Source organism: Streptomyces sp. NPDC057271 (assembly GCF_042668715.1).
GTDB lineage: Bacteria > Actinomycetota > Actinomycetes > Streptomycetales > Streptomycetaceae > Streptomyces.
The window spans coordinates 1-56085 of sequence record NZ_JBHUYJ010000035.1 but is presented as its reverse complement, the minus strand read 5'-3'; the positions used below and the strand labels follow the sequence as shown (position 1 = coordinate 56085).

The 56085-nt window shown below is 71.4% G+C and carries 53 protein-coding genes, 1 tRNA gene and 1 pseudogene; 30 read left to right on the top strand and 25 right to left on the bottom strand.

Annotated features, from left to right (window positions below; translation table 11 throughout):
• Positions 1 to 285 precede the first annotated feature (285 nt).
• Positions 286 to 1122 carry a DUF4097 domain-containing protein gene (locus ACFUJR_RS18290; protein ID WP_383164225.1) on the bottom strand — a complete coding sequence of 279 codons (837 nt, stop codon included), beginning with the start codon at positions 1120 to 1122 and terminating at the stop codon, positions 286 to 288.
• Between the two features lie 203 nt (positions 1123 to 1325).
• Positions 1326 to 1859 carry a hypothetical protein gene (locus tag ACFUJR_RS18285; protein WP_383164228.1) on the bottom strand — a complete coding sequence of 178 codons (534 nt, stop codon included), beginning with the start codon at positions 1857 to 1859 and terminating at the stop codon, positions 1326 to 1328.
• 226 nt (positions 1860 to 2085) lie between these two features.
• Here ACFUJR_RS18285 and ACFUJR_RS18280 point away from each other — a divergent pair, with 226 nt between their 5' ends.
• On the top strand, positions 2086 to 3963 hold the full coding sequence (locus tag ACFUJR_RS18280) for a class I adenylate-forming enzyme family protein (RefSeq protein ID WP_383164231.1): 1878 nt from the start codon (positions 2086 to 2088) through the stop codon (positions 3961 to 3963).
• A 19-nt stretch (positions 3964 to 3982) separates the two neighbouring features.
• Here the strand turns inward: ACFUJR_RS18280 and ACFUJR_RS18275 are convergent, their stop codons facing one another.
• Entirely contained in the window at positions 3983 to 5272 is a 1290-nt protein-coding gene (locus tag ACFUJR_RS18275) for a M6 family metalloprotease domain-containing protein (protein WP_383164234.1), read from the bottom strand.
• A 241-nt stretch (positions 5273 to 5513) separates the two neighbouring features.
• On the opposite strand from ACFUJR_RS18275, the gene ACFUJR_RS18270 reads away from it, so the two are divergent.
• The gene (locus ACFUJR_RS18270) at positions 5514 to 6185 is read left to right on the top strand and encodes a TetR/AcrR family transcriptional regulator (protein ID WP_383164237.1); all 672 of its coding nucleotides are present in this window, start codon (positions 5514 to 5516) and stop codon (positions 6183 to 6185) included.
• A gap of 192 nt (positions 6186 to 6377) precedes the next feature.
• A complete protein-coding gene (locus ACFUJR_RS18265; protein WP_383164240.1) occupies positions 6378 to 7889 on the top strand; it encodes an MFS transporter in 1512 nt (503 codons plus the stop codon).
• A gap of 54 nt (positions 7890 to 7943) precedes the next feature.
• Here the strand turns inward: ACFUJR_RS18265 and ACFUJR_RS18260 are convergent.
• A pseudogene (locus tag ACFUJR_RS18260) lies at positions 7944 to 8438 on the bottom strand (MarR family winged helix-turn-helix transcriptional regulator); the annotation flags it as partial.
• Between the two features lie 294 nt (positions 8439 to 8732).
• Between ACFUJR_RS18260 and ACFUJR_RS18255 the strand changes: the two are divergent.
• Positions 8733 to 9521: a dioxygenase gene (locus ACFUJR_RS18255; RefSeq protein WP_383164243.1), complete on the top strand. Its 789-nt coding sequence runs from the start codon at positions 8733 to 8735 to the stop codon at positions 9519 to 9521.
• A 35-nt stretch (positions 9522 to 9556) separates the two neighbouring features.
• Here ACFUJR_RS18255 and ACFUJR_RS18250 read toward each other — a convergent pair whose 3' ends face one another.
• Positions 9557 to 10075, bottom strand: a complete 519-nt coding sequence (locus tag ACFUJR_RS18250; RefSeq protein WP_383164246.1) for a GNAT family N-acetyltransferase — start codon at positions 10073 to 10075, stop codon at positions 9557 to 9559.
• 167 nt (positions 10076 to 10242) lie between these two features.
• Between ACFUJR_RS18250 and ACFUJR_RS18245 the strand changes: the two genes are divergently transcribed.
• Complete coding sequence (locus ACFUJR_RS18245; RefSeq protein WP_383164248.1) at positions 10243 to 11250, top strand: RNA polymerase sigma factor RpoD/SigA; 1008 nt, start codon at positions 10243 to 10245, stop codon at positions 11248 to 11250.
• A 117-nt stretch (positions 11251 to 11367) separates the two neighbouring features.
• On the opposite strand, the gene ACFUJR_RS18240 is transcribed toward ACFUJR_RS18245, so the two are convergent.
• The gene (locus ACFUJR_RS18240) at positions 11368 to 12369 is read right to left on the bottom strand and encodes a helix-turn-helix transcriptional regulator (protein WP_383164251.1); all 1002 of its coding nucleotides are present in this window, start codon (positions 12367 to 12369) and stop codon (positions 11368 to 11370) included.
• Positions 12370 to 12431: 62 nt separating this feature from the next.
• Between ACFUJR_RS18240 and ACFUJR_RS18235 the strand changes: the two genes are divergently transcribed.
• The gene (locus ACFUJR_RS18235; RefSeq protein WP_383164253.1) at positions 12432 to 13973 is read left to right on the top strand and encodes an MFS transporter; all 1542 of its coding nucleotides are present in this window, start codon (positions 12432 to 12434) and stop codon (positions 13971 to 13973) included.
• A gap of 91 nt (positions 13974 to 14064) precedes the next feature.
• Here ACFUJR_RS18235 and ACFUJR_RS18230 read toward each other — a convergent pair whose 3' ends face one another.
• Positions 14065 to 14310, bottom strand: coding sequence for a hypothetical protein (locus tag ACFUJR_RS18230; protein ID WP_383164256.1), 246 nt, complete (start codon positions 14308 to 14310; stop codon positions 14065 to 14067).
• 23 nt (positions 14311 to 14333) lie between these two features.
• Between ACFUJR_RS18230 and ACFUJR_RS18225 the strand changes: the two genes are divergently transcribed.
• Positions 14334 to 14624: a hypothetical protein gene (locus tag ACFUJR_RS18225; protein ID WP_383164259.1), complete on the top strand. Its 291-nt coding sequence runs from the start codon at positions 14334 to 14336 to the stop codon at positions 14622 to 14624.
• 52 nt (positions 14625 to 14676) lie between these two features.
• On the opposite strand, the gene ACFUJR_RS18220 is transcribed toward ACFUJR_RS18225, so the two are convergent.
• The 3 genes from ACFUJR_RS18220 to ACFUJR_RS18210 form a co-directional block, all read right to left on the bottom strand.
• Complete coding sequence (locus ACFUJR_RS18220) at positions 14677 to 15453, bottom strand: DUF6227 family protein (RefSeq protein WP_383164262.1); 777 nt, start codon at positions 15451 to 15453, stop codon at positions 14677 to 14679.
• A gap of 133 nt (positions 15454 to 15586) precedes the next feature.
• Positions 15587 to 16657 (bottom strand): P1 family peptidase, encoded by a 1071-nt coding sequence (locus ACFUJR_RS18215; protein WP_383164265.1) that lies wholly within the window; start codon positions 16655 to 16657, stop codon positions 15587 to 15589.
• A 26-nt stretch (positions 16658 to 16683) separates the two neighbouring features.
• Positions 16684 to 17868 carry a low temperature requirement protein A gene (locus tag ACFUJR_RS18210; RefSeq protein ID WP_383164268.1) on the bottom strand — a complete coding sequence of 395 codons (1185 nt, stop codon included), beginning with the start codon at positions 17866 to 17868 and terminating at the stop codon, positions 16684 to 16686.
• A gap of 456 nt (positions 17869 to 18324) precedes the next feature.
• Between ACFUJR_RS18210 and ACFUJR_RS18205 the strand changes: the two genes are divergently transcribed.
• The 6 genes from ACFUJR_RS18205 to ACFUJR_RS18180 all read left to right on the top strand — a co-directional run bounded on the left by ACFUJR_RS18205 (position 18325) and on the right by ACFUJR_RS18180 (position 23891).
• The gene (locus ACFUJR_RS18205; RefSeq protein ID WP_383164270.1) at positions 18325 to 19428 is read left to right on the top strand and encodes an MFS transporter; all 1104 of its coding nucleotides are present in this window, start codon (positions 18325 to 18327) and stop codon (positions 19426 to 19428) included.
• Positions 19425 to 21743, top strand: a complete 2319-nt coding sequence (locus ACFUJR_RS18200) for a molybdopterin oxidoreductase family protein (protein ID WP_383164273.1) — start codon at positions 19425 to 19427, stop codon at positions 21741 to 21743. Before ACFUJR_RS18205 ends, ACFUJR_RS18200 begins: the two co-directional genes overlap by 4 nt.
• Positions 21744 to 21751: 8 nt before the next feature.
• Entirely contained in the window at positions 21752 to 22351 is a 600-nt protein-coding gene (locus ACFUJR_RS18195) for a 4Fe-4S dicluster domain-containing protein (protein WP_383164276.1), read from the top strand.
• The gene (locus ACFUJR_RS18190; protein ID WP_383164279.1) at positions 22348 to 23004 is read left to right on the top strand and encodes a Rieske (2Fe-2S) protein; all 657 of its coding nucleotides are present in this window, start codon (positions 22348 to 22350) and stop codon (positions 23002 to 23004) included. Before ACFUJR_RS18195 ends, ACFUJR_RS18190 begins: the two co-directional genes overlap by 4 nt.
• Positions 23001 to 23441, top strand: a complete 441-nt coding sequence (locus ACFUJR_RS18185; RefSeq protein WP_383164282.1) for a hypothetical protein — start codon at positions 23001 to 23003, stop codon at positions 23439 to 23441. Before ACFUJR_RS18190 ends, ACFUJR_RS18185 begins: the two co-directional genes overlap by 4 nt.
• 228 nt (positions 23442 to 23669) lie before the next feature.
• A complete protein-coding gene (locus ACFUJR_RS18180; protein ID WP_383164285.1) occupies positions 23670 to 23891 on the top strand; it encodes a hypothetical protein in 222 nt (73 codons plus the stop codon).
• Between the two features lie 19 nt (positions 23892 to 23910).
• Here ACFUJR_RS18180 and mscL read toward each other — a convergent pair whose 3' ends face one another.
• The 6 genes from mscL to ACFUJR_RS18150 form a co-directional block, all read right to left on the bottom strand.
• Complete coding sequence (mscL, locus tag ACFUJR_RS18175; RefSeq protein WP_383164288.1) at positions 23911 to 24453, bottom strand: large conductance mechanosensitive channel protein MscL; 543 nt, start codon at positions 24451 to 24453, stop codon at positions 23911 to 23913.
• Positions 24454 to 24588: 135 nt separating this feature from the next.
• The gene (locus tag ACFUJR_RS18170; protein ID WP_383164291.1) at positions 24589 to 25143 is read right to left on the bottom strand and encodes a hypothetical protein; all 555 of its coding nucleotides are present in this window, start codon (positions 25141 to 25143) and stop codon (positions 24589 to 24591) included.
• A gap of 161 nt (positions 25144 to 25304) precedes the next feature.
• Positions 25305 to 26156, bottom strand: a complete 852-nt coding sequence (locus ACFUJR_RS18165; protein WP_383164293.1) for an S-methyl-5'-thioadenosine phosphorylase — start codon at positions 26154 to 26156, stop codon at positions 25305 to 25307.
• A gap of 111 nt (positions 26157 to 26267) precedes the next feature.
• On the bottom strand, positions 26268 to 26594 hold the full coding sequence (locus ACFUJR_RS18160) for an FmdB family zinc ribbon protein (RefSeq protein ID WP_383164295.1): 327 nt from the start codon (positions 26592 to 26594) through the stop codon (positions 26268 to 26270).
• Between the two features lie 68 nt (positions 26595 to 26662).
• Complete coding sequence (locus ACFUJR_RS18155; RefSeq protein ID WP_383164378.1) at positions 26663 to 27949, bottom strand: MFS transporter; 1287 nt, start codon at positions 27947 to 27949, stop codon at positions 26663 to 26665.
• Between the two features lie 438 nt (positions 27950 to 28387).
• Positions 28388 to 29905, bottom strand: coding sequence for a potassium/proton antiporter (locus tag ACFUJR_RS18150; RefSeq protein ID WP_383164298.1), 1518 nt, complete (start codon positions 29903 to 29905; stop codon positions 28388 to 28390).
• Between the two features lie 266 nt (positions 29906 to 30171).
• Between ACFUJR_RS18150 and ACFUJR_RS18145 the strand changes: the two genes are divergently transcribed.
• A complete protein-coding gene (locus ACFUJR_RS18145; RefSeq protein ID WP_383164300.1) occupies positions 30172 to 32895 on the top strand; it encodes a penicillin acylase family protein in 2724 nt (907 codons plus the stop codon).
• On the opposite strand, the gene ACFUJR_RS18140 is transcribed toward ACFUJR_RS18145, so the two are convergent.
• Positions 32885 to 33499: a 5-formyltetrahydrofolate cyclo-ligase gene (locus ACFUJR_RS18140; RefSeq protein WP_383164303.1), complete on the bottom strand. Its 615-nt coding sequence runs from the start codon at positions 33497 to 33499 to the stop codon at positions 32885 to 32887. The genes ACFUJR_RS18145 and ACFUJR_RS18140 overlap by 11 nt on opposite strands.
• A gap of 105 nt (positions 33500 to 33604) precedes the next feature.
• Here ACFUJR_RS18140 and galU point away from each other — a divergent pair, with 105 nt between their 5' ends.
• The 7 genes from galU to ACFUJR_RS18105 all read left to right on the top strand — a co-directional run bounded on the left by galU (position 33605) and on the right by ACFUJR_RS18105 (position 39144).
• Positions 33605 to 34531, top strand: a complete 927-nt coding sequence (gene galU, locus ACFUJR_RS18135) for a UTP--glucose-1-phosphate uridylyltransferase GalU (protein ID WP_383164306.1) — start codon at positions 33605 to 33607, stop codon at positions 34529 to 34531.
• Positions 34532 to 34694: 163 nt separating this feature from the next.
• Positions 34695 to 36011 carry a gephyrin-like molybdotransferase Glp gene (gene glp / locus ACFUJR_RS18130; RefSeq protein ID WP_383164381.1) on the top strand — a complete coding sequence of 439 codons (1317 nt, stop codon included), beginning with the start codon at positions 34695 to 34697 and terminating at the stop codon, positions 36009 to 36011.
• A gap of 57 nt (positions 36012 to 36068) precedes the next feature.
• Positions 36069 to 36560 (top strand): cyclic pyranopterin monophosphate synthase MoaC, encoded by a 492-nt coding sequence (moaC, locus tag ACFUJR_RS18125; RefSeq protein ID WP_383164309.1) that lies wholly within the window; start codon positions 36069 to 36071, stop codon positions 36558 to 36560.
• A 68-nt stretch (positions 36561 to 36628) separates the two neighbouring features.
• Positions 36629 to 37156, top strand: coding sequence for a molybdenum cofactor biosynthesis protein B (locus ACFUJR_RS18120; RefSeq protein ID WP_383164384.1), 528 nt, complete (start codon positions 36629 to 36631; stop codon positions 37154 to 37156).
• Positions 37153 to 37776: a GNAT family N-acetyltransferase gene (locus tag ACFUJR_RS18115; RefSeq protein ID WP_383164312.1), complete on the top strand. Its 624-nt coding sequence runs from the start codon at positions 37153 to 37155 to the stop codon at positions 37774 to 37776. Before ACFUJR_RS18120 ends, ACFUJR_RS18115 begins: the two co-directional genes overlap by 4 nt.
• A 142-nt stretch (positions 37777 to 37918) precedes the next feature.
• Positions 37919 to 38974, top strand: coding sequence for a gephyrin-like molybdotransferase receptor GlpR (gene glpR, locus ACFUJR_RS18110; RefSeq protein WP_383164315.1), 1056 nt, complete (start codon positions 37919 to 37921; stop codon positions 38972 to 38974).
• Between the two features lie 96 nt (positions 38975 to 39070).
• Positions 39071 to 39144 (top strand) — tRNA-Ala (locus ACFUJR_RS18105).
• 233 nt (positions 39145 to 39377) lie between these two features.
• On the opposite strand, the gene ACFUJR_RS18100 is transcribed toward ACFUJR_RS18105, so the two are convergent.
• From ACFUJR_RS18100 to ACFUJR_RS18085, 4 genes are all read right to left on the bottom strand, one after another.
• Positions 39378 to 40106 carry a hypothetical protein gene (locus ACFUJR_RS18100; RefSeq protein ID WP_383164395.1) on the bottom strand — a complete coding sequence of 243 codons (729 nt, stop codon included), beginning with the start codon at positions 40104 to 40106 and terminating at the stop codon, positions 39378 to 39380.
• 378 nt (positions 40107 to 40484) lie between these two features.
• On the bottom strand, positions 40485 to 40748 hold the full coding sequence (locus ACFUJR_RS18095) for a hypothetical protein (RefSeq protein WP_383164317.1): 264 nt from the start codon (positions 40746 to 40748) through the stop codon (positions 40485 to 40487).
• A gap of 72 nt (positions 40749 to 40820) precedes the next feature.
• Positions 40821 to 41030: a hypothetical protein gene (locus ACFUJR_RS18090; protein WP_383164320.1), complete on the bottom strand. Its 210-nt coding sequence runs from the start codon at positions 41028 to 41030 to the stop codon at positions 40821 to 40823.
• A 15-nt stretch (positions 41031 to 41045) separates the two neighbouring features.
• A complete protein-coding gene (locus ACFUJR_RS18085) occupies positions 41046 to 41498 on the bottom strand; it encodes an SRPBCC family protein (protein ID WP_383164323.1) in 453 nt (150 codons plus the stop codon).
• 68 nt (positions 41499 to 41566) lie between these two features.
• Here ACFUJR_RS18085 and ACFUJR_RS18080 point away from each other — a divergent pair, with 68 nt between their 5' ends.
• On the top strand, positions 41567 to 42094 hold the full coding sequence (locus ACFUJR_RS18080; RefSeq protein WP_383164326.1) for a MarR family winged helix-turn-helix transcriptional regulator: 528 nt from the start codon (positions 41567 to 41569) through the stop codon (positions 42092 to 42094).
• A 503-nt stretch (positions 42095 to 42597) separates the two neighbouring features.
• On the opposite strand, the gene ACFUJR_RS18075 is transcribed toward ACFUJR_RS18080, so the two are convergent.
• Both ACFUJR_RS18075 and ACFUJR_RS18070 read right to left on the bottom strand, forming a co-directional pair.
• Positions 42598 to 43503 (bottom strand): trypsin-like serine peptidase, encoded by a 906-nt coding sequence (locus ACFUJR_RS18075; RefSeq protein WP_383164329.1) that lies wholly within the window; start codon positions 43501 to 43503, stop codon positions 42598 to 42600.
• A gap of 98 nt (positions 43504 to 43601) precedes the next feature.
• Positions 43602 to 44087 carry a GNAT family N-acetyltransferase gene (locus ACFUJR_RS18070; protein WP_383164332.1) on the bottom strand — a complete coding sequence of 162 codons (486 nt, stop codon included), beginning with the start codon at positions 44085 to 44087 and terminating at the stop codon, positions 43602 to 43604.
• A gap of 50 nt (positions 44088 to 44137) precedes the next feature.
• Between ACFUJR_RS18070 and ACFUJR_RS18065 the strand changes: the two genes are divergently transcribed.
• Positions 44138 to 44935, top strand: a complete 798-nt coding sequence (locus tag ACFUJR_RS18065; RefSeq protein WP_383164335.1) for an exodeoxyribonuclease III — start codon at positions 44138 to 44140, stop codon at positions 44933 to 44935.
• Positions 44936 to 45056: 121 nt separating this feature from the next.
• Here ACFUJR_RS18065 and ACFUJR_RS18060 read toward each other — a convergent pair whose 3' ends face one another.
• Complete coding sequence (locus ACFUJR_RS18060) at positions 45057 to 45677, bottom strand: MerR family transcriptional regulator (RefSeq protein WP_383164387.1); 621 nt, start codon at positions 45675 to 45677, stop codon at positions 45057 to 45059.
• 191 nt (positions 45678 to 45868) lie between these two features.
• Between ACFUJR_RS18060 and ACFUJR_RS18055 the strand changes: the two genes are divergently transcribed.
• The 5 genes from ACFUJR_RS18055 to ACFUJR_RS18035 all read left to right on the top strand — a co-directional run bounded on the left by ACFUJR_RS18055 (position 45869) and on the right by ACFUJR_RS18035 (position 50202).
• On the top strand, positions 45869 to 47407 hold the full coding sequence (locus ACFUJR_RS18055) for a flavin-containing monooxygenase (protein ID WP_383164338.1): 1539 nt from the start codon (positions 45869 to 45871) through the stop codon (positions 47405 to 47407).
• Positions 47404 to 48372, top strand: coding sequence for an alpha/beta fold hydrolase (locus ACFUJR_RS18050; RefSeq protein WP_383164341.1), 969 nt, complete (start codon positions 47404 to 47406; stop codon positions 48370 to 48372). The genes ACFUJR_RS18055 and ACFUJR_RS18050 overlap by 4 nt, the downstream gene beginning before the upstream one ends.
• Positions 48369 to 49250, top strand: a complete 882-nt coding sequence (locus tag ACFUJR_RS18045) for an SDR family oxidoreductase (protein ID WP_383164344.1) — start codon at positions 48369 to 48371, stop codon at positions 49248 to 49250. Before ACFUJR_RS18050 ends, ACFUJR_RS18045 begins: the two co-directional genes overlap by 4 nt.
• Positions 49251 to 49359: 109 nt before the next feature.
• Positions 49360 to 49548, top strand: coding sequence for a hypothetical protein (locus ACFUJR_RS18040; RefSeq protein WP_352188447.1), 189 nt, complete (start codon positions 49360 to 49362; stop codon positions 49546 to 49548).
• Between the two features lie 96 nt (positions 49549 to 49644).
• On the top strand, positions 49645 to 50202 hold the full coding sequence (locus ACFUJR_RS18035; RefSeq protein ID WP_383164347.1) for a GNAT family N-acetyltransferase: 558 nt from the start codon (positions 49645 to 49647) through the stop codon (positions 50200 to 50202).
• Here ACFUJR_RS18035 and ACFUJR_RS18030 read toward each other — a convergent pair.
• Positions 50109 to 53423 (bottom strand): S41 family peptidase, encoded by a 3315-nt coding sequence (locus tag ACFUJR_RS18030; protein WP_383164350.1) that lies wholly within the window; start codon positions 53421 to 53423, stop codon positions 50109 to 50111. The two genes, ACFUJR_RS18035 and ACFUJR_RS18030, sit on opposite strands and share 94 nt — an antisense overlap.
• 195 nt (positions 53424 to 53618) lie before the next feature.
• Between ACFUJR_RS18030 and ACFUJR_RS18025 the strand changes: the two genes are divergently transcribed.
• Positions 53619 to 54191, top strand: coding sequence for a TetR/AcrR family transcriptional regulator (locus tag ACFUJR_RS18025; RefSeq protein WP_383164353.1), 573 nt, complete (start codon positions 53619 to 53621; stop codon positions 54189 to 54191).
• A 127-nt stretch (positions 54192 to 54318) separates the two neighbouring features.
• A partial coding sequence (locus tag ACFUJR_RS18020; RefSeq protein WP_383450530.1) for an MMPL family transporter occupies positions 54319 to 56085 on the top strand: 1767 nt, incomplete at its 3' end.

Sequence of the window (56085 nt, the reverse complement as noted above, 5' to 3'; positions counted from 1 at the left end):
TTCGTGTCGAGGGGCCGGGCGGCGCTGCTGAGCGCGTGCCGGGCGGAGCCGAGCAGGGGCGAGGCCCCCGGGAAAGGGATGGGGCGACAGACGTACGTCGCGGCATCGTGGGGCCCGGCGGCGGGCCGGTGGGGCCGTCCGACCCGATGGGGCGGGCGCAGGCCGGTGTCACGCAAGCCCCCAAGGGGGCGCAGGGGTGCGGCGGGTTTCGTTACGGGGCGGGCCGAAGGGCGGCCGGCCGTCAAGCCGCCCTTCGCATGGCGTCCACCCGGGAGGTGCCGGCTCTCAGGCGCGGCGGATGATGATGTCGCCGACGCTCGTACGGCCCCGGACCTCGACGGTCTCGTCGGACTGGCCCGGGCCCTCGGCCGCGCCCAGCTCGTTGCGTACCCGACCCGCCTTGGACCGTACGTCGAGCCAGGCGGCCGTGCCCTCGGCGATGCCGACCTCCAGACCGCCCGCGGCGGAGTCCAGGGTGATCCGGCCGCGCACCACCTCGTCCAGGCGGATCGCGCCGCTCGCCGTCTTGGCGGTGACGGAGGACTCGGCGCGTGCGACGCCGATGGGGCCGTTGGACGAGTTCACGCGCAGCTCGCCGCTGATCTCGCCGATCGCGGTCTCGCCGTTGAGGTTCTTGACGGTCGCCGCTCCGTCGATCCGGCCGACCCGTACCCGGCCCGACCCCTGGATGTCGGCCTCGCCTGTCGTGCGGTCGACCATGATGTCGCCGTGCGAGGTCTTCAGCCGCACGGCGGCGGCCTCCTCCAGCTGGATGTCCCCGGCGGCGGTCGTCAGGCGGCAGTTTCCGAACCGTCCCTCGCCGATCAGCTCGCCGAGGCCCGTGCTGCCGATCAGTTCCGAGCCCGCGGGCAGTTCGACGGTCACGTCGACGGCCCCGACCTTGCCGAAGAGCGAGCGCTTCTTGGGGCCCTTGACCAGCAGCTTTCCGCCCGCGCAGGTCACCTTGGTCTCGGCGGCGGCCTGCACGTCCAGCTTGTCGCCGGGGTCGCTCGGCATCACCTCGACGACGGTGTCGGTGCGCTTGCCCGCGACGATCCGGGCCCGCCCGATCTCGATCTCGACGGTGGCGGTGAGGGGTTCGGGGGTTTCGAAGGTGGGCATGGCTGAGCCGTCCTTTGGCTGGGTGGAGGTGAACGCTGGGTGAGGTGCCTCGGTGGGGCGATATCTCGGTGGGGCGCTTGGGGTGCTTGGGGCGCTTGGGGCGCTTGGGGCGCCTCGGTGGGGCGGTATCCGGGTGGGGTGCTTGGGGCGGTGCCTCGTGGGGCGGTGGCGCGCGGTGATTCCCGGTCTCGCCCCGGCGCGGCTTAGCGGACCCAGCCGGTGAAGCCCTGCCCGACGGCCGGACCCAGGCCCGTCGTGCCGGTGCGGGTGCGGCCGGCCGTGCCGGGTTCGAGGGCGGCGGTCACGGCCCGGACGAGCCAGGCGTTGACCGAGAGCCCCTCGCGGCTCGCGGCCTCCTCGACCCGGAGCTTGAGCTGGGCCGGCGGTCGGAAGTTGATGCGCGAGGTGGCGCCCTCCTCGACGTCCACGGGGAGCGGCGGCGGGGGCGGCGGCACCGGCAGCGAGGCCTCGGGCTCCTCGAAGATGTCGGCGGTGGGCGGCGGGGTCACGACGAACTCGGGGTTGAGCCCGCGCAGTCGCAGGTCGACCGAGCCGGGCGCCAGGTCGCGGGTGACCTCGTCCATCGCGTCCGACAGGGCGTTGAGGAGCGTCAGGCGGGCGGCCGACTCGAGCTGACCGGTGAGCCGGTCGGCCAGGGCGCGTGCTTCGTCGCCTCCGGCCTCGGCGGCCACGCCGAGCTCATGGCGGAGATTGTCTACGTAGGGCGTGAGGTCCATGACGCAATGATGGCACCACCGTGGCGCCATTGCAAGTTCTATGGCGCCATCGCGCGCCATAGTGCGTCATTGGCTCGCCAGGTGGCGCCACCGGTGGCGCGGCTGATCGGGAACCTCGTGGCTTCGCGGGTCGGGGCCTCGAGAACTCGGGGCCTCGGGGGTCGGGCCGACGGCGGTGTACGGCGGCGGTTGACGAGGTGGGAGGGTGGACATAGCGTCCAAACGGGTGAGCAAGCGCTCAGGGAAGGTGGTCGCCGTGGGTGGCGTCGTCGATCGGCTGGTCGGGCCCGGGGCGCTCTTCGCCGTCGAGGACGGGGTGTACGTCGAGGGCCCCCGCACGCTGCGCGAGTTCGTCGAGGCCACCTGGGCCTACGGGGACCGGCCCTTCCTGGTCTCCGAAGGCGGGGTACTGAGCTACCGGGAGTTCTTCGACGCCGCCTGCGGTCTCGCCCGGAGCCTTGTCGATCAGTACGGGCTGCGACCGGGGGACCGCGCCGTCGTCGCCATGCGGAACCGTCCCGAGTGGCAGATCGCCTTCTGGGCCGCCCAGCTCGCCGGCCTCGTCGCCGTACCCCTCAACGCCTGGTGGACCGAGGACGAACTCGCGTACGCCCTCGACGACTGCGCGCCCCGCATCCTCCTCGTCGACGAAGAGCGGGAGGAGCGCGTACGGGCCTGGGCGCGGGCGCACCACGTGCCCGGCATCGTCTTCCACGGCGCCGACCCCGCCGACCCCGCCGACCCCGCCGACCCCGCCCCTCGTGCCGACCCCGCCCCTCGTGCCGACCTCGCCCCTCCAGACGACCTCGATCCCGCCAACCCCGATCCCGCCGACCCCCATTCCGCCAACCCCCACGGCACCCGAGGCCCCGCCCCGCTCACCCGCGCCCGCTTCCAGGCGTACGTGCGCGACACCGACTCCGTCCTCGGGCCGCCGCCCGTCGACGTCCTGCCCGAGCACGACGCGACGATCATCTACACCTCCGGCACCACCGGCCGCCCCAAGGGCGCCGTCGCCACCCACCTCGCCCAGGCCGGGGCCGCTATGAATCCGCGGTACTACGCCGCCGCCTCCGCCCTCGGCCGGGGCACGGTGCCCGGCCAGGGCCCGGCGCCCGTCTCGCTCACCACGTTCCCCTTCTTCCACGTGGCCGCCTTCACCTCGTTCTACTCCGTCATGGCCGCGGGCGGGAGCCTCGTCCTCATGCGGAAGTGGGACGCCGACAAGGCCCTGGAGCTGATCCGGCGCCACCGCGTCACCCACTACGCCGGTGTCCCGACCACCGCCCTCCAGCTCCTCGACCGCGCCGAGGAGACCGGCGATCCGCTGGAGAGCCTCGTGATGCTCAACACCGGAGGCGCCGCCGCCCCGCCGGAGCTCGTCGCGCGGCTCGCCGCCGCGTACGGGGAGCGCGTCGAGCCCCGCAACGGGTACGGGCTCACGGAGACCTGCGGCGGCGTGTTCGCCAACTTCGGTGCCGAGTACCGCGCCCATCCGCACAGCGTCGGCCGCCCCACGCCCGCCACCGAGGTCCGCGTCGACCGGCCCGACGCCGCCGGCGTGGGGGAGCTGTGGCTGCGGGGGCAGTCCCTCGTCCGCGGGTACTGGGGCGACGATGCCGCCACCCGGGAGGCCTTCACCGAGGACGGGTGGTTCCGCACCGGCGACCTCGCCCACCTGCGCGACGGGCGCGTCACCATCGTCGACCGGCTCAAGGACATGGTGATCCGGGGCGGCGAGAACGTGTACTGCGTCGAGGTCGAGGCGGTCCTCCATGACCACCCCGAGGTCCTCGACGCGGCCGTCCTCGGCGTACCGCACCCCACCCTGGGGGAGGAGGTCGCCGCGGTCGTACGGCTCAAGGAGTCGTCGGCCGTCACCGCCGGGGAGCTGAGGGCGCACGTGGGCGCGCGCCTCGCCGCGTTCAAGGTGCCCGCCCACATCGTCGTACGGGACGACGAGCTGCCCCGTAACGCCACCGGGAAGGTGCTGAAGCGGCAGCTCCGGGAGGCCCTCCCGGAGCTGCCGACGGAACAGCTCCTGCCCCGGGAACAGCTTCAGCCCCGCGAACAGCTCCTGCAGGCCGAACCCGACGGGCCTTGAGCCGGGCTTCGGGCCGACCTCAGGAGCGAGTGATCCGGACGCGGTATCCGCCCTTCGGGTCCTCGTCCACCACGGTGATCCTTATACCGTTCGTCCGGTCCGTGAAGGTCTCGCCCGGGCGGTACGGAGCGTCCGACAGCTCCGCGTGGACGTTCGGGCGGCGCGTGCAGCCGCCGCTGTCCTTGTCGCTGTCCGCCACGGTCACCGGGCCGTGCCCGGTGTCGACGTCCGACTCGACCCGGTAGATCAGGACGCCCGGCTCGCAGACGGCCTCGTCGTTGCCCTCGCGCGTGCGGACCTCGACCGCGTACCCCGACGTGTCCGAGAGCGGCACGAAGGCCAGCTTCCGGCCGCCCACCGTGGCCAGCGGGGTCAGGAGGTACTCGGTGGTGCCCTGCCGGGACGAGCAGCCGATCTGGTCGTTGTCCAGCCAGCCCAGCTTCCACTTGTGCCAGCCGAGCAGGTCGTTGTTGGCCCCCCAGTCCTCGGACATGATGTCCCAGTGCCCGACCGTGCCCCCGCCGTCGACGGTGTAGAGGTCGGGCAGGCCGAAGACATGGCCGTTCTCGTGCGGCAGGACGCGGAAGCCGGTCTCGGCGTACGTCCCCGAGCCGTCGTCCTGGCGGCTGTAGACGAAGGACGTGTTCGAGAGCGGGACGCCGTCCGCGTACGGCGCCTCGTCGTTCCCCGAGAAGGTCACCGACAGGACGGTGTCCAGGGCCGAGGGCCCGGCGTTCGGGGTGACCAGGATGTTGACCAGGTCGTACGCGCTGAAGTCCACCTTCGGGTCGGCGGCCTTCACGATGTCCTCGACGAGGCCGCGGTACCCCGGTTCGTACGGTGAGCCGCGCTCTATCCCGTACGAGGCGAAGGGCTGCGGCATCCGCAGCCAGTCGGATATCGGTGCCTCGGGGTGGTAGTGCAGGCGCCCGTACGAGCTGGTGCTGAACCATTCGGCCGTCTGTGGGAAGAACTCGTCGTACCGGCTGAGCGCCGTGCCCTCCCCGGGCGCGTCGGGGAAGTCGACCATCAGGTTGAGGGCTCTGACCCGGCCCGTGGAGCGGGCGTACCCCGGGGCGGTGGGTATCCCCTCCGACATCTGCACACCCATCGTCGTCGCGATCCGGCAAGGCCCGAGCGCCGCCGCGGCGTCCGCGCCGTCCGCCGGTGGCGCGGACGCCACCGGGCCGGCCGAGGCGGGAGCCGGGCCGGGGAGCGTGGAGCTGGCCGAGACGAGGGCGGCGAGTGCGACGGCGGCCGTCGCTGCGAGAGCGATGGGTCTGCGTATGTGCCGACGGGTCTGCTGCATCGGTCGCCTCTCCTGATCAGAGCTGCTGTTCGATCAGCCTGTGTCGAGAGGCGCGGAGGCGCGCGCCGGGTTGGCCCGATCGTGGGTATTCCACGGAGCGTCGACTGTGTGACCCGGATCACATTCCGAGTGGGAAATAACCGGGGACTCCCTCCCCGTTTAAGCCTGTGTTCGAGGAAGTGGGGACTCGGTCCCCGTATCGGAGTCCGAGTCGTCCGGATCATCAGAAGGAGGCGGTGGCGTGACCACCGAAACCGGCGCCACGCCCGCACGTCGTGCCCCCCGCCCGCGGGCAGACGCCCTGCGCAACCGCGAGCGGATCGTCGCGGCGGCCCGGGAGATGTTCGTCGAGTTCGGACCGCAGGTGCCGCTGGACGAGATCGCGCGTCGCGCCGGGGTCGGCAACGCCACGCTCTACCGCAACTTCCCCGAGCGCAATGACCTCATCCACGAGGTCGTCGTCTCCGTCACTGCCCGCACCTCGGGCTTGGCGGAGGAGGCGGCCGCGGCCGTGGACGCGGGGGAGGCCGACGCCTTCGACGCGCTCCGCCGCTTCACCCACGGCGCCGCCGACGAGCGGATCGGCGCCCTGTGCCCGATGCTCGACGGCACCTTCGACGCGAACCACCCCGAACTGCACGCCGAGCGCACCCGGTTGGAGGCGGCCGTACAGGGCCTCGTCGACCGCGCGCACCGGGCCGGCAGGCTCCGCACCGATGTCGGTGTCGGGGACCTGATGGTGGCCGTGTCCCAGCTGACCCGCCCGCTCCCGGGCACCGCCTGTCTGAACATGGACCGCTTCGTCCACCGTCATCTGCAGCTGTTCCTGGACGGCCTCGAAGCGCCCGCGCGCTCCGTGCTGCCCGGCTCGGCCGCCACTCTGGAGGATCTGCGGGGCGACTTCTGCGAGTAGCACCCCGAGCCGACCGTCCCGAAACCGGGCCCCGTAGCCGGAACCCCGGTCCCGTAGTCCGGCCCCGTAGCCCGTAGCCCGTAGCCCGTAGCCCGGGCCCGCGACCGGGTCCCGCGAGGACCCTTCTCCATCCCCGTACTCACGTCCTCACGTCCCGTTTTCTCCTTTACGTACCAAGAGGTGGCTCCCCCCATGTCCGAAACCGATCCCAGGCGCTGGAAAGCCCTGGTCTTCATCGCTCTCGCCCAGCTGATGGTCGTGCTCGACGCGACGATCGTGAACATCGCGCTGCCCTCCGCCCAGCAGGACCTGGGGATCTCGGACGGCAACCGGCAGTGGGTCATCACGGCCTACGCCCTCGCCTTCGGCGGTCTGCTGCTCTTCGGCGGGCGCATCGCCGACCTGTGGGGCCGTAAGCGCACCTTCGTCGTCGGTCTGATCGGCTTCGCCGCCGCCTCCGCCCTCGGCGGGGCCGCGACCGGCGAGGCGATGATGCTCGGCGCCCGCGCGCTCCAGGGCGCGTTCGGCGCGCTGCTCGCGCCTGCCGCGCTCTCCCTGCTCGCGGTGATGTTCACCGACGCCAAGGAGCGCGCCAAGGCCTTCGGCATCTACGGTGCGATCGCCGGTGGCGGTGGCGCCGTGGGCCTGATCCTCGGCGGCTTCCTCACCGAGTACCTGGACTGGCGCTGGACCTTCTTCGTCAACATCCCCTTCGCGGTCGTCGCTGCCATCGGCGCGTACTTCGTGATCCGTGAGCCGGCCGACGGCCGCAACCGCTCGCCGCTCGACATCCCCGGCGTCGTCCTCTCCACCCTCGGTCTGGTCGCGCTCGTCTACGGCTTCACCCGCGCCGAGTCCGCGGGCTGGTCCGACGCCACGACGATCGGCATGTTCGTCGGCTCCGCCGTGCTCCTCGCCGCGTTCGTCCTGACCGAGGCGAAGGTCAAGTCGCCGCTGCTGCCGCTGCGCGTCCTGACGGAGCGCAACCGCGGCGGTGTGTACCTCTCGCTGGGTCTGGCCGTCATCGCGATGTTCGGCCTGTTCCTCTTCCTGACGTACTACCTCCAGGTCGTGAAGGGGTACTCGCCGGTCAAGACGGGCTTCGCGTTCCTCCCGATGATCGCGGGCATGATCGTCGGCTCGACCCAGATCGGTACGCGGCTGATGGTGCGGGTTCCCCCGCGCTGGCTGATGGGTCCGGGCTTCCTGACCGCCGCCGTCGGCATGCTGCTGCTGACGCAGCTGGAGATCGGCACCTCGTACGCCGGTCTGATCCTCCCGGCCCAGCTGCTGCTCGGCCTCGGTATGGGTACGGCGTTCATGCCGGCCATGTCGCTCGCCACCCACGGCGTGGACCCGCGGGACGCCGGTGTGGCCTCCGCGATGGTCAACACCTCGCAGCAGGTCGGCGGCGCCATCGGTACGGCTCTGCTGAACACGATCGCGGCCTCGGCCACGACCGCGTACATCGCCGACCACGCGGCCGGTGCCACGAGCCAGGGCGCGCAGAAGCTGCTCCAGCTCCAGGGCATGGTCGAGGGCTACGCGGCGGCCATCTGGTGGGCCGTGGGCATCCTGGCCGTCTCGGCGGCGATAGCCGTCGCCCTCATCAACACCGGTAAGCCGGACGTCGGCGTGGTCGCCGGCTCGGGTTCGGGCGAGGATGCCGAGGACGAGGTGAAGATCCCCGTCATCGCGCACTGACGCCATGGCCCCGTGCGGGGCCCGCCTCTCGGCCGCTTCCTGCCCTGGTTCCGCTCAGCGGAGCCAGGGCAGGTCCGCGTTCGGGTCCGTCGGCTGGAGGCCCTCCGCCATCACCTTCATGATCGCGCCGAGCTGAGCCACCTGCTCCGGGCTGAGCCGGTCGAACATGGCCTGCCGTACGGCGGCGACATGGCCGGGAGCCGTCCGCCTCAGCACCTCGTACCCCTCGTCCGTGAGGCGCGCGAACTGCCCGCGCTTGTCGGAGGGGCAGTCCTCGCGCACCACCCAGCCGTTCTTCTCCAGGCGGGCGACGGCGTGGGAGAGCCGGGAGCGCGTGATCTTGGCGTCCTTGGCCAGTTCGGTCATCCGCAGCCTGCGCCGGGGCGCCTGGGAGAGGTGGACGAGCAGGCCGTAGTAGATGTGCGGCATGCCGGCGTCGCGCTGCAGCTGGCGGTCGAGATGGTCCTCGAGGAGGGTGGTGGCGTGGAGGTATGCGCGCCATACGCGCTGCTCCTCGTCGCTGAGCCAGCGGGGCGCGTCCGGCTGTGCTCCCTGCGCCGTCTGCGCCGTCTGCGCAGTCTGCGTTGCATCTGCTCCCTGCGCTGCATGTGCTCCCTGCGCCGACTGCGCTGCATGTGTGGCCTGCGCGGTCTGCGCCTTCTGTGCTGCGTGCGCCGTCTGCGCCGTGCCGTCGGGTGCCGTGGTCATGCGATCCATCCTACGACTCGTCCTTGAAAGTTGAACTACATCGCCTTACGCTCGGAGTGAGGCAAGCTTGAACCTTCAATCACCTGTGCCTCGGTCCCCTTACTCTCACCTTTCGGATCACGGGAGGCGGTCGTCATGGACGCCACGCTGGAACGGATGCCCGCCCTCTATCTCTCGCACGGCGCCCCGCCGCTCGCCGACGACCCGGTCTGGCCCGGCCAGCTCGCGGCCTGGGCCGCCGCGCTGCCCCGGCCCAGGGCGATCCTGATCGTCTCAGCCCACTGGGAGGAGGCCCCGCTCGCCCTCGGTGCCACCGAGACCGTGCCGCTCGTCCACGACTTCTGGGGCTTTCCCGAGCACTACTACCGGGTGCGGTACGCGGCGCCCGGCGCGCCCGAACTCGCCGCTTCCGTCCGCGCGATGCTGCGCGGCCCCGGTACGCCGGTGCAGGACATCCCCGACCGGGGGCTGGACCACGGCGCGTACGTCCCGCTGGTGGAGATGTTCCCCGACGCCGACATTCCCGTACTCCAGATCTCCCTGCCCACCCTTGACCCGCGGGCGCTGATGGACATCGGTCGCCGGCTCGCGCCGCTGCGCGACGAGGGCGTCCTCATCGTCGGCAGCGGATTCTTCACCCACAACCTGGCCGCGCTGCGGCACGTGGGGGCGGGAGTGCCGGGCTGGTCGGCGGAGTTCGACGACTGGGGCCGCCACGCCCTGGAGGCGCGGGACATCGACGCGCTCCTGGACTTCGAGCACACGTCCCCGGCGGGCCGCCTGGCCCACCCGCGCACGGAGCACTTCGCGCCGCTCTTCGTCACCCTGGGCGCGGCGGACGCGGCCGGGGACCTGGACGGCGGGCGGAGCGTGATCGAGGGGTTCTGGATGGGACTCGCGAAGCGTTCGGTCCAGTTCGGGTAGGGCCTGGGGGTGCGGCGGGCGCGTGGCGCCCCGTGTCACGAGGGCCCTGCGAGCCGCTTCTCGTACCAGGCCACGTCCCAGTACCGGCCGAACTTCCGGCCGACCTCTTCGTACGTACCGATGTGGCGGAAGCCGAACCGTGCGTGGAGGCGGACCGAGGGCTCGTTCGGCAGCGCGATCCCCGCGTACGCGCGGTGGACGTCCTCGGCCGCGAGGGCCTCGAAGAGCCGCTCGTAGAGGAGCGTGCCGATGCCGCGGCCGGCCGCGTCGGGGGAGAGGTACACGCTCACCTCGACGGAGGTGGAGTACGCGGGTCTGGGGCGAAAAGCGCTACTGGTGGCATATCCGAGAACTCGGCCTTCCGGCCCCTTCTGGGCATCGTGAGCAACCAGAAGGCGATGCGGGCCGTCTTCAGGGTGGGAGCGGAGCCAGGGAAGCCGCCGCTCCGGAGTGAAGGGCTCGGTGTCGAAGGTGATCGCGGTCTCGCGGACGTAGTGGTTGTACAACTCCGTCAGCTGCGCCAGGTCACCTTCCGTGCCCGGCCTGACCTGCATCTCTGTGCTTCTGGACGGCATGAGACCCCCTCGGTGGCGGCACAGGGTACTGCATGATCGCGAAAATCGATGCGCCGCGTGGGAATTCTGTCCTGATTCCAGTCGTTGTTTCCGTCGGATGCAGGGCACCCGAAAGGTGTCGCGACCTACTCAGCAAGGGAGCACGCATGGCAACCCGTGCCGTCGCCCGTCGTCAGTCCTCCGCCACCGGCGGTAGCGGCAAGAGCCGGGCGAGCAGCGTTCGCGTCGTGGGCGGGGAGATCGCCGACCGCGACCTGGTCGGCATGTACCTCGACGAGATCGCACGCACCCCCCTGCTCGACGCCGCCAAGGAGGTCGAGCTCTCCCAGACCATCGAGGCGGGTGTCTACGCCCGGCAGATCCTCGACGGCGCGGTGGACTCCGAGGCGGGAAGCGCGTCCCGTGAGGAGCTTGAGGCTCTGTACGAGGCGGGCGAGCGTGCCAAGGACCTCTTCATCAAGTCGAACCTCCGGCTGGTCGTCGCCGTCGCGCGGCGCTACCCGCGCAGCGGGCTGCCGCTGCTCGACCTGATCCAGGAAGGGAACGCGGGCCTGGTACGCGCGGTCGAGAAGTTCGACTACGCGAAGGGCTTCAAGTTCTCGACGTACGCCACGTGGTGGATCCGCCAGGCCATCACGCGGTCCATAGCCGACCAGTCGCGCACGATCAGGCTCCCCGTCCACCTGGTGGAGGAGCTCGGGCGGATCCGGCGCGTGCAGCGCGAGTTCAACCGGGAGAACGGCCGGGAGCCGGAGCCCGCGGAGATCGCGGCGGAGCTGGGCTCGACGCCCGAGCGGGTCGTGGACGTCCTGGACTGGGCGCGGGATCCGGTCTCGCTGAACATGTCGGTGGACGACGAGGGCGAGACGCAGTTCGGCGACCTCCTGGAGGACACGTCCGCGGTGTCGCCGGAGCAGTCCGTGCTGACGCTGCTGCGCAGTGAGGAGCTCGACGACCTGATCGACAAGCTCGACCACCGCACCGCGTCGATCATCCGGATGCGGTACGGCATCGAGGACGGCCGTGAGCGCACGCTGACCGAGGTCGGCAAGGAGCACGGCCTGACGCGTGAGCGGATCCGCCAGATCGAGAAGCACGCGCTCCTGGAACTGAAGAAGATGGCCCGCGACACGGGCTTCGACGCGGTGGCCTAGCGCGGCCGGTGCACCGGGCGGTCAGAGCCCCTGCCCTCGCGGGCAGGGGCACCGGGACCGCCCGGCACGGCACGCGACGAGGCGGGCCCCGGCCCGTCCGCCCGTCCGCTCGGGCGTTCACCCCGTCGTCGTCGCCGTTGTTGTCGCCGTCGCCGTCGCCGTTGTCGTTGTCGCCGCAGACAAGCGCGCGCCCAGGTTCTTCGCGTAGGTCGTCAGCGAGGACGGCGCGTGGATCGTGAACGGGGCGTCCACCAGGGCCAGCCGGATGGCCAGCCATTCGGTGGAGTCCGTGGTGCGCGTGCGCAGCCGGCACGTGGCCGAGCCGGTCGGGGTCGGGGTGAGGTGCGCCGGAAGGCGGGCCGCCACGAAGTCGGCGGGGGCGTCGAACGTGACGTCCAGGTCCAGTTCCGCCTGTGCCCGGGACATCGAGCGCGTCATGTACTCGGCCGCGCCGCCCGCCGGCAGCTCCCGAGGGGCGAAGCGCGCCCCCGTCGCGAACGGGTCGGACACCCGGTCGACCCGGAACGTCCGCCAGTCCTCGCGCTCCATGTCGTACGCCATGAGGTACCACCGCCGCCCGGTCGACACGAGCCGGTACGGCTCGACCAGGCGGCGCGACTCGGTCCCGTCCCCCGCGCGGTAGCCGAACCGCAGCCGTTCCTGCGCCGTCACCGCGCTCGCGAGGGCCGTCAGTGTCGACGGCGCGACCGTCGCCCCGTCCCCCCGCGTCAGCGGTATCGTCGCGTTCTGCAGCGTGGAGACCCGGTGCCGCAGCCGCGACGGCAGCACCTGCTCCAGCTTGGCCAGCGCCCGTACCGATGCCTCCTCCACGCCCTCGATCGCGTGCCCGGCCCCCGCCCGCAGGCCCACCGCGATCGCGACCGCCTCCTCGTCGTCGAGCAGCAGCGGCGGCATGGCCGTACCCGCGACCAGGCGGTACCCACCCACCGCGCCCTTCGACGCCTCCACCGGATAGCCGAGCTCCCGCAGTCGGTCGATGTCCCGGCGGATCGTGCGCGCGGAGACCGAGAGCCGCTCGGCGAGCTCGCTGCCCGGCCACTCGCGCGGCGTCTGGAGCAGCGAGAGCAGATTCAGGAGTCGTGCCGGAGTGTCCGTCATGGGCCCCAGCATGCGCCGCATCTAGGACATCGGCTGACCTATATGGCCTCTACGTTTCTCCCATGAGTTCACACGACGCCGCCGTGCAGGGTGCAGCGGCCACCGACCGCAGGCGCTGGATAGCCCTCGCCATCGTCATGACCGCGGCCTTCATGGACCTGGTCGACGCCACGATCGTCAACATCGCGATCCCGAGCATCGAGCGGAACCTCGGCGCGTCCTTCGGCGCGATCCAGTGGATCACCGCCGGCTACGCCCTGGCGTTCGCCGCCGGTCTGATCACCGGCGGCCGTCTCGGCGACATCTACGGCCGCAAGCGGCTGTTCCTGCTCGGCACGGCAGGCTTCACCGTCGCCTCCGCGCTCTGCGGCTTCGCCGCGAGCCCGGAGATGCTGGTCGCCTCCCGGCTGCTCCAGGGCGCGGCGGCGGCGATGATGGTCCCGCAGGTCCTGTCGATCATCCACGTCACCTTCCCCGCCCACGAGCGCGGCAAGGTCTTCGGGATGTTCGGCGCGATCATCGGCCTCGGCGCGGTCTCCGGCCCGCTCCTCGGTGCGCTGCTCACCCAGTGGAACATCGCGGGCCTGGAGTGGCGCCCGATCTTCCTCATCAACCTGCCGGTCGGCATCGCGGGCATCATCCTGGGGCGGAAGTTCATCACCGAGTCGAAGGCGCCCAAGGCGCTCCGCCTCGACATCGTGGGCGTGCTGCTCGTGACACTCGCGCTGCTGATGCTCATCTACCCGCTGACGCGCGGCCGTGAGCTGGACTGGCCGCTCTGGGGCCATCTCTGCATGGCAGGCAGCCTCGTCGTCTTCGCCGCCCTCGTCGCGTACGAGAAGTACAAGACGAAGAAGGACGGCTCCCCGCTCCTCGAACTGACGCTGTTCAAGGTGAAGAGCTTCGCGGCCGGTATCGCCGTCCAGCTGACCTTCGGTGTCGTGATGGGCATCTTCTTCCTGGTCTGGACCCTGTACATGCAGATCGGCCTGGGCTGGAGTCCGCTGAAGGCGGGTCTGACGGGCGTGCCGTTCTCGATCGCCGTCTCCACGGCGGCCGGTCTGTCGGTGCAGAAGCTCGTCCCGCGCTTCGGCCGCAAGGTGCTGCAGACGGGTGCGGCGACGATGGCCGCGGGCATGCTCCTCTACCTGTGGGAGGCCGGGCGGTACGGGACCGGCATCGAGGCCTGGCAGATGATCCCGCCCCTCGTCGTCATGGGTGTGGGCATGGGTCTGATCGTGGCCCCGCTGACGGACGCGGTCCTCTCGGACGTGCCGCGCGAGCACGCGGGCTCGGCCTCGGGCCTCATCAACACGACCGGGCAGATGGGCAACGCGCTCGGACTCGGGCTCGTGTCGGTCGTCTTCTTCGGCGTGATCGACGAGGAGCGGCTCGCGAAGGCACCGGCGGAGGTCGGGGCGGCCTTCACGGACGCGTTCCAGAACGCGCTGGGATGGGCGGTGGCGGTGCTCGCCGTGATCTTCCTGGTGATGTTCGCGCTCCCGGCGAAGCCGAAGCAGCACATCGAGGGCGCGGACGCGGACGGCGACGGGGACACGGATGCTCTCGCGACCGTGGAGAAGGAGCCGGCGCTCACGCACTGACCCGCCGCGGTGCGAACCGCCTCGCACGACGGGGTTCTCGAGGGGCGGTGCGTTCCACGAACGCACCGCCCCTCGGTGCGTACCGCTCAGGTCAGGAGCGGTTCACCACGCCTCCGGCGTCCAGGCTGCGGCTGAACTTGGTGGTGCGCATCGCCGCCACAGGCGGTGTCGCCTGCTGGACCCAGCCCTCGTCCCAGGTGAACTGGCCGTTGATGTCACCGTGTGTCTGCCACACCTGCCCGCCTGTCGTGAGCACCTTGATGTAGGCGTCGTTGCCCTGGGCCTCGATGCCGACAGCGCATACGTTCGGCGGATAGTCGGGGTTGGCGGGATCCATGCCGACCGCCGTGGCGTTGGCGCATGCTCGACGTCGGCGTCCGCTTCTACCTGGCGGACGGGCTGCGGCCGCGCGACGTCTTCCTGGGCACGGCGGCAGCCGACCACGCCGACCTGTGGTCGACGGAGTGCCCCGACCCGGCCGCGTGTCTGCGGGACGAGCCGCGGATCTGGCTCGTCGTGGCCGGTGACGCGGCCGATCCGCTGGACGCCCTCCCGGCCGCCCAGGCGCGGGCCCTCAGAGCGCGCTACACCGCGACCGGCACCGAGCGACTGACCGGCGTGACGGTGGCCCTGCTCGTGCGCGTCCCCTAGACATGGCCCCGGGGGCGCGGCCCGTACGGTCGGCCTCCCGGCGCGCCGTGCCTCACCTCACTCGGGCGCGGTGCTCCATCGCGTCGCGTGCGCTGCGCTCGTCCTCGTAGACCTCGCACATGTGGCGGCCGTCGGGTGTCGCCGTGTGCTCCACCTCCCAGAGGCTCATCTCCGTGCCGTCGAGCAGCAGGAACGCGTGCTCGTAGAGGGTGAAGCCGGCGTCCCGGCCGCCCTCCGCCGCGTACTGACGGCCGAACGCCTGCGTGATGTGGTGCGCGTACGCCACGCGCAGCCGGCACGCGGTCTCCTCGCCGGGCCGGTCCTCGTTCTCCGCGCGGCGCAGCACCCGCCGGGCGTGGTCCGGTGAGTCCTCGGCGACGTACTTCCGGGGCTGCTTCGCTATCCGGCGGGACAGCAGGGTGCTCAGCAGCTCCAGGTCGCCGTCCTCGTCGAAGTCCGGGTCGGTGGAGCGCTCGACGCCCCAGCCCGGGGAGAAGCGGGCGGGCAGCCGGGAGGCGGCGAGCCGGGCCTCCGCCTCGTCCGCGTACAGCTCGTGCTGCTCGGTGCCGTCCCGGCCGGAGTTGTGCACCAGCTCCCAGAGGCTGAGCGCCGTGCCGTCGGCCAGGAGATAGGTGTGGCGGTACGTGGTGCGGTGCAGCGACGCGCTGTGGTGCGAGGAGTGCAGCGCGCTGGAGTGGGCGAACGCCGTCTCCAGACGCTCGATCGTGGAGTCGGGCAGGTCGAAGGAGTTGAGCGCCCGGCCGAGGAGCCGCTCAACGTGCGTCTCGGTCGTCTCGTACGGATCGAGATGATCCCGCGGATCGTTCAAGAGGGTCTCCAGGCCGTCGCCGCATGTCACTTGGTGCTTGCTTAACGTAGTCCCTGGGTCTGACATCGTGTCCGGGGTTCGGCAAAACGACGGGGGCGTGCGGGAAGTTCCCGCACGCGGGTCGGCGGTCGTCTCAACTCCCTTTGTTGTATGGGGAGTCGACAAGCGGGGAGGGTTCGTACAGCTCGCGGTACGAGGGGAAGTCCCCGCCCGGTCCCGTCACCCCCTCGGCGGTACCCCGGACCGCCCGGACGATCGCCCGGGTGACCAGGTCCGCGCCCGCCGCGAGGATCTCGTTGAGAGCGAGCGGACCGGCGTCCGGGGCCTGCTCGCGCGCGCCGGTCGCGAGGGCGAAGACCGTGTCGCCGTCGTTGAGGAGATGGACCGGGCGGACGGCGCGCGCGATGCCGTCGTGCGCCGTGCCCGCGAACTTCTGCGCCTGCGCCCGGGTCAGCGCGGCGTCCGTCGCGACGACCGCGAGGGTGGTGTTGAGGGGCGGCGGTGCGTTCCTCGCCGAGGCCTCGGCGAGGCGCAGCCTCGCGGCCTCGTGGACCGCCGGATCCGGGTAGGCGGGCCGGCCCTGGAAGTACTCCCCGTACAGCGCGCCCGTCTCCGGATCGACCGCCGAGCCGACCGCGTTGACGACGACCAGCGCGCCGACCGTGATCCCCGACTCCAGGACCGTGCTCGCCGTGCCGACCCCGCCCCTGAGCCCGCCGACGACGGCGCCCGTGCCCGCCCCGACCGCGCCCGTCTCCACGCGCGCGTGGACCTCCGTCGCCGCGGCGGCCTCCACCGCGGCCCGCCCCGTGGACGCGTCCGGCCGGGCGGCGAAGTCGCCGCCGCGGCCCAGGTCGAAGACGCAGGCGGCGGGGACCACGGGGACCACGTGCGAGGGCTCGGGCCCGACCCGTACCCCACGCCCCCGCTCCTCGAGCCAGGCCATCACTCCGGCCGCCGAGTCGAGCCCGTACGCGCTGCCGCCCGTCAGGACCACGGCATCGATCCGACGCACGACGTTACGGGGGTCGAGGGCGTCGGTCTCCCGCGTGCCGGGCCCGCCGCCGCGCACGTCCACGCCTGCGACGGCCCCGCCCTCGGGGGCGAGGACGACGGTGGTTCCGCTGAGGGCCCGCGGCCCGGCCACGCGCGCGTGGCCGACCCGCAGCCCCGTCACGTCCGTGATGGCGTCATGGTTCGTCATGGTGCCTGCGTACCACGCCTGTTCGATCAGTGCCCGTGGCCGGGGCCGGGCCCGTGCGAGACGGGGGTGCGCGCGGCCAGCGTCACCCCGGCCGCCACGGTCGCCGCCGCCGCGAGACCGGCCAGCAGGACCGCCCAGCGGCCGGCGAACGTGCACATGAGGATCGCCAGCGACGAGACGGGCAGTACGAGCTGCTGTGCGATGCCGACCTTGAAGTACCGGGCGTGGAGCAGCCACACGCAGAGCAGGAAGAGCGCGGTGGGGATCGTCACGGCGGAGGAGGCGGCGAGCGTGGAGATGTGGGCCTCGCCCACCGTCTGCTCGACGGCGATCTCGATCCCGGCGCCGATGGCGGCGGCGGAGGCGAAGATCAGGTAGTGGCCGTAGCCCCAGAGGAACCCCTGCCGGTTGGAGCGCAGGCGGACATGGGCGGGGGCGGCGAAGTAGATCCACCACGCGGCGTAGACGATCAGCAGGCCGCCCGCGGTGATCGGGAGCAGCTCGTCCAGGGCGTCGTACTCGCTGACCCCCGTCTTCACGGCGACCGTCGCCGCCGCGATGCTCTCGCCGAGCACGATGATGGTGAACAGGCCGTAGCGCTCGGCGATGTGATGCGCGTGCCAGTGGGTGTTGGTGTCCTTCTCCGCGATCGCGGGGACCGCCAGTTCGGCGACGACCATGACGACGAAGATCCACGTGCGGGCGGACTCGGGGGCCCACAGGAGGGCGGTCCACCCGATCTGGCAGAGGACGACGCCCGCCGCGTACCGGCGGCACATCGTCCGCTCGGCGGGGTCCGCCGCGTGGTGGGCGGCGCGCAGCCACTGGAACGAGAGGGCGAGCCGCATGACCACGTAGCCGACCACGGTGACGAGGAAGTCGTCCTCGAAGACGCGGGAGACCCCGGCGGCGAGGATGAGGACGCCGGCGATCTGGACGAAGGTGGCGACGCGGTAGATGACGTCGTCGTTGTCGTAGGCGGAGGCGAACCAGGTGAAGTTCATCCAGGCCCACCAGATCGCGAAGAAGACCATCGCGTAGTGGGCGATGCCGTCGGCGGCGTGGTGCTCGGCCACCGCGTGCACGAGCTCGGCGCCGGCCTGGGCGACGGCGACGACGAAGCAGAGGTCGAAGAAGAGCTCGAGCGGTGTGGCGGCGCGGTGGGCCTCGGCGCGGGATCGCGCGACGAGGGGCAGGAACGGTTGCGTCATGCGCCACAGGACATCAGAGCCGGGCCCGGCCCCCGGCCTTCGGCACGCGGACCGGAGCGCGGGCGCTCGGCTGCCCGGGGCCCCGCGGCCCGGGCAGGGACGTTCCGGCAGTCCGAGGCCGACGACGCCCCCTCCGCCTCCGACAGCCGGAGCGCCGGGACCCCCGCCCGCCGGATCACGGGCCATGGCCTCCGCCCCGACCCGTGGGTGATGCCGACGCGGGCCCGGCCCGTGGGTGGTGCCGACGCCGGCCCGGCCGTGGGTGCCCTGGCCCGGTGGGCGGGCGGCCTGGTCGCGGACAGGCCGCGCGGCGCGCGGGCGACGATCCTGTCGTTGCGTCGTCACCGGCCTTCCCGACGCCTACGGCCGCGGCCGGGCAGGGCGAACGAGCGACACGCTCACCCGCCCGGTCCGCAAAACAGGTTGAATTCCGGCATACCGTCCTAGCGTGTGCGCGTGACCGAGCCACCCGAGACCGAGCCACCCGCGACCGGGCGACCGCAGAGCCCCCCGCCCGTCGTGCAGACACCCGCCGACGTACGCCGCCGGGCCACGCTCGCCGGAACCTCCGTCTCCGCGCTGCTGATCGTCGCGATCGTCCTCGGCAGCCGGCTGCTGCGAGACTTCGACTCGGTGCTTCTTCCGTACGCCGTCGCCACCGTCTTCCTCGCCTTCGGCGTGGCCTACCGCTACACCGTCTGGATCTCCGCGCCCGGTGCCCGCCGCCTCTTCACGCAGGGCCGGCGTTCGTTCTTCTCGGCCGCCAACTTCCGCAGGGCGCCCACCGCGCTGCCGAAGATGATCGCCACCTATCTCGGCTTCCAGAAGTTCCTCGGCGCCCGGTCCCACGCCCGCTGGGCGGCGCACCAGTTGATCTTCTGGGGCTGCGTCCTGGCCGCCCTGATCACCTTCCCGCTCACCTGGGGCTGGTTCACCTTCACCTCGTCCACCGGGTCGGGGCCCGGCTACGAGATGCGCGTCTGGGGCTTCGAGGTCCTCGGCTTCGACTCCCTGAACATCGTCGGCTGGCTGATGTTCCACGGGCTCGACATCGCCGCCGTCCTCGTCATCCCCGGCGCCTGTTACTTCCTGTGGCGCCGGATGAAGGACCGCGGGGCCATCAGCGGCCAGCGCTTCGCCTACGACCTCGTCCCGCTGATCGCCCTCATCGTCATCTCCGTGACCGGGCTCCTGCTCACCTTCTCGTCGATCTTCCTGCACGGCGGCGGCTACGAGTTCCTGGCGATCCTGCACATGGTGTCCGTGGTCTTCACCCTCATCTACATCCCGTTCGGGAAGTTCTTCCACATCGTGCAGCGGCCCGCCGCCGTCGGCATGCAGCTCTTCAAGTACACGTCCCGCCGCAGGGACGGCGACGAGATCCTCACCTGCCGCCGCTGCGAGGAACCCATCGACACCACCCCCTATGTCGAGAACCTCCAGGGCACCATGCGCGACCTCGGGCTCGGCTTCGACCAGGGACCCGAGTACTGCCCCCGCTGCAAGCGCGTGATGCGCGGCAACGCCTACCTGACCCACGTCAAGAAGGGCTTCAAGTGACCCAGCAGCACGTGGGCCGCGGCCGCGGGCTCCCGCTCGACCCCTCGATCGCCCCGCCCGGCACCCGCGACTTCCGTGACGCCGGAGGCATCCCCGCCGACCGCTGGCACGCCGACCAGAACGGCGAGACGCTCGTCCCCACCCACTGCTGCTTCTGCGGCGTCCAGTGCGGCATGTACCTGCGCGTCGACCGTGCGGGCAAGGTCTTCGGCGTCGAACCCCGCAACCACGACATCAACCGGATGCGGCTCTGCCCCAAGGGCATCAACGCCTACCAGCAGGTCAACCACCCCGACCGGCTCACCACCCCGCTCATGCGCCGCAACCATGACGAGGAGTTCCGCGAGGCGAGCTGGGAGGAGGCGCTCGACCGCACCGTCGCCGAGATCCGCCGCATCCAGGCCGAGTACGGCAACGACTCCTTCGGCCTGCTCGGCGGGGCCAGCCTCTACTCCGAGAAGACCTATCTCGTCGGCAAGTTCGCCCGCGTGGCCCTGAAGTCCCGGCACGTCGACTACAACGGGCGCCTGTGCATGGTCTCCGCGGCCGGAGCCAACAAGCTGTCCTTCGGCATCGACCGGGCCGGCAACCCGTTCTCCGACATCCTCCTCACCGACTGCCTCCTCATCGCCGGCTCCAATGTCGGCGAATGCTTCCCCGTGATGACCCAGTACCTCTGGGGAGCCCGGGACCGCGGCGCGTCCCTGATCGTCGTCGACCCCCGCGAGACGGCCGTCGCCCGCACCGCAGACCTCCATGTCGCACTCAAGCCCGGCACCGACTCCGCGTTCTTCAACGCCGTCCTGCACGTGATCGTCGCCGAGGGCCTCACCGACGAGGCGTATCTCGCCGCCCACACCACCGGCTGGGACGAGGTGAAGAGGACCGTCCAGGAGTACCCACCGTCCCGCTCCGCCGAGATCTGCGGCGTGCCCGAGGAGCAGATCGTGCGCACCGCCCGGATGTTCGCCGGCGCGGACCGGGCCATGGCCTGGCACGCCCGCGGCGTCGAGCACCACTCCCAGGGCGTCGAGAACTGCCTGACGATCATCAACCTGTGCACCGCCACCGGGAACATCGGCAAGCCGGGCGCCGGCTACGGCACCATCACCGGCCAGGGCAACGGTCAGGGCGGCCGGGAGCACGGCCAGAAGTCCGACCTGCTGCCCGGCGGCCGCTCCATCACCAACCCCGAGCACCGACGGCAGATCTGCGAGATCTGGGGCGTCGACGAGTCCGAACTCCCGCCCGCCGGCACCTCCATGATGGAGATGGTCTGGCAGATGCAGCGAGAGGAGATCCGCGGCCTGATCGGCATCTGCAACAACCCCTTCGTCTCCCTCCCCCACTACGCGACCGTCAAGAACGGCTACGACACCCTCCAGTTCCACGCCCAGTTCGACTTCTTCCTCTCCGAGACCGCCGCCAACGCGCACGTGGTCTTCCCGGTCACCGTGTGGGCCGAGGACGAAGGCGTGATGGCCAACGCCGAGGCCCGGGTCGTCAAGCACAACAAGGCGCAGGAGCCGCCCGCCGGGGTCCGCACCGACACCTGGGTGATCTGCGAACTCGCCAAGCGCCTCGGCGTCGGGGACAAGTTCGACTTCCCCGACTCCCGTTCCGTGTTCGAGGAGCTCCGCGTCGCGTCCGCCGGAACGGTCAACGACTACTACGGCATCACGTACGAACGTCTGGAGGAGACGGGCGGTATCGCCTGGCCCTGCCCGTCCACCGACCACCCGGGTACCCCCCGCCTCTTCGAGGACGGCAGGACCTACCACCCCGACGGCAAGATCCATATGCAGGTCGTCGAATGGCGCCCGCCGATGGACCCGTACAGCGAGGAGTACCCCCTCTCGCTGACCACCGGCCGCACCGTCGCCCACTTCCTCTCGGGGAACCAGACCCGGCGCCTGGGCGCCCTCGTCGAACAGACGCCGAGGCCCTGGGTCGAGGTCCACCCCTCCCACGGCTTCTGCAACGGCGAACCCGTCCGCGTCGTGACCCGCCGCGGCAGCGTGGTCTTCCCCGCCCTGGTCACCGAGGCGATCCGACCGGACACCGTCTTCGTGCCGTACCACTGGCCGGTCCCCGCCGCCGCCAACACCCTCACCATCGACGCCCTCGACCCCCGCTCCAAGATCCCCGAGTACAAGGTCTGCGCGGCCCGCATCGAGGCCGCCGAACGGATCGACGAGGTCCCCGCGCCCCCGACCGCCCCCGGGCAGCTCGCCTACCCGGAGACGCAGGTCTCCCGCACCGACCCCCTGCCGCCCACGTCCCCGCAGGGCCGTGGCACCTCGGAGAGGAGCTGACGCAGCTCATGATGGGCCGCACGATCTTCATCGACCCCGGGCGCTGCATCGGCTGCCAGGCGTGCGTCTCGGCCTGCCGCGAGTGCGACTCGCACCGCGGCAAGTCGATGATCCACCTCGACTACCCCGACGAGGGGCACTCCGTCGCCTCCCTTCCCACGGTCTGCATGCACTGCGAGGACCCGGTCGCCCCCTGCGCCGAGGTCTGCCCGGCCGACGCCATCCTCGTCACCGCCGACGGCGTGGTGCAGCAGGCCGACACCACCCGCTGCATCGGCTGCGCCAACTGCGTCAACGCCTGCCCCTTCGGCGTCCCGAAGATCGACCTCCAGGCGAAGCTGCAGATGAAGTGCAACCTCTGCTACGACCGCACCGCCTACGGACTCGCCCCGATGTGCGCCACGGTCTGCCCCACCGGCGCCCTCTTCTACGGGACTCTCGAGGAGCTCCAGAGCGAGCGCCCCGGCGTCCAGGTCGCCGACTCCTTCACCTTCGGATCCACGACCGTCTCCACCGGAGTGGCGATGGTCGTCCCCGCCGACAAGGTCCAATGGCCGGTCCCCGGCGGGCTCCCCGTCGTGGAGATCAACGGAAGGGCCGTCCGATGAGCGTCATCGAGCAGCCGCCCGCCGACGGCCAGGGCGCGGCCGACGCCGCCCAGGAGGCGTTGCGCGACCGTATCGCCGCCGATTCGCTCACCACCCGGCGCGACTACCTCCGGATCGTCGCCACCGTCTCCGGCGGCCTGGCCATCGGCGGCATCGGTGTCGCCTCCGGAATCCTGCACCGCCACGGCGACACCGACGGGACACCCGAACCCAGGAGGATCGCCGACCAGCTGCTCCCCGGCGAGTCCCTCGCCTTCCGCTACCCCGAGCAGGAGGACCGAGCGGTCGCCGTCCGCCTGGAGGACGGCACCCTCGCCGGCTACTCGGCCGTCTGCACCCACCTCGCCTGCGCCGTGCTCTGGCGGCAGGACCGTGGCACCGGGGGTGAGCTGTACTGCCCCTGCCACGAAGGAGTCTTCGACGCCCGTACGGGAGAGGTGACGGCGGGCCCACCGCCGCGGGCGCTGCCGAAGGTGCTCCTGGTGGAGGAGGCCGACGGCAGTGTCTGGGCGGTCGGCACCACCCGCTCGGGCGAGAGCGTCCAGGAGAGCCTGTGCCGGCAGCTCGGTGCCGAGCGCCCGGACCTGGCCGAGCGCCTCAACTGCCCGGGCACCTCCGCGGGCGGGGCCGTCACGAGGAGCGAGCGCACATGACCGACGCGCCCTTCCCCCGGGACCCCGAGGTCCCCGGCCGGGCCCCGGGCGCCCCCGACCAGGGCCCCGTCCCGCCGCCCGAGCCGCCGCCGCGCCCTGGCTACACCCCCGGGAGTGCGCAGCCCCGGCTGAACCGGCCGGTCCACGAGCGCTATCCGCAGATCCGGCCCACCAGTGGCTACGGCGACCCCCGGGTCCGCCACACCGGCCCGGGCCCCGGCGCCGGTACGGAGCAGGAGCCCGAGCGCTCGGCGAAGCTGAACGCGCGCCTGACCCTGGCCCTCACGGTCCTCATCGGGCAGCTCTGGGGGCTGACGATCGTGGTCGACGAGTGGATGGCCGGCGACACCGGCACGGCCTGGTGGGGGGCCGGCTTCCTCGTCCTGTCGTTCCTCGTCGTCCTGGGCCTGTGGCTGCTCGACCCGAGGGACCGCTGAGCCGGCCGCCGGAATCGACGGGACCGCCGGGACCTGTAGGACCGCCGGGACCGCCGGGACCGCCGGGACCGCCGGGACCACCGGGACCACCGGGACCGCCGGGACCGCCGGGACCGCCGGGACCGCCGGGACCACCGGGACCACCGGGACCACCGGGACCACCGGGACCACCGGGACCGCCCGGAATCGACGGGGTTCACGGCCCCGTACCCGGCGTACCCTGGATAGATGAGCACCGCCCCCGCCCACGGACCGCGAGACCCGAAGCAGCCCGGCAGACAGTCGATCCCCGAGAACACCACGAAGCCGAAGCTGTTCTTCGATGATCCGCTGGACCAGCAGTCCGCGGACGATACGGACCGCGGGTGGGGCGAGCGGCCTCACGGCGGCAGCGACAGTGCCGCCGATCTTGCGCGCTTCCTCGAAGAGAAGCCGCCGCACCACCTCTGACGCCGGTGCGAGTCGCCGGCTAGGGGGTGGGGTGCGACCCGGTGCCGCCGGTGCCGCTCCCGCCGCCGGCGGGGCCCGTGCCCGTACCCCCGCCGTTGTCCGCGTTCGGGCCGCGCTGGGCGACCAGCAGGTCGCGGATCTCCTTCAGGACCTCCAGCTCGCTGATCTCCAGCGTCTCCTGGACGCTCTCCTTCGCCCTGTCGTGGGCGGCCCGCTTGGCCAGGTACTTCGCCATGGGAAGCACCATCAGGAAGTAGACGACGGCGGCCGTGATCAGGAAGCTGAGGACGGCGCTGAGCACCAGGCCCCACATGATCGGGATGCCGGAGACCGCGTTCCCCGCGTCGTCGACCACACACGGACCCTTGAGGCAGGAGCGGTAGCTCTCCAGGTCCTTCGTGCCGAAGGCGCCGACCAGCGGGTTGATGACACCCTTCACCACGGAGTTCACGATGTTGGTGAACGCGGCACCGATGACGACCGCCACCGCGAGGTCGATCACGTTGCCGCGCATGAGGAAGGCCTTGAAGCCTGCCATCACGCTTTCCTTCTTCGGACTCACTCAGGTGCCTTTCGTTGTTTGTGCAGGTAGCTGTGCCAGGAGTCGTGCAAGTAGCGCTGCCATTAGGCCGCGAAGCACGCAGACGCGTCCAATCCGTACACACGGAACGGTTACTTGACAGGCAGTCCGTGCGAATCAGCACAGGGTCACCGCCAGTTGGGACGTCATCCCCGCACCCGCCAAGGCCGTCGCCGTCGACCGTGGAACGGACAGGACGACCAACGCCCCACCGTCCGGACGAGTCTCACCCGTACGCGGAACGTCGGCCACTCGAGCGCCCGTCGCGACCACCCGGGCCTCACCGCCACCGCCACCACCGACGCCCGTCGGCGAGTTGGGCGCGGCGATCACATCCACCCGGTCACCGGGCCGCAGCAGCCGCACGGCCGCCGCGTCGGCGATCCGCACCGGCGCCGACACCCACCGCACCACGGGAGCCCGTTGCTGTTCCCGCGCCGCCGTGGGCGGGGGAGGGCCGGCGGAGACCTCGCCCCCGCCCGCGACCGCCAGCGCGGCCGCACTCATCGCGAGGATCGCCGCCGGGGCCCGGCGCCGGCGCCGCAGCGCCCGTCGCAGTCGCTGCCGCCCTCCCCGTACCCGCAGAGGTTCGAACGGCGGGACCGGGCAGGGCGCGGGAACGGGGGAGCGGTCGGGGTACGGAAGAGGGGTCGAGGGAGGTGAGGTCGTCATGGCGGCACCGCCTGTCCGTGCGCGTAGGGAGTCGTACCGTCCTCCGGCCGTCCGGAGAACCGCTCCCACCATCCCGCGTCCGCGAACATCCCGCCGAAGCCTGTGGACCACCCGCCGCCTGTGGACAACTCCCTCACTCCTCAGGGGGATTCACCAGAGGGTCAGGGAAGCTCGATCCCCAGCTCCCAGCCGTCGTGCGCGTGCGTGCACAGGCAGTCCCGGTCCGCCGTGTCCGGCAGCGCGCCCACCGCGTCGAAGAGCACCTCCCGCAGCCGCCCCACGTTCGCGCGGAACACCTGGAGGACCTCGGTGTGCGTGACGCCCTCGCCCGTCTCGGCGCCCGCGTCCAGGTCCGTGACGAGGGCCAGCGAGGTGTAGCAGAGGCCCAGCTCGCGGGCGAGGACGGCCTCCGGGTGCCCGGTCATGCCGACCACCGACCAGCCGGCCGCCGCATGCCAGCGCGACTCCGCACGCGTGGAGAACCGAGGCCCCTCCACGACGACCATGGTGCCGCCGTCCACCGGCTCCCAACGGTGCGCCCGCGCCGCCTTCAGGGCCACCCGCCGCCCGTCCGGGCAGTAGGGGTCGGCGAAGGTCGTGTGCACGACGTTCGGCACGGCCCCGCCCCAGGCCTCCGGCAGCGGCTCCCCGTCGAAGTACGTCTGCGCCCGCGACTTCGTACGGTCGACCAGCTGGTCCGGTACGACGAGGGTGCCGGGCCCGTACTCGTCCCGCAGGCCGCCCACCGCGCACGGGCCGAGGATCTGCCGTACGCCCACCGAGCGCAACGCCCACAGGTTGGCGCGGTAGTTGATCCGGTGCGGGGGCAGCGTGTGGCTCCGGCCGTGCCGGGGCAGGAACGCGACCCGCCGTCCCGCGACCTCGCCGAGGAAGAGACGGTCGCTGGGGCTGCCGTACGGGGTGTCGACGGACACCTCCGTCACGTCCTCCAGGAAGGAGTAGAAGCCCGAGCCGCCGATCACACCGATGTCCGCATACACGTGGGTCGCCATGGCGGTCACATTATCGGCCCGAGGAACGGCGGAAGCCCCACCGCGCACAGCGGTGAGGCTTCCGTAAGAACCGTGAGAACCGTGGTCAGGAGACCCGGGCTCAGACCTTGGTCAGGCGGCCGAGGTGGAACTCGACGCGCTTGACGTCGAGGACGTCGACGAGCTCGACGAAGCGGCAGGCTTCGCGTCCGAGGACGACGCCGAGGAGGTCGACGACGAAGCGGACTTCGACGACGAGGCGGGCGAGCTGGAGCTCGACGAGCCGCGGCTGTCGTTCCGGTAGAAGCCGGAACCCTTGAAGACGATGCCGACCGCCGAGAACACCTTCTTCAGGCGTCCCTTGCAGCTCGGGCACTCGGTCAGCGCGTCATCGGTGAACTTCTGCACCGCCTCGAGGCCCTCGCCGCACTCGGTGCACTGGTACTGGTAGGTCGGCACTTGTCTTCCTCCTGGCACTCACACTCATCGAGTGCTAACGACGATCCATAGTGACGTATTCCGCGGGATCAGTCCACCGTCACCGGCACTCGGTGACCGATACCACGTGCGTGGACCCGGACCGACGCCCGGGGGGTCAGCCGCGAGCGCAGCGCCAGGAGCGTGGCCAGCGCGAGCGCCGTGCCCACCAGCGGCACCAGGAACCCGGTGCTCGCGCCGTGCTCGTCGGCGAGGCGGCCGGCGACCGTCACGGCCGCCGCCTGCCCCAGTGCCACGGCGCCGGTGAGCCAGGTGAAGGCCTCGGTCCTGGCGGAGGCCGGGACCAGGGTCTCGACGATGGTGTAGCCGGTGATCAGGGCCGGGGCGATGCACAGACCCACGATCAGGCCGAGCGCGCCGAGCAGCAGCACGGAGTGCGCCGACCAGAGCAGCGAGGCCGCCACGGTCAGTCCGGCGTAGCCCAGGATCAGGCGCTTGCGCGGGCCGGTCTTCCAGGCCACGGCGCCGCACGCGATGCCCGCGAGCATGTTGCCCGCGGCGAAGATCCCGTACAGCAGACCGTTGGCGCCGGGGTTGCCGATCTCCTCGGAGAACGCGGTCAGCGAGACCTGCATACCGCCGAAGACCGAGCCGATGCCCAGGAAGGCGACGGCCAGAACCCGTACTCCCGGGATCGACAGGGCGGAGACGCGCCCCTCGCCGCTGGAAGCGGCGGCGACGAGGCCGTGGGCGGGCTGGGTGCCGCGCTGGGCGGCGAAGAACAGACCGCCGAAGAGCGTGAGCGCCGCCTCGGCGATCAGGCCGGCCGCGGGGTGCACGCCGGTGCAGAGCGCGGTGGCGAGGACGGGACCGACGACGAAGGTGAACTCGTCCGTGACCGACTCGAAGGCCGCGGCCGTCGGCATCAGCGGCGAGTTCTCCAGCTTCGCCGCCCAGCGGGCACGGACCATCGGCCCGACCTGCGGGACGGAGGCACCGGCCGGTACGGCGGCGAGGAAGAGGGCCCACATCGGGGCGCCCGCGAGGGCGAGCACCACGAGCAGGGAGACGGCGGCGGAGTGGACCAGCACTCCGGGGACCAGGACGGCGCGCTGGCCGAAGCGGTCGGCGAGCTTGCCGCTCTGCGGGGCGAACAGCGCCATGGAGACGCCGGTGACGGCGGCGACCGCGCCGGCGCTGCCGTACGAACCGGTGGTGTGCTGGACGAGCAGAACGATGCCGATCGTCAGCATCGCGAAGGGCTGCCGGGCGGCGAACCCGGGGAGCAGGAAGGACAGCGCTCCGGGGGTACGCAGGAGCTGTCCGTAACCGGCGCGCTTGCCTGCGGCCTTCCCGGCCTTGCCCGCCTTCGTCACGGACGTGCGGGGCGTACCGGAAGTGCCCGACGTGCGGGGCGTACCGGAAGTGCCCGAGCTGCCGAGCGTGCCCGAGGTGCGGGGCGTGCGGGGCGTGCCCGTGCTGCCGAGCGTGCCGGACGTGCCCGAGGTGCCGGACGTGCCCGAGGTGCCGGGCGCCGCAGGCGTGTCAGAAGTGACCGTGGACACCACGGTCCTTGCCTTTCTGCCGCCTGGTAGCGCGCCCCTGCACGGTGGTGCGGGCGCTGCCGAGAGCTGTCCTCATGCGCGGAACTGCGGTAGATACCGGGCCCCACTGCGGGGGGCTTCTCGGCCGCCATACGGTCGCGCCAGCTCTGCGTCAGGCAGAGTTGGTTCGATCAAGTGTGCCTTCATGGTACAGGGAAGGGCGTTCTCCCGCCTGGGAAAACGCCCTTCCATCCGAAACTGTGCCTGTGATTAACCGGACGTTCGCTTTCCGAACGGAGTGTGCGGCAGCGCCCGCCGCCGGTGGCCCCGTCCGGAGACGGCCGTCGAGCCCGCCGTGCCCAGCCAGCCGGCCAGCTTTCCGCCCTGCCCGACGGCCCGCAGCCGCCGCTCCGTGGCGTCCCGCACCGGGTCGGTCGCGACGACGAGGAGTTCGTCCTTGTACCGCAGTACCGTCGCCGGACCGGGCACGAAGCTCTTCTCCTCGCGTACGACGAGGGTGACCGCGGCCCCGGCCGGGAGGCGCAGCTCCGCGACCTCCACGCCGTGCATCTTCGAGCCCTCCGGGATGGCGACGGACAGCAGGTGCCCGCGCAGCCGCTCCAGCGGGGCCGATTCGACGCCCAGGTCGGCCGCCTCGGAGGAGCCCAGCTTCAGCGCCCTGGCCAGCCAGGGCAGCGTCGGACCCTGGACGAGGGTGTAGACGACGACGAGCACGAAGACGATGTTGAAGACCCGCTCGCTGCCCTCGATCCCGGACACCATCGGGATCGTGGCCAGAATGATGGGGACGGCTCCGCGCAGGCCCGCCCACGACATCAGGATCTGTTCCTGCCAGGGGATACGGAACGGCAGCAGGCTGACGAAGACCTCCATGGGCCGCGCCACCACGGTCAGGACCAGGCCGATGACCACCGCCGACCAGAAGTCGTCGGCCAGTTTGGTCGGGGTGACCAGCAGGCCGAGCAGGACGAACATGCCGATCTGGGCGATCCAGCCGAGCCCCTCGGCGAAGCCCCGGTTGGCGGGGGCGTGCGGCAGCTTCGCGTTGCCGAGGACCACCGCGGCCAGATAGACGGCGAGGAAGCCGGAGCCGTGGGCCAGGGCGCCCGCCGCGTACGCCGTGACGGCGATGGCCATGACGGCGATCGGGTAGAGGCCGGAGGCGGGCAGGGCGATGCGCCGCAGCCCGAAGGCGCCGAGGAAGCCGACCCCGAGGCCGATGGCGGCGCCGATGGCCAGTTCCATGGCGATCGTGCCGACCAGGACGTACCAGCTGTCGATCGGACCGACCGTGGAGAAGGCGACGACGAGGATGACGACCGGGGCGTCGTTGAAGCCGGACTCGGCCTCCAGGACACCGGTCACGCGCGAGGGCAGCGGGACCTTGCGCAGGACGGAGAAGACGGCGGCGGCGTCCGTCGAGGAGACGACCGCGCCGATGATCAGCGCCTGGCGCCAGTCCAGGCCGACCAGATAGTGGGCGGCCGCGGCCGTGATGCCCACGCTCACCGCGACGCCGACGGTCGACAGCACGACCGCCGCGGGCAACGCGGGTTTGATCTCCTTCCACTTGGTGCCCAGGCCACCCTCGGCCAGGATCACCACAAGTGCGGCATAACCGATCACCTGGGTCAGTTCGGCGTTGTCGAAGGCGACGTTGCCGATCCCGTCCTGCCCGATCGCGACCCCGATCCCGAGATACAGCAGCAGGCTGGGGAGCCCGCTCCGGGACGAGATCCGCACCGCCGCGACAGCGATGAGCAGCACGAGCGAGCAGATGAGCAGGAGTTCATTGAGCTCGTGGACAGTCAGTGGCCGATCCTTCCCCTCGCGTGCGGCCGGATCGTTCCAGCAGCCGGTACTTCGTTACCTTACCTAATCTTTAACGCGTTCTTGACGCGCTCCCCGCTTGCCCTCGATCACCAGTGCGATCTTGGGTGGCCTTCTTGGTGACACCGCGTCCGGGCCGTCCGGACGCTGCGCCTAAGGTTGCTCCCGTACTCCAGGACCACCCTGCCCCTCGAAGGACAGCGATGCCCTCCAACACGACCGCGCCTCCCGCCAAGAAGAAGGGGCGGCGCGCCCGCCTGATCGTCCTCGTCCTGGTCCTCGCACTGGTCGCGGGCGTCGGCTGGGGCGGGTACTGGGGCGTCAGCACCGTCCGCGCCTCCTTCCCGCAGACGACGGGCGAACTCCGGCTCGACGGCCTCTCCGGCGTAGTCGAGGTCAAGCGTGACGCCTACGGGGTGCCGCAGATCTACGCCGACACCGAGGCCGACCTCTTCCGGGCGCAGGGCTTCGTCCAGGCGCAGGACCGCTTCTACGAGATGGACGTGCGCCGTCACATGACGGCCGGCCGCCTCTCCGAGATGTTCGGCAAGAGCCAGGTGGACACCGACGCGTTCCTGCGCACCCTGGGCTGGCGTCAGGTCGCGCAGGACGAGTACGACAAGGTCCTGTCGGCGGAGACGAAGAAGAACCTCCAGGCCTACGCCGAGGGCGTCAACGCCTACCTCAAGGGCAAGGACTCCGCCGACGTCTCCGTCGAGTACGCGGCGCTCGCCTTCTCCAACGACTACGCGATCGAGCCCTGGACCCCCGTCGACTCGGTGGCCTGGCTCAAGGCCATGGCCTGGGACCTGCGCGGCAACATGCAGGACGAGATCGACCGCTCCCTGCTGACGAGCCGGCTCAGCGCGCGGCAGATCCAGGACCTCTACCCGGGGTACCCGTACGAGCTGCACCAGCCGATCGTGCAGAACGGCGCGGTCGACAAGGCGACCGACGCGTTCGACCCGAAGGCCAAGGCGAAGAAGAACGACGACGGCGCCGGGGCCACGCCGGGCGGCGCTCTGGAGGGCATGCGGTCCCAGCTCGGCGCGCTCTCCGACTCCCTGGACGACATCCCCGCGCTGCTCGGCCCCAACGGCAACGGCATCGGCTCGAACTCGTGGGTCGTCTCCGGCCGGTACACGACCTCCGGCAAGCCGCTCCTCGCCAACGACCCGCACCTCGCCCCGATGCTGCCGTCCCTCTGGTACCAGATGGGCCTGCACTGCCGCTCCGTCTCGGCGACCTGCCGCTACGACGTCGCCGGCTACACCTTCTCCGGGATGCCGGGCGTGATCATCGGCCACAACGACTCCGTCGCCTGGGGCTTCACCAACCTGGGCGCCGACGTCACCGACCTGTACCTGGAGAAGGTCGGGGACGACGGCTACGTCGTGGACGGCAGGACCAAGCCGTTCACGACCCGTGAGGAGACCATCAAGATCGCGGGAGGGGGCAGCCGGAAGATCACGGTCCGCTCGACCGAGCACGGCCCGCTGGTCTCCGACCGCTCCTCCGAGCTGGAGAAGGTCGGCCAGAAGGCCCCCGTCGGCAACGTCGCCCCGGACCGCGGCACCGGCTACGGCGTCTCCCTCCAGTGGACCGCCCTGCAGCCCGGCAAGTCCATGGACGCGGTCTTCAAGCTCAACCGCGCCAAGAACTTCAAGGAGTTCCGCGCCGCGGCCGAGGACTTCACCGTCCCCTCGCAGAACCTGATCTACGCGGACGCGCAGAACATCGGCTACCAGGCGCCGGGCAAGATCCCGCGGCGCGCCAAGGGCGACGGCACCGTACCGGCGCCCGGCTGGGACTCCTCGTACAAGTGGAAGGGCTACATCCCGTACGACGAGCTGCCGTACGAGCAGAACCCCGACCGCGGCTACATCGTCACCGCCAACCAGGCCGTCGTCGACGCGGACAAGTACCCCTACCTCCTGACGGAGGACTGGGGCTACGGCTCGCGGAGCCAGCGGATAAACGACCTCATCGAGTCGAAGATCAAGGACGGCGGGAAGATCTCGCCGGACGACATGCGGACCATGCAGATGGACAACCGCAGCGAGATCGCGACCCTGCTCAACCCGCTCCTGCTGAAGATCGACATCTCCGACCCGTACGTCCGCGAGGCGCAGAAGCTCCTGGAGGGCTGGGACTACACCCAGGAGCCCGACTCGGCCGCCGCCGCGTACTTCAACGCGGTCTGGCGCAACGTCCTCAAGCTCGCCTTCGGCGACAAGCTGCCCAAGGAGCTGCGGGCCGAGGGCGACTGCATCGTCGTCCGTCCGGCCGACTCCACCGGCCTCCCGGTCGACGAGCAGAACAAGCGCGTACGGGAGTGCGGCGAGCGCGACGGGGACACGGCGCAGCCGGACGGCGGCGACCGCTGGTACGAGGTGGTCCGCCCGCTGCTGAAGCAGGAGGACAGCGCGTGGTGGAAGACCGAGGCCAACCGCACCGACCAGGCCACCGAGAACCGTGACCAGCTGCTCGCCCGCGCCATGGAGGACGCCCGCTGGGAGCTGACCGCCAAGCTCGGCAAGGACGTCTCCACCTGGAGCTGGGGCCGGCTGCACCAGCTGACCCTGCAGAACCAGACGCTCGGCACCGCGGGCCCCGGCTTCGTCCGGTCCATGCTGAACCGCGGCCCGTGGAACCTGGGCGGCGGCGAGGCCGCGGTCAACGCGACCGGCTGGAACGCGGCCGGCGGCTACGAGGTCGTCTGGGTGCCCTCGATGCGGATGGTCGTCAACGTCGGCGACTGGGACAGGTCCCGCTGGATCAACCTGTCGGGCGCCTCCGGTCACGCGTACCACGACCACTACACCGACCAGACCGACAAGTGGGTCAAGGGCGAGCTGCTGGACTGGCCCTTCGGCAAGGCGGCGGTCGACGCCTCGACTAAGGAGACGCTGACCCTCAAGCCGTAGAAGGCTCCTGAGGGCGCTCGAAGCGCCTGACCCCCTCCGGGGTCACCACCGCGTGCACGGGGTGGTCGTGCGGTTCCTCCGGGACCCGGGCGACCACCTCGTTCGCGTACAGGAGCACCACGAGCGCCGGGTCCGCGCCGGCCCGAGCGAGCCGCGCGAGGACGCGGTCGTACGAGCCGCCGCCCCGCCCGAGCCGCATCCCGCGGCCGTCGACCGCGAGGCCCGGCAGCAGGACCGCGTCCGCCGCGCACACGGCCTCGGGGCCGAGCCGCGGACCGGTCGGCTCCAGCAGGCCGCGGCCGGCCTTCGCCAGGTGCTCCGCACCCTCGTACGCGGCCCAGTCGAGGTCGTTGTCGGGCAGCAGGACGGGGAGCAGGACACGGGTGCCGTCCGCCCGCAGTGTGTCCAGCAACGCGCGCGTGCCCGGCTCGCGACCCACGGACACGTACGCGGCGACGGTCGAGGCCTCCGCCAGCTCGGCCAGCTCACGCGCACCCCGCGCGAGCAGCTCGCCCGCGGCTTCGACATCATGGCTGGTCAGCCGGGCCCGAGCGGCGAGGAGTTGGCTGCGCAGGGCGGCCTTGTCGGACATGTCGGCGGTCATCGGGACATCATGGGGGCGTACCAACCCTCTCGTACCAGTCGTTATGCACAGGAAGTTAATCGGAGCCCCATCTTCCTCTCATTCCGAGCGGCTATGGTGCTCCGCATGACTCAGTCGCCTTCCAGGATCACCAAGGCTGTCATCCCGGCCGCCGGTCTCGGCACGCGCTTCCTCCCGGCCACCAAGGCCACCCCCAAGGAAATGCTGCCGGTCGTGGACAAGCCCGCGATCCAGTACGTCGTCGAGGAGGCCGTAGCGGCCGGCCTCTCCGACGTCCTCATGATCACCGGTCGGAACAAGCGGCCCCTGGAGGACCACTTCGACCGGAACTATGAGCTGGAGGAGGCGCTCGCCCGCAAGGGCGACGAGGACCGCCTCTCCAAGGTGCGGGAGTCCAGCGACCTCGCCACCATGCACTACGTGCGTCAGGGCGCCCCGCGCGGTCTCGGGCACGCCGTGCTGTGCGCCGCCCCGCACGTCGGCGACCAGGCCTTCGCCGTGCTGCTCGGCGACGACCTGATCGACCCGCGCGACCCGCTGCTCGCCCGGATGGTGGACATCCAGGAGCGCGAGGGCGGCAGCGTGATCGCGCTCATGGAGGTCGAGCCCGAGCAGATCCATCTGTACGGCTGCGCGGCGGTCGAGGCGACGGCCGACTCCGACGTCGTGAAGGTGACGGACCTGGTCGAGAAGCCGGACGTGCACGAGGCGCCCAGCAACTACGCGATCATCGGCCGCTATGTACTGGATCCGGCCATCTTCGCCATACTGCGGGAGACCGAGCCGGGGCGTGGCGGTGAGATCCAGCTGACCGACGCCCTCCAGAAACTGGCCAAGACGTACCAGTCGGCGCCGAGCGGCGAGGGGAAGATCGGGGGTCCGGTCCACGGCGTGGTCTTCAAGGGCCGGCGCTATGACACCGGCGACCGCGGGGACTATCTGCGTGCCATTGTCAGACTGGCGTGCGAACGTGAAGACCTGGGCCCGGACTTCCGGACCTGGCTCCGCAGTTACGTCAGCGAGGAGATGTAGCACCTTGAGCAGCAGCACGGCACCGGTGTCAGGCGATCCGGCCGACGGCGGGTCCGCCGAGGGCGCCGCGTCCGTCACGGGCGGCGGGTCCGCCGAGGGCGGCGGGTCCGTCACGGGCGGCGCGTCCGTCGCGGGCGAGGCGGCCGGAGCCGTCTACGGTGGCGTGCCCGGAGATCCCTGCGCGGGTCCCTCACGTGACCTGTGGTCGGTGGACGAACACCTGGACGACGTCCTCAGCACGATTACCCCGCTCGAACCCATCGAGCTGCAGCTGCCCGACGCCCAGGGCTGCGTCCTGGTCGAGGACGTCACGGTGCCGGTCGCCCTGCCCCCGTTCGACAACAGCTCCATGGACGGCTACGCGGTCCGCGTCGCCGATGTCGCCGGTGCCACCGAGGAGTTCCCCGCTGTCCTGACGGTGATCGGCGACGTGGCCGCGGGCGCCGACGGCCTGCCGGTCGTCGGCCCCGGCCAGGCCGCCCGGATCATGACCGGCGCCCCGCTGCCGCCCGGCGCCGAGGCCGTCGTCCCGGTCGAATGGACCGACGGCGGTTCGGGCGAGGGCGCGGCGAGCGGGATGCGCGCCGCCAGCGCCGACCCCGAGGGCGCGGGCGGTGAGGTCCGCGTCCACCGGGCCGCCGAGGCCCGGGCGCACGTCCGCGCGCGGGGCAGCGACGTCCAGGCCGGCGACCTGGCCCTGGAGGCGGGCACGGTCCTCGGGCCGCCGCAGATCGGACTGCTCGCCGCGATCGGCCGCGCCACCGTCCGCGTCCGCCCGCGCCCGCGGGTCGTCGTGATCTCCACCGGCAGCGAACTGACCCAGCCCGGCGAGGAGTTGGGTGAGGGCCAGATCTACGACTCGAACAGCTTCGCGCTCGCGGCCGCCGCGCGCGACGCCGGCGCCATCGCCTACCGGGTCGGCGCCGTCACCGACGAGGCGGACACCCTCCGCGCCACCATCGAGGACCAGCTGATCCGCGCCGACCTCCTCGTCACCACCGGCGGGGTGAGCGTCGGCGCGTACGACGTGGTCAAGGAGGCGCTGACGGCGTCCGGCCAGTTCGAGGGCCAGGTCGACTTCCGCAAGCTGGCCATGCAGCCGGGGAAGCCGCAGGGCTTCGGCACGATCGGCCCCGAGCACACCCCGCTGCTCGCCCTGCCGGGCAACCCGGTCTCCTCGTACGTCTCCTTCGAGCTCTTCGTGCGGCCCGCGATCCGGGCCCTGATGGGCCTCGGCGACCTCCACCGGCCGCGGGTGCGGGCCGAACTCGCCTCCGACGAGCCGCTGCGCTCCCCCTCGGGCCGCCGCCAGTTCCTGCGCGGTACGTACGACGCCGAGTCCGGCACCGTCGCCCCCGTGGGCGGCGCGGGCTCCCACCTGATCGCGGCGCTCGCGCACGCCAACGCGCTGCTCGTCGTACCGGAGGAGACCATGGAGGTGGCGCCCGGCGCCGAGCTGGACGTGGTCCTCCTCGGCTGAAGAGGGCCTGGTGGCGGTACCGTGGCGTCCCACACAGCGACCGGGAGTGTCACGGCCATGAGCACGCAGCAAGGACTCACCCACATCGACGAGGCGGGGGCGGCCCGCATGGTCGACGTCTCCGCGAAGGACGTCACGGCGCGGACCGCGCGCGCCAGTGGCCGCGTCCTGGTCTCGCCGCGCGTGATCGAGCTGCTGCGGGGCGAGGGCGTACCGAAGGGCGACGCGCTCGCCACCGCCCGGATCGCCGGGATCATGGGGGCCAAGAGGACCCCGGACCTGATCCCGCTCTGCCACCCGCTGGCGGTCTCGGGCGTGAAGCTGGACCTCACGGTCGCGGACGACGCGGTGGAGATTCTGGCGACCGTGAAGACGACGGACCGCACGGGCGTCGAGATGGAGGCCCTGACTGCGGTCTCGGTGGCCGCGCTGACGGTGGTCGACATGATCAAGGCCGTCGACAAGGGCGCGGTCATCTCCGATGTGCGGGTGGAGGAGAAGACGGGCGGCAAGTCGGGCGACTGGAGCCGGGAAGGGGCCGGGTCGTGACCCGCGGCGGCCGGGTGACCGGGGTGCACGAGCACGGGGACCACGCTGCGGACGGCGGCACGGCCGAGGTGCCCGCCGCACTGGGCGACGATGTGGGCGGAGCTCTCCTCTCCCCCTACTCCGCCCTCGTCGTCACCGCCTCCAACCGGGCCGCGGCCGGGGTGTACGAGGACAAGGGCGGTCCGCTGATCGCCGAGGGTCTGTCCCGGATGGGCTTCGCGGTCGACGGCCCGCAGGTCGTGCCGGACGGCGCGCCCGTCGAGGCGGCGCTGAGGGCCGCGGTCGCGGCCGGGTACGACGTCGTCCTCACCACCGGCGGTACGGGCATCTCGCCCACCGACGCCACGCCCGAGGCCACCCGCCGGGTCCTCGACCACGAGATCCCCGGAATCCCCGAGGCGATCCGCGCCTACGGTCGGGAGAAGGTGCCCACGGCGGCGCTCTCCCGCGGACTCGCCGGGGTCGCGAGCGGGACGCTGATCGTGAACCTGCCGGGTTCCGCGGGCGGGGTCCGCGACGGCCTCGCCGTCCTGGAACCCCTCCTCGTGCACGCGGTCGACCAGTTGCGTGGCGGCGACCACCCGAGACCGTCATGATCCCGACCTGGCCCGTGGTCCTCGCCGACGGCGATGTCGTGCTGCGGCCCATAAAGATGCGCGACCAGCGGGTCTGGCGTGAGGTGAACCGGCGCAACCGGGACTGGCTGCGCCCCTGGGAGGCGACGATTCCGCCCCCGGCGCCCGGCGGTCCGGTCGCGCAGCGGCCGACGTACCGCCAGATGGTCCGCCATCTGCGGGGCGAGGCCAACGCGGGCCGGATGCTGCCGTTCGTGATCGAGTACCGCGGGCAGCTGGTGGGCCAGCTGACGGTGGCGGGCATCACCTGGGGTTCGATGTGCTCGGGCCACGTCGGGTACTGGGTGGACAGCGCGGTGGCGGGCCGGGGCGTGATGCCGACGGCGGTCGCGCTCGTGGTCGATCACTGCTTCCGTACGGTCGGGATGCACCGGATGGAGGTCTGCATTCGGCCGGAGAACGGCCCCTCGCGCCGGGTCGTGGAGAAATTGGGATTCCGGGAGGAGGGTCTGCGCCCGCGCTACCTCCACATCGACGGGGCGTGGAGGGACCATCTCGTCTTCGCCCTCACGGCGGAGGAAGTCCCCGACGGACTGCTGAACCGCTGGCACCAGGCACGTCCCGCCCATCCCGCCCAATGAAATAAATGTTCGAATTCAATCAGCAGTTGATCGCCAATCGATCTGAACAATCACAAAAAAGTTCAGTGATATCAGCCAGATCGTGCGACACACCGGGCCAATTGGCCGATGCCCGTAACGGAACCCCTCTACGGTGTGAGGCGTGAGCAGCAGCGGCCTCATCTACGCAGTCATCGTCGGGGCCTGGGCCGCCTACTTGGTGCCGATGTGGCTCCGCAGGCAGGACGAGCTCAACGAGGCCCGCCCGACGGAACGCTTCAGCACCGCCATCCGACTGCTGTCCGGACGGGCGGGAATGGAGCGCCGGTACGCCAGGGAGCTGAAGGACCGGGAACCCGACGTGGACCCGGACGTGGAGACCGAGCATCTGAGCTCGGTCGACGTCCGGGCCTTCTCCGCGCCCGCAGCCAGGACGGAAGCCCGCCTGGAGGTCCCGGAACCGGACCCCGAACCGGACCGCAAGCGCGAACCGGCCCCGGCGCGGCGCCCCTCGAAGGCGGCCGCCGAGCGCGCCCGCCGGGGCAAGGTCCTCGCCCGGCGCCGCCGGACGACGGTCGTCCTCTTCCTCGCCTTCAGCCTCGGCGCGGTCGTCGCCGCCGTCGGAGGCCTGGCGTTCCTGTGGGCGCCGGGCGTCCCCGCGGTGCTGCTGAGCACGTACATCGTGCATCTGCGGACCACGGAGCGCCGGCGCTTCGTGTACGTGATGGACCGCCGGCGCGCCGAGGCCGCGGCGGCGCGGCTGCGCGAGAGCCGCCCCCGCCGTCCGGCCGCGCCCGCCGAGCCGGAGGAGGAGCAGCCGGCCCGACCCGAACCCGAACCGGCTCCCAAGGTCTCCCCCCAGGAGGCCGGCCGCCGCGCGCTCGTCGAGCAGACGGACCACGCGGAGTGGGTGGACCAGCAGCGCGAGCGCGGCCCGGCCCGCGGCGACAGCTGGGAACCGGTCCCGGTCCCGCTGCCCACCTATGTCACCGCCCCGGTCGCCCCGCGCGCCACGAGCGGCATCGACATCACGGACCCGGAGACCTGGAGTTCGGCCCGCTCCTCCACGGCGGCCACGGAGCCGGCACCGCCCGTCGTCCCGGACCCGGCGCCGCGCCAGCGCACGTCACCGCCCCGCGGCGCCCGCCGCGACCACGGCCGCACCCCGCTCTTCGACCAGTACGCGGACGACGACCGCCCGCGCGCGGCCAACGAATGACCCCCGGCCGAGGGCTCCCCGGAGCCCTCGGCTGACCTGCGGGGGAACGGATTTCCTCGCACCCCGATCGGGATGCTAATGTTTCACACGTCGCAAGGGCCTGTGGCGCAGTCTGGTAGCGCACCTCGTTCGCATCGAGGGGGTCTGGGGTTCAAATCCCCACAGGTCCACAAGCGACTGTTCTTGAGTTAGCTCAGGAATGGTGACGAGATCCCGTCCGATCGAAAGATCGGACGGGATCTTCGTCGTTTCCAGGGTCGTTCGATGCCTGTTCGGGGTGGTGGATGGCGGCGTATCGGGTCTGGCGGGTTGTTGGGCGAGCGCTTGGCCGCTGCCAAGGCATGCGACCGGCCCCAGTTGCCCGGGGCTGGTGATGGTGCTGTGCGGCTGTGACGCTGCTCGATCAGAGGTTGGTCGGCGGATGCCGCCCCATGTCGAGTGGGGTGGGCGTGTACGCCAGGCCATGATCTGGGGCAGCTGGAACGGATTCGAAGTCGGCGTCGGAGAGTCGGCTGCCAGTGCGCTCGTAGAGCCAGGTTTCCAGGATGTCCAGGTTTCCGATTGTCACCATGATCGCGATGAGGATCGTCTGGGCCACCTGGCCGGGCGCTCGGCGGTGCATGGGGTTCCCGATGTTCATGTCGGCGCTCCTGAGACGACCGTTGAGCCCCTCGTTGTGGGAGCGGATCGGCTTGTAGATCCGGTCCCAGGCGGGGCTGAGGTAGTGACTGTCCTGTCGGAACTTTGCGATCTTCAGGTCTCCGGCCGCGTCGGCGGGGACGCTGATCGCGGAGGCCCCGCAGACGGCGGGCAGCGCCTCCTTGCCGGGAGGGTCCGTCCACTCTCTGTCAGGGAGCTGGATGGTCGGGCGAGCCGAGGCGTGGCTGGCGCGGGAGCGGAGATCCGCCAGTTTGATCACGGTCTGAGGCGGGCCCGAGGCGGTCGGTCGGGTAGGGCGGAGGCGTTCTCGGAGTTGACAGTTCACCGAAGGGGACGGTCCGGCCGCCGGGCATTGCAGGCGCACGGTTCCACGGGCGTCGGCGTTCTGCTTGAGCTTGAGGAAGTAGGGCAGTCGCTCGGCGACCAGTGGCTTCAGATCGTCGAGCCGTCGGCGGAAGGTCTTGTCGTCCATGCCGTGAGTTCCAAGGGATCACGGATAACTGGTGGCGCGGTACGGACTCCCTCATCGCCGTCTACCGAGGTGAAGCCGAATGCCTCGCAGCGCCGCAATGCCTCACGGCACACATCTACCGAGGTCTCGACGGCTGGGGTCTTCGCGGTGGATGACGCTCATTTGTCGGGGAACGATCACTCGCCCCACGGGAAGAGATCTTCAAAGCGCCAGGACGTGCCTGGTCAAACGTACCCGTGAACACCCGCGCTGGGTGCGGATGAGGGTGCCGTCGATCAGGACCAGCTCCCTGCCCTGCCTGGCGACCTTCTTCGAGGCGCGGTCCAGGCGCGTTCAAGGCGCGGTCCAGGCGCGGCGCCTGGGCGACAAGTAGTCCGATCAGCTCGTCCGCCAGCGGCGGACGGTGGACTCGGACACCTCGTTTCCGCCGGCCATGTCGGCCAGGCGCTGATCGTGGCGCAGCACAGCCAGCACGATCACCGCGATCTTCCCCGGTGGCAGGATCCGCCACCTGGACCGAATGACCTTCAGATGGCGCCTGAGCAGGTCGGCGAGGTGGTTGACGGTGCGCGTGGACAGCGGCAGACGGCACTGGTAGACAAGCGGGCAGGTGTCCTCGGCGAGCTCTGCGGTATTTGTCACACAATTCCAACGGCCGCCGGGGGCACCCCGGTTACGCCCGTTCCGAGCCGCTCCGAGTGGGGGTGCTCCTGGTCACAGACGGGTGGTGAACCGGCCGTCGGGCAGCTTCCGCAGCCAGCCGCGATCGACGAGTCTGACCAGCTTGCTGCGTAGCGGTTCCAGCTTCGCCCGCACGCCGACGTCCACCCCCGCCACCTCGCCGACCTCGCGGGCCATAAAAGGCAACTCGGAGCCCCCGCCGGAGACGCTGACACCGTTCTCAACTGTGGACGGTGCGATCACCGGTTCAGTGGGTGCTCAACGGTCCTTCCACGCCTGTTCCAGCGCCCGCTTGACCCGTCGGAGATCCCCACGTTCGGTGCGGGTGATCACGACGGCGAGCAGGGGACGCAGGAGGCGATCGCTCCCGGTCAGGGTCACCCGCTTGACGATGTCCACCCGGCACGAATCCACGCCCGTCGCGGTCACTGAGCGACTCCCCTCGGCGATCGCGCCCTCGACGACCCGCCACGCGAAAGAGTGCCCTTCGCGCACGTCTGAGACCTCGACCAGGCTCTCTACGACCCTGCCCAGCACGCGAAGGGTCTCCTCCACCTGGACCCCGTCCCGCACCGGGCCCGGCGGGCTCTGGTTCATCTTCTCCAAGCCGGAACGCCAGTCCAGGTCATTGCCGTAGACGCGGAGGAAGTCCCACACGAACTCCGCGGGAGCTTGCACGGCGGCCGAGGAGCGAACGGCGATGGGTTTCATCAGAGCACCTTCCAATGTAATTAACCAGTTGACTGTATGCCGGTTACAGATTGCAATACAATCGCGGCATGGTCAACAGATCTGAGATCCGACCCGACTTCGCCGACGTCGCCGTCGCCCACTGGGAGCGCGAGCGACCAGATCTCGACTTCACCGCAATGGCCACACTGGCGCGCTTCGCTCGCCTCCACATCGCCGGCAGCCACTACGTGGAAGCGGTCTTCGCCGCCTACGGCCTGGACCGTGGGGAGTTCGATGTTCTGGCCAGCCTTCGCCGCACGGGAGCGCCGCACGAGCTGCCACCTTCGCGACTCGCGGACATCCTCCTCATCACCCGTGCGGGGATGACCAAGCGCGTCGATCGTCTCGAGGCGCGCGGACTCGTCACCAGGCGTGCCGTCCCGGAGGATCGCCGCAGTCTCCGCATCGCCCTCACGCCCGAGGGGCTCGCACTCATCGACGCCGCCGTCGCCGACCACGCCGCGAACGAGAACCGCCTCCTCGGGCTGCTCACCGAGCACGAGGCGCACGCATTCGACGCCATCCTGCGAAAACTGCTGGCGGCCCTCGAAGAGCGCACCCCAGAGTCAACGTGATCGGTCCGCTACGGGAGCGACGGCGCAGGGCTTTGGGGCCCGCCCTCCTGCTCGGGCGTTTGCTGCAGTGCGCGTCCCGATGCGTCGCCTGCTGTGGGGGCTCATCCATGACAGCCTTGTGCGCCTGCTGGGCGGAGGCTCGCCCAGCTCTTTGCCGAGGTCGCGTCAGCGAAGCGAACTTCCCAGGGTCCGCTCCGGTCTTCGTCATGCGGCCCATCCCTGCTCCTGTGTCTGACACAGGAGCAGGGATGGCCGTCGACTGCGTGGGGAACGATCTCCGCCGGTGCGGGAAGGGATCTTGGTATGCCTCTGGAGCGCCTGGTCAGCGCCGCTCGTGAACACCCAGCAGGCGGCCGTTCTTGAGTCAGCTCAGGAATAGTGACGAGATCCCGTCCGATGGCAAGATCGGACGGGAAAAGGCCCGGCGGGCATCGGCGTCATGGCGCCCCTCGCGCACGAGGGCCCCGCCCGGGCGGGAGGTGCCGGGCGGGGCCTCTCAGGTGTCAGGACGCCTGGGCCCTGTCGTACAGGGCCTTCGCGTCGTTGCCGAAGTACGGGCCGAACATGCGGTTGGGCAGGAACGTGTAGCCGAAGCTGTTCACCGAGACCTGGAGGCCCGTGCCCGTCGCCTCGCTGAAGCCGGAGAACCACGGGCCGCCGCTGGAGCCGCCCGTCATGTTGCAGCCGAGGCTGTGGTCCTGGGAGAACAGGAAGTCCTTCGAGGAGTTGCCCGCGCAGTGGACGAGCTTCGAGCCGTCGTACGGGGACGCCGCCGGGAAGCCGAAGGCGTACATCGGCTTGTTGTAGCCACCGTTGAACTGGATGCCCTGGGCGCCGGTGACCGAGGTGAGGGTACGGCCGTTCAGCGGGGCCACGACCGCCGCGCCCACGTCGTAGTTGATGTCCTCGCTCGCCTCCCACTGCGGGGTGGTGAGCGTCTTCGTCGCCGTCCACTGGCCGTACGGCGCGTTGCCGTTGTCGTACGCCGGGACGAAGACCCAGTTCGTGTGCCACGCGCCCTGGTACTTCACGCAGTGGCCGGCTGTGATCACCGTGCTCTGGTTCTGGCTGGTGACGGCGTTGCCGGAGCAGGAGGCCGTGCGTCCCTGGAAGGTGAAGAAGACCCGGCCGGAGGTCTTCACGACCACGCCGCCGCCGGTCCAGGGGCCGCCCGGCTGCGGGAAGGCCGTGGGGGCGATCGTCGTGGGGGTGGCCGAGCCGGCGACCCGCTTGAGGGTCTTGAGCGCCCCGGGGGTGACCTCAAGATCCAGCGGGACCGCCGAGCGCATCCGCTCAGCGGTCCAGAAGGCGGGCTTCTCCGCGGCTTGCGCCGTGGTCGCGGTCAGTGCTCCGGTCAGCAGGGCTCCGACGGACAACAGGACCGCTGCGACTGTGCGATGGCGTCTCACGCATGTCTCCTTCTGCCGAGGCAGGTGGGGGATGAGAACGGTGCGGATCGACGTGCGTGGGCAGCGTGCCAGACGATGCGGAGAATGTCAGGGGCGCGTCAGGGAGTTTCGGTCAGCGGCTTCGTGAAGCAACGGCTGCTGTCGTAGTCCCGGTAGTAGCCGAACTTCGGGCACAGCTCGTAACCGCTGGAGGCGTACAGCGCCATCGCCTCGGGCTGCGCCGTTCCCGTCTCCAGGACCATCCGCGTCCGTCCGGCCGCCCGCGCGTCCTCCTCCAGGGCCGCCAGGATGCGGCGGGCGAGGCCCAGGCCGCGCGCCTCGGACGCCACGAACATGCGCTTGAGCTCGGCGTCGCCGTCCGCGTACCCCATGTCGTTCCTGTCCTGGGTGCGCCAGCCGCCGGACGCGACGGGGCGGTCCTCGGCGTCGTACGCGAGGAGGTAGAGGCCGCGCGGCGGTACGAACATCCCGGGGTCGAGCGGTGTGTCGTCGCCCTCGCCGTAGCGGGCGGCGTATTCCAGCTGGACGGCGGCGTCGAGCTTGGCCGCGTCGGGGTGGTCGTACGGTACGGGTCGTATAAGCATGTGAGGCATTGTATGTATATGCGGCCTGGTCGTGTCGGTATTCTCCCCGGATGCTCACTGTCACGACCGTCAATGTCAATGGACTCCGAGCCGCGGCCAAGAAGGGGTTCGTGGAGTGGCTCGCCGGCACCTCCGCCGACGCCGTCTGCCTGCAGGAGGTACGCGCCGAGGAGGGCCAGCTTCCGGCCGAGGTGCGGGCGCCCGGGGGCTGGTTCACCGCGCACGCGCCCGCCGCCGCCAAGGGGCGCGCCGGCGTCTCCCTCTACACCCGCCGCGAGCCCGACGCCGTGCGCGTCGGCTTCGGGTCGAGCGAGTTCGACGGCAGCGGTCGGTACATCGAGGCCGACCTCCCCGGCGTGACCGTCGCCAGCCTCTACCTCCCCTCCGGCGAGGTCGGCACCGAGCGGCAGGACGAGAAGATCCGCTTCATGGACGAGTTCCTGCCGTATCTGAAGGAGCTCAAGGAGCGCGCCGCCGCCGACGGCCGCGAGGTCGTCGTCTGCGGCGACTGGAACATCGCCCACCGCGAGGCCGACCTCAAGAACTGGAAGGCCAACCGGAAGAACGCCGGCTTCCTCCCCGAGGAGCGGGAGTGGCTGAGCCGCGTCTTCGACGAGGCCGGGTACGTCGACGTCGTCCGCGCGTTCCACCCCGACCAGGAGGGCCCGTACTCCTGGTGGTCCTACCGTGGACGCGCCTTCGACAACGACACCGGCTGGCGCATCGACTACCAGGTGGCCAGCCTGCGACTCGCCGGAAAGACCGTGAAGGCGTACGTCGAGCGGGCCGCCACGCACGCCGAGCGGTGGAGCGACCACGCGCCCGTCACGGCGGTCTACGAGCTGTAGACGCGGGCGGCGCGGACACGGCTCACGGGGACTGCCGGAGGCCGAGGCCGAGGCGGAGTCGGAGGCCGAGGCGGCTCGTGGCTGCCCGCGCCGTCACCTCATGAGGGTCTCCGCCGTCGCCTCAGGACGGTTCGCGCAGGCGGCGGTCCAGGGCCATCGAGAGCTCCGCCTCCACCACGCTCTTGGCGAGGGGGCGCAGCCGCTGGATGTCCTTCTCGTCCGCGTGGGCGCGCAGGAGTTCGGCGAAGAGTCCGGCCAGCGCGTCCGCGTGCTCGCGGACCGCCCGGCCGGCCTCCAGGACGGCGGCGAGCGGGACGCCCTCCTTGACCAGGGCGGCGGAGACGTCGAGCAGCCTGCGGCTGATGTGGACGAGGGCGTCGCCGTCGGTGGCGAGATAGCCGAGGTCGAGGGCGGTGAGCAGGTTCTCGGGGGTGACCTCGTCCGTGAAGTAGTCGGCCAGCTCCTGAGGGGTGAGCCGGATCGGCTCCTCCTCGGTCGGTTCGCCGAGGCCGAGGACCTCGCTGACGTCCTTGCCGCTCTCGAAGGCGGTGTTGAGGTCGGCGATGCCGTTGAGGGTGTGGCCGCGTTCGAGCAGAGCGCTGATCGTGCGGAGCTTGGCCAGGTGGTGGTCGTCGTACCAGGCGATGCGGCCCTCGCGGCGGGGTGGGGCGATCAGCCCGCGCTCGCGGTAGAAGCGCAGGGTGCGCACGGTGATGCCGGCCGCCGCCGCGAGTTCGTCCATGCGGTACTCGCGTACGCCCTTCACATCTTCCGATCGGTCTGCCACGCCCGCCAGCCTATGTTGTACCGCCGGTAACTTTCCCTCGTCCGCCCCCTACCGCTCGGTATGCCGCTGCTCTACAGTCCCGACTGTGCCAGTGATTGCTGGCGGAATCTTGGTCGTAGGCACGGGCCGGGCGCACAGGAGGCGGCATGGCGAAGCACGAGCACGTACGCGTGGTGGTGATCGGATCGGGGTTCGGTGGGCTCGGGGCGGCCGTCCGGCTGCGCCGTGAGGGGATCACCGACTTCGTCGTCCTGGAGCGGGCCGACTCCGTGGGCGGCACCTGGCGCGACAACAGCTATCCCGGCTGCGCCTGCGACGTCCCGTCCCACCTGTACTCCTTCTCCTTCGCGCCCAACCCCGACTGGCCCCGCACCTTCTCCGGGCAGCGCCACATCCGCGCCTACCTGGAGCACGTCACCGACACCTTCCGGCTCCGCCCGCACCTGCGGCTGAACCACGAGGTGACGGAGATGCGCTGGGACGCCGACGAGCTGCGCTGGGAGATCGAGACCGGCCGGGGCACCTTCACCGCGGACGTGATCGTCTCGGCGACCGGCCCGCTCTCGGACCCGAAGATCCCCGACATCCCGGGACTCGCCGACTTCCCCGGCAAGGTCTTCCACTCGGCGCAGTGGGACCACGACTACGACCTCACCGGCAAGCGCGTCGCCATGGTCGGCACCGGCGCCTCCGCCATCCAGATCGTGCCCGCGATCCAGCCCCGGGTCGGGAGGCTGACGCTCTTCCAGCGCACCCCGCCGTGGGTCATGCCCCGCATGGACCGTGCCATCACGGGCGCCGAGCGCTGGCTCCACCGCACGCTCCCCTTCACCGGGACCGCTCGCCGCGGGCTGCTCTGGGGGATCCGCGAGCTCCAGGTCAGCGCCTTCACCAAGCGCCCGGGCGAGCTGGGCCTCGTCGAGTCGCTCGCCAAGGCCAACATGGCCAAGTCGATCAAGGACCCGGCGCTGCGGGCCAAGCTGACCCCTTCGTACCGCATCGGCTGCAAGCGCATCCTGCTCTCCAACGCGTACTACCCGGCGCTCGCCCAGTCCAACGTGGACGTCGTCGCCTCGGGGCTGCGCGAGGTGCGCGGCTCGACCGTCGTCGCGGCCGACGGCAGCGAGACCGAGGTCGACGCGATCGTCTTCGGTACGGGATTCCACGTCACCGACATGCCGATCGCCGACCGCGTCGTCGGCGCGGACGGCGTCCGGCTCTCCGAGGCGTGGAAGGGCGGGGTGCAGTCGCTGCGCGGCGCGACCGTCGACGGCTTCCCCAACTGGATGACGATCATCGGGCCCAACACGGGCCTGGGGAACTCCTCCATGATCCTGATGATCGAGTCCCAGCTGAACTACATGGCCGACTATCTGCGCCAGCTCGACGTCCTCGGAGGGCGCGCCGCCCTCGCCGCCCGGCCGTCCGCCGTCAGCGCCTGGAACCGCAAGGTGCAGGACCGGATGGAGCGGACCGTGTGGAAGTCGGGCGGCTGCGACAGCTGGTATCTGGACGCCGACGGCCGCAACACGACGCTCTGGCCGGGCACGACGGGTGAGTTCCGGCGCGAGACGCGGCGGGTGGACCTCGCGGAGTACGAGGTGCTGAGGCCGGCGGTCGCGGAGAAGGCTCCGGCGGGGCGCCGTGGCGCGTCCGCGTCCCGGAAGAAGGAGACGGTGAAGTGAGCCGGCTCTTCGGATCCCGTACGGGATCGCTGCCGCATCCGCGCGAGGTCGTCGCCGTCTCGGCCGACGGCGCCCGCGTCCACGTCGAGGTGTACGGCCCCGAGGGCGCCCCGGCCGTCGTCCTGGCCCACGGCTGGACCTGCTCGATCGCCTTCTGGGCCGAGCAGATCCGGGACCTCGCCCGGGACCACAGGGTCATCGCCTACGACCAGCGCGGCCACGGCCGCACCCCTGCCCCGGCCGACCCGTCCGGCTACTCGACGCGGGCGCTCGCCGACGACCTGGAGGCTGTGCTCGGCGCGACCCTCCGCCCCGGCGAGCGGGCGGTCCTCGCCGGGCACTCCATGGGCGGAATGACACTGATGGCGGCCGCCCCGCGCCCCGCCTTCCGGCAGCACGCGGCGGCGGCCCTGCTCTGCTCAACCGGGCCGTCCCGGCTCGTTGCCGAGTCCCTCGTCGTCCCGCTGCGGGCCGGCGGACTGCGGACCCGGCTGACCGGGGCGATCCTGGGAGCGAGGGCGCCCCTCGGGCCGGTCACTCCGGTCTCCCGGAGGATCCTCGCGTACGCGACGATGGGCCCGGGTTCCGCGCCCGATCGGGTCGAGACCTGCGCACGGATCGTGCACGCCTGCCCGCGCCGCCCGCGGGTGGCCTGGTCGCGGGTCCTCGCCGAACTCGATCTCGACGCGGACGTAAGGAAGTTGGAGCTGCCCGTGGCCGTGATCGTCGGCACGGCCGACCGGCTCACGCCGCCCGTGCACTCCCGTGCCCTGGCCGCCGCGCTGCCGAGGTGCGTGGGGCTCGACGAACTGGCCGGGACGGGCCACATGACACCGGTGGAGGCGCCGGAGGTCGTGACGGCACGGATCAGGGAACTCGTCACCACTTACGTACAGGAACAGTGGCAGGAGCAGGTTCAGGTCCCGCTGCAGGCGCACGGGGACCAGAAGGAGGGTGCGGCATGAGCAGGGTCAGTCTGGAGGGCCAGGTCGCCGTCGTGACCGGAGCGGCCCGGGGTGTCGGCGAACTCCTCGCCCGCAAGCTCTCCGCGCGCGGTGCGAGGCTCGCGCTGGTCGGTCTGGAGCCGGAGGAGCTGAAGCAGGTCGCCGGCCGGCTGCACACCGAGGCCGACTGGTGGCACGCGGACGTCACCGACCACGAGGCGATGGCCACGGTGGCGGCGGAGGTCAAGGAGCGCTTCGGCAAGGTCGACATCGTGGTCGCCAACGCGGGGGTCGCGGCGGGTGGCCCGTTCCTGGACTCCGACCCCGTCGCCTGGCGGCGGGTCATCGAGGTCAACCTCATCGGCGGGGCGGTGACCGGGCGGGCGTTCCTGCCCGTACTGATGGAGTCGCGCGGCTACTTCCTGCAGATCGCCTCCCTCGCGGCGATCACCCCGGCGCCGATGATGACGGCGTACTGCGCCTCCAAGTCGGGTGTCGAGGCCTTCGCCCACAGCCTGCGCGCCGAGGTCGGATACAAGGGAGTGAAGGTCGGCGTCGGCTACCTCTCCTGGACCGACACGGACATGGTGCGGGGCGCGGACCAGGACGACGTGATGAAGGAGCTGCGGCAGCGGCTGCCGTGGCCGTCCAACCGCACGTACCCCCTCGGCCCGGCCGTGGACCGGATCGTGGCGGGCATCGAACGGCGCTCGGCGCATGTGTACGCCCAGTGGTGGCTGCGCGGGATGCAGTCCACGCGCGGCTACCTGCCCGGGATCATCGCCACGGTCGGGCAGCGCGAGATGAAGCGCTTCGAACCGCGCCTGGCCGGGGTCTCCAAGGGCCTCGTCGGGGCGGGCGGCGCGGCGGACGAACAGGCCCGCTCCAGGCGGATGTGACGGTCCGTAACTGATCGAAATGCGCGGAATGTTCCGTCATGTCACGCTGGTCGAGGCCCAAGGGGCGAGCCGCCCCGTTCCCCTCACACCCTTCTAGGAGTGAACCTTCATGGGCATGCGAGACCAGTACGAGGACAAGGCGAAGCAGGCCGCCGAGCAGGCGAAGCAGAAGATGGGCAGGGCGAGGGACGAAGCGTCCGAGCGCGCCTCCCGGGCCAAGGGCCGCCCCTCCGAGGAGGAGCAGCGCCGGTCCCAGCAGGAGGGCCAGGACCGCCTCGACATGGACTACGACGCCTGACGTCTGTCCTCCGAAGGCGCACCCGGGACGCCGGGTGCGCCTTTCGTGTTCCCTTGTTCCGGGCCGCCGCGCGGACCTTCCCCGTACGGTGATCCCATGCCCGATCTGCAGCTGCTCCGAGCCGACCACGCGCCCGCGCTCCTCGCGTTCGAGCGGGAGAACCGCGCGTACTTCGCCGCGCACGTGCCCGACCGCGGCGACGCGTACTTCGAGGAGTTCGCCTCGCGCCACCAGGCGCTCCTGGACGAGCAGGGGACCGGGGGGATCCTCTTCCATGTGCTCGTCGGGGACGGCGGCGAGATCCTCGGACGGTTCAACCTTCTCGACGTGGCCGACGGCGGCGCCGAACTCGGCTACCGGGTGGCCGAGAAGGCGACCGGGCGCGGGCTCGCCACCCGTGGCGTACGGGAGGTGTGCCGACTGGCCGCCGAGGAGTACGGGCTGCGGCGGCTGACCGCCACGGCCGCGCTCGACAACGTGCCGTCCCGGGCGGTGCTCGCCCGGGTCGGGTTCGGTGCCGTGGGCGGTGTGACGCTCGACGGCGGCCTGCGGGGCATCGCCTACGAGCTGGATCTGGGCGCGCTGGTCCCGTCCCCTTCCCCGGAGCCCCTCGGCGGGAGCTTCGGGCGGGAGCGGTCCGGAACGTCGTCGTAGCCGGGCGGGCTCGCCGCCGGGGTCTCCGCCAGCAGCGAGAGCGCCACCTCGACCGCGTCGTCCAACTGGGCGTGCCGGCCCTCGGCCCAGTCCAGCGGGGTCCGCAGGATCGCCAGGTCCGGGGTCACGCCCTGGTTCTCGACCGACCAGCCGTACTCGGGGAACCAGGCCGCGTTCATCGGCACCGTGATCTGTGTGCCGTCGCCCAGCCGGTGCCGGCCCGTCATGCCGACCACCCCGCCCCACGTCCGCTGACCGATCACCGGCCCCAGTCCGAGCAGCTTGAACGCGGCCGTGATCATGTCGCCGTCCGAGGACGTCGCCTCGTCCGCGAGCGCGACGACCGGACCGCGCGGGGCGTTGGAGGAGTACGACACCGGCTGGGCGTTGCGTGTCAGGTCCCAGCCCAGGATCTTGCGGGTGAGCTTCTCCACGACGAGTTCGCTGATGTGGCCGCCCGCGTTGCCGCGCACGTCCACGATCAGGGCGGGCCGTGAGACCTCCATCCGCAGGTCGCGGTTGAACTGCGCCCAGCCCGAGCCGCCCATGTCGGGGATGTGCAGGTAGCCGCACCTGCCGCCGCTGACCTCCCGTACCACCGCGCGCCGCTTGGCCACCCAGTCCTGGTAGCGCAGCGGGCGGTCGTCGATCAGCGGCACGATCGCCACGCGGCGTGCGCGCCCCTCGCCCTCGGCCGGCCGGAAGGTCAGTTCGACGGTCGTACCGCCCGAGGAGGACAGCAGGGGATACGGTCCCGTCACCGGGTCCACCGGACGGCCGTCCACATGGGTGAGGACCGCGCCCTCCCGGATCCCCGTGCCCGCCAGGGGCGACCGGGCCTTGGAGTCCGACGAGTCGCCCGGCAGGATCCGCTTGACCATCCAGCCCCCGTCCCTGGGAACGAGGTTGGCGCCGAGCAGGCCCATCGGGCGCTGGTAGTGCGGCGGTCCCTCGTTGCGGCGCGCGGGCGTCACGTACGCGTGCGAGGTGCCCAGCTCGCCCATCACCTCGCGCAGCAGATCGGCGAAGTCGTCGGGGGAGGCGACCCGTTCGACCAGCGGACGGTACTGGTCGAGGACGGCCGGCCAGTCCACGCCGCACATGTCCGGATCCCAGAAGTAGGCCTGGACGATCCGGCCCGCCTCGTCGTAGGCGCCGCGCCACTCGGCCTCCGGGTCGACCTCGTGCAGGATCCGCCGCAGGTCGATGTAGACGGTCGAGTCGCCGTCCCCGGGCTCCGTCGCCGGCACCGCCCGCAGCTCGCCCTCGTCGACCACGACGAGCCGTGAGTCGTCGCCGCTGACCGCGAACCAGTCCAGGTGCTGCACCAGTTCGGTCTTACGGGCCTTGGTGATGTTGAAGTACTCCAGCGTGGGCCGGCCCGTCGTGTCGGCCGGGTTGGCGAAGGTCTCGCCGAGCGCGCCCGAGATCGGCCAGCGCAGCCAGACAAGACCGCCGCCGCTGACCGGGTGCATCGCCGAGTACTTGGACGCGGAGACCGGGAAGGGCGTGACCCGGTCCGCGAGCCCCTCCACCTCCACGATCGTGGTGCCCTCCCCGCCCGCGGCCTCGGCCTCCGTCTCGGCCGGGTCGAGCCCGCCCGCCGCAGGCCGGCCGTCCGGCAGCAGCGCGAAGGGGGAGGGCGTGGCGGACGAGAGCGGTACGAGATAGGGGCGGCAGCCCAGCGGGAAGGAGAGGTCGCCGGTGTGCACGTCGTACACCGGGTCGAAGCCCCGCCAGGAGAGGAAGGCGAGATAGCGGCCGTCACGGGTGAAGACCGGATTCTCGTCCTCGAACCGGCCGTTGGTGACGTCGACGACCGTCCGGGGGCCCGGGCCGGCGATCCTGGCCATCTTGATCTGCCGCAGCGAACGGCCGATCCCCGGGTGCGCCCAGGTCAGCCAGGACCCGTCGGGCGAGAAGGCGAGATCGCGCACCGGTCCGTTGATCGAGCGGATCAGCTCGGTGACGTCGCCGGTGGACTCCTCGGTCGTGTCGAGGAGCAGCAGTCGGCCGTCGTGGGAGGCGATGGCGAGGCGCTCGCCCTCCGGGTCGGAGATCATCTCCTCGACCCGGCCCAGCTCGCCCGTGGCCAGCCGGCGCGGCTCCCGTTCCCCGCTCGCGCGCGGCAGGTACGCGATCTCGACGGCGTCCTCGCCCTCGGCGTCGGTGACGTACGCGACCTGCCCGCTGCTGCCCAGCATCTCCGGCAGCCGGACCCGTACGCCCGGGGTGTCCGTGATCGTGCGGGCGGGGCCGTCGCGGTGGGTGAGCCAGTACAGGCTGCCGCGCACCGAGACCGCGCTCGCCCGCCCCGTCTCGTCGACCGAGAGGGCGTCCACGTGGTTGGCGGCGGGGACCTGGTAGTGCCGTCGGCCGGCGCGCGGGCCGCCGAGCCGTACCTCCAGCCTGCGCGGGGCGGAGTCGGGGACGGTCACGTCGTCGACGATCCACAGGTCGCCCGCGCACTGGTAGACCACCCGCCGCCCGTCGCTGGAGGCGTGCCGGGCGTAGAAGGCGTCGTGGTCGGTGTGGCGGCGCAGATCGGTGCCGTCGGGCAGGCAGGAGTAGAGGTTGCCGACGCCCTCGTGGTCGGAGAGGAACGCGATCCGGCCGGCCACGAACATGGGTGCGTCGAGGTGGCCGCCGATGTCCGGCAGCAGTCGCTCGCCGTGCAGCCAGAGCCGGCCGGTGGCCCCGCCGCGGTAGCGCTTCCAGGAGGCCGGCTCGTGCGGCGGCTTTCCGGTGAGGAGGAGCGTGCGGCGCTCGCCGTCGAGGTCGGCCACGGCGATGTCGGAGACCGGGCCCCAGGGCATCCGGCCGCCGGGGGAGCCGTCTGTGGGGACGGTGTAGGCCCAGGAGAAGTACGAGAAGGGCTGGCCGTGCGAGGAGACGGCGAGGATGTCGCCCTCCGGGGACCAGGAGCAGACCCGGGTGTCGGTCGAGCCCCAGTAGGTGAGCCGTCGCGAGGGGCCGCCCTCGACCGGCGCGAGGTGGATCTCGGGGTCGAGGCTGCGCCAGGTCGTGTAGGCGATGTGGCGGCCGTCGGGCGAGAAGCGGGGGTGGCCGACCCGGGTCCGGTCGACGGTGACCCGCCAGGCCCGGCCGGGGTGGTGGCCGTCGGGCACGAGGGGTGCGACCCAGAGGTCGTCCTCGGCCGCGAAGCACAGCAGGTCGTCGTGGAGGTGCGGGTAGCGGAGATACGCGGCGTCGTCACTCACCCCCCAATGCTTTCCACCCTGATGGGGTGCGGCAACTCGTACGGGCTTTCGCCCCTCGGCCGGTCCGTTGCGGGCAGGCGGCGCGGCGGGGCTCGCGCGCTGTGGCCCACGACACGTACGAAACGGTTTCGTTTCGCTGGGGGCCGGGGTACCTTCTTGGTGTACGAAACGGTTTCGTTCGGATGGAGATCGGTCATGGCAGGCAGCAGGCTCACCCCTGAGCGTGAGTCCGAGCTGTACGGAGCCGTGCTCGACCTCCTGCGCGAGGTCGGCTACGACGCCCTCACCATGGACGCCGTCGCCGCGCGCACCCGCTCCAGCAAGGCCACCCTCTACCGCCAGTGGGGGAGCAAGCCCGAGCTGGTCGCCACGGCGCTGCGCGACAACAAGCCCATCAAGCTCGCCGAGATCGACACGGGCACCCTGCGTGGCGACTTCCAGGCGATCATGGAGCTGACCGACGACTGCCAGATGGAGAAGGACACCGCCCTCATGCGGGGTCTCGCCCAGGCGGTCCACGCCAACCCCGACCTGCACCAGGCGCTGCGCGAACTGCTCATCGAACCCGAGATGAGCAACCTGCGCGACACCCTGGAACGAGCGGTGGAGCGCGGCGAGATCAGCGCCGACAACCCGGCACTGAAGTTCGTCCCGCACATGATCATCGGGGCGTTCGTCGCCCGTCCGCTGATCGAGGACCAGCCGATCGACCACGCCTTCATCACCGACTACGTCAACGCCGTCGTGCTCCCCTCACTCGGCGTCTGACCGGCACCGGCTCCCCGGCCGGTACCACCGACACGTCCCACCCGCACCCCCTGACGCTGCGCACCGCTCACGCCGTCGGGCCGGCTCCCCATGCCCTGTCCCACCACGAAAATGGGAGTAAGCCCCCGTGGCCACGTTCCTCTACAAGCTGGGTCGCTCCGCCTTCCGGCGCCGACGGCTCGTCGCCCTGCTCTGGGTGGCGCTGCTCGCGCTCGCCGGAGTCGGCGCGGCCACCGCGCCCGCCGCGACCTCCAGCTCCTTCTCGATTCCCGGTACGGAGGCCCAGAAGGCCTTCGACCTCCTTGAGCAGCGCTTCCCCGGCGGCAACGCCGACGGGGCCACCGCCCGCGTCGTCTTCAAGGCCCCCGAGGGCCAGAAGATGACCGACGCGGCCAACAAGGCCAAGGTCCAGGACGTCGTCGACGAGCTGAAGGCCGGCTCCGACGAGGTAGCCTCCGTCGTCGACCCGTACACCGCCCAGGCGGTCTCGAAGGACGGCTCGACCGCCTACGTCTCCGTCAGCTACAAGGTCTCCGGCATGGAGCTGAGCGACGCGACGCGCGAGGCGCTGCAGAAGACCGGGCACGACGCGCAGGGGAAGGGGCTGACCGTCGAGATCGGCGGTGACGCCCTCCAGACCATGCCGGAGACCGGCGCGAGCGAGATCGTCGGCGTGGTCATCGCCGGCATCGTGCTCGTCATCACCTTCGGTTCGCTGGTCGCCGCGGGGCTGCCGCTGCTCACCGCGATCATCGGCGTCGGCATCGGCGTCTCCTCGATCACGGCGCTCGCGAACGTCCTCGACCTCGGTTCCACCACCTCGACCCTCGCGATGATGATCGGCCTCGCGGTCGGCATCGACTACGCCCTCTTCATCGTCTCCCGCTACCGCGCGGAGCTCGCGGAGGGCCGGGAGCGCGAGGACGCCGCGGGCCGCGCCGTCGGCACGGCCGGTTCGGCCGTCGTCTTCGCCGGTCTCACCGTGGTGATCGCCCTGGTCGGCCTCGCCGTCGTCAACATCCCGATGCTGACGAAGATGGGCTTCGCCGCGGCCGGCACGGTCGTGATCGCGGTCCTGATCGCGCTCACCCTGGTCCCGGCGCTGCTCGGCTTCGCCGGTGCCAAGGTCGTGGGCCGCAAGGAGCGCAAGGGGCTGAAGAAGGCCGACGACAAGCCCAACATGGGCACCCGCTGGGCCCGGTTCGTCATCCGCCGCCCGGTCATGGTCCTGCTCGTCGGCGTCCTCGGCCTCGGCGCGATCGCCGTGCCGGCCGCCTCCCTGGAGATGGGCCTGCCGGACGACGGCGCGAAGCCGGCCTCCGCCACCGAGCGGCGGGCGTACGACCTGCTGTCGGACGGGTTCGGCCCCGGGTTCAACGGCCCGCTGATGGTCGTCGTCGACGGGGACAAGGCCGCGGCCGAGTCCACCGTGAAGGAGATCGAGGGCCTGAACGGGGTCGTGGCGGTAACGAAGCCGACGCCGAACAAGGCCGGCGACACGGCGATGATCACCGTCATCCCGAAGGACCGCCCCTCCTCGGTCGCGACCGAGACCCTGGTCCACGACATCCGGGACGCGACCGGCGACAACGTCCTCGTCACCGGCGCCACCGCGATGAACGTCGACTTCTCGCAGAAGATGAACGACGCGCTCGTGCCCTACCTGGCACTGGTCGTCGGACTCGCCTTCCTGCTCCTCATGGTGGTCTTCCGCTCGGTCCTCGTTCCGCTGAAGGCGGCCCTCGGCTTCCTGCTCTCGGTGGTCGCCGCCCTCGGCGCGGTCGTCGCGGTCTTCCAATGGGGCTGGCTCGGCTCCCTGCTCGGTGTCACCGAGCCAGGGCCGGTGATGTCCATGATGCCGATCTTCATGGTCGGGGTGGTGTTCGGCCTGGCC

Bases quoted from the DNA above. Each gene is read 5' to 3' on its own strand.
- ACFUJR_RS18290 (WP_383164225.1), bottom strand. From the start codon at position 1,122: ATGCCCACCTTCGAAACCCCCGAACCCCTCACCGCCACCGTCGAGATC.
- ACFUJR_RS18285 (WP_383164228.1), bottom strand. From the start codon at position 1,859: ATGGACCTCACGCCCTACGTAGACAATCTCCGCCATGAGCTCGGCGTG.
- ACFUJR_RS18275 (WP_383164234.1), bottom strand. From the start codon at position 5,272: ATGCAGCAGACCCGTCGGCACATACGCAGACCCATCGCTCTCGCAGCG.
- ACFUJR_RS18265 (WP_383164240.1), top strand. From the start codon at position 6,378: ATGTCCGAAACCGATCCCAGGCGCTGGAAAGCCCTGGTCTTCATCGCT.
- ACFUJR_RS18255 (WP_383164243.1), top strand. From the start codon at position 8,733: ATGGACGCCACGCTGGAACGGATGCCCGCCCTCTATCTCTCGCACGGC.
- ACFUJR_RS18250 (WP_383164246.1), bottom strand. From the start codon at position 10,075: ATGCAGGTCAGGCCGGGCACGGAAGGTGACCTGGCGCAGCTGACGGAG.
- ACFUJR_RS18245 (WP_383164248.1), top strand. From the start codon at position 10,243: ATGGCAACCCGTGCCGTCGCCCGTCGTCAGTCCTCCGCCACCGGCGGT.
- ACFUJR_RS18240 (WP_383164251.1), bottom strand. From the start codon at position 12,369: ATGACGGACACTCCGGCACGACTCCTGAATCTGCTCTCGCTGCTCCAG.
- ACFUJR_RS18235 (WP_383164253.1), top strand. From the start codon at position 12,432: ATGAGTTCACACGACGCCGCCGTGCAGGGTGCAGCGGCCACCGACCGC.
- ACFUJR_RS18230 (WP_383164256.1), bottom strand. From the start codon at position 14,310: ATGGATCCCGCCAACCCCGACTATCCGCCGAACGTATGCGCTGTCGGC.
- ACFUJR_RS18225 (WP_383164259.1), top strand. From the start codon at position 14,334: ATGCTCGACGTCGGCGTCCGCTTCTACCTGGCGGACGGGCTGCGGCCG.
- ACFUJR_RS18215 (WP_383164265.1), bottom strand. From the start codon at position 16,657: ATGACGAACCATGACGCCATCACGGACGTGACGGGGCTGCGGGTCGGC.
- ACFUJR_RS18210 (WP_383164268.1), bottom strand. From the start codon at position 17,868: ATGACGCAACCGTTCCTGCCCCTCGTCGCGCGATCCCGCGCCGAGGCC.
- ACFUJR_RS18195 (WP_383164276.1), top strand. From the start codon at position 21,752: ATGATGGGCCGCACGATCTTCATCGACCCCGGGCGCTGCATCGGCTGC.
- ACFUJR_RS18190 (WP_383164279.1), top strand. From the start codon at position 22,348: ATGAGCGTCATCGAGCAGCCGCCCGCCGACGGCCAGGGCGCGGCCGAC.
- ACFUJR_RS18185 (WP_383164282.1), top strand. From the start codon at position 23,001: ATGACCGACGCGCCCTTCCCCCGGGACCCCGAGGTCCCCGGCCGGGCC.
- ACFUJR_RS18180 (WP_383164285.1), top strand. From the start codon at position 23,670: ATGAGCACCGCCCCCGCCCACGGACCGCGAGACCCGAAGCAGCCCGGC.
- ACFUJR_RS18170 (WP_383164291.1), bottom strand. From the start codon at position 25,143: ATGACGACCTCACCTCCCTCGACCCCTCTTCCGTACCCCGACCGCTCC.
- ACFUJR_RS18165 (WP_383164293.1), bottom strand. From the start codon at position 26,156: ATGGCGACCCACGTGTATGCGGACATCGGTGTGATCGGCGGCTCGGGC.
- ACFUJR_RS18145 (WP_383164300.1), top strand. From the start codon at position 30,172: ATGCCCTCCAACACGACCGCGCCTCCCGCCAAGAAGAAGGGGCGGCGC.
- ACFUJR_RS18140 (WP_383164303.1), bottom strand. From the start codon at position 33,499: ATGACCGCCGACATGTCCGACAAGGCCGCCCTGCGCAGCCAACTCCTC.
- galU (WP_383164306.1), top strand. From the start codon at position 33,605: ATGACTCAGTCGCCTTCCAGGATCACCAAGGCTGTCATCCCGGCCGCC.
- moaC (WP_383164309.1), top strand. From the start codon at position 36,069: ATGAGCACGCAGCAAGGACTCACCCACATCGACGAGGCGGGGGCGGCC.
- ACFUJR_RS18115 (WP_383164312.1), top strand. From the start codon at position 37,153: ATGATCCCGACCTGGCCCGTGGTCCTCGCCGACGGCGATGTCGTGCTG.
- ACFUJR_RS18100 (WP_383164395.1), bottom strand. From the start codon at position 40,106: ATGGACGACAAGACCTTCCGCCGACGGCTCGACGATCTGAAGCCACTG.
- ACFUJR_RS18085 (WP_383164323.1), bottom strand. From the start codon at position 41,498: ATGAAACCCATCGCCGTTCGCTCCTCGGCCGCCGTGCAAGCTCCCGCG.
- ACFUJR_RS18080 (WP_383164326.1), top strand. From the start codon at position 41,567: ATGGTCAACAGATCTGAGATCCGACCCGACTTCGCCGACGTCGCCGTC.
- ACFUJR_RS18070 (WP_383164332.1), bottom strand. From the start codon at position 44,087: ATGCTTATACGACCCGTACCGTACGACCACCCCGACGCGGCCAAGCTC.
- ACFUJR_RS18065 (WP_383164335.1), top strand. From the start codon at position 44,138: ATGCTCACTGTCACGACCGTCAATGTCAATGGACTCCGAGCCGCGGCC.
- ACFUJR_RS18060 (WP_383164387.1), bottom strand. From the start codon at position 45,677: ATGGACGAACTCGCGGCGGCGGCCGGCATCACCGTGCGCACCCTGCGC.
- ACFUJR_RS18055 (WP_383164338.1), top strand. From the start codon at position 45,869: ATGGCGAAGCACGAGCACGTACGCGTGGTGGTGATCGGATCGGGGTTC.
- ACFUJR_RS18045 (WP_383164344.1), top strand. From the start codon at position 48,369: ATGAGCAGGGTCAGTCTGGAGGGCCAGGTCGCCGTCGTGACCGGAGCG.
- ACFUJR_RS18040 (WP_352188447.1), top strand. From the start codon at position 49,360: ATGGGCATGCGAGACCAGTACGAGGACAAGGCGAAGCAGGCCGCCGAG.
- ACFUJR_RS18035 (WP_383164347.1), top strand. From the start codon at position 49,645: ATGCCCGATCTGCAGCTGCTCCGAGCCGACCACGCGCCCGCGCTCCTC.
- ACFUJR_RS18025 (WP_383164353.1), top strand. From the start codon at position 53,619: ATGGCAGGCAGCAGGCTCACCCCTGAGCGTGAGTCCGAGCTGTACGGA.